General features: G+C 44.3%; 49 protein-coding genes (2 of these 49 only partly in view). 11 read left to right on the top strand and 38 right to left on the bottom strand.

From position 1 onward, the window contains the following. The 10 genes from Q9R46_RS10080 to Q9R46_RS10035 all read right to left on the bottom strand — a co-directional run. Positions 1-1,022, bottom strand: partial view of an extracellular solute-binding protein gene (locus Q9R46_RS10080; RefSeq protein ID WP_311279917.1) — the 5' portion only. 142 nt of this gene lie to the left of the window's left edge; only the first 1,022 of its 1,164 coding nucleotides appear in the window; its start codon is at positions 1,020-1,022; its stop codon lies off the left edge, out of view. A 14-nt stretch (positions 1,023-1,036) separates the two neighbouring features. Further along, positions 1,037-2,077 (bottom strand): ABC transporter ATP-binding protein, encoded by a 1,041-nt coding sequence (locus tag Q9R46_RS10075; RefSeq protein ID WP_311279916.1) that lies wholly within the window; start codon positions 2,075-2,077, stop codon positions 1,037-1,039. Positions 2,078-2,124: 47 nt separating this feature from the next. Further along, on the bottom strand, positions 2,125-2,949 hold the full coding sequence (locus tag Q9R46_RS10070; RefSeq protein ID WP_311279915.1) for an ABC transporter permease: 825 nt from the start codon (positions 2,947-2,949) through the stop codon (positions 2,125-2,127). Positions 2,950-2,951: 2 nt separating this feature from the next. Then, on the bottom strand, positions 2,952-3,989 hold the full coding sequence (locus Q9R46_RS10065) for a LacI family DNA-binding transcriptional regulator (RefSeq protein ID WP_311279914.1): 1,038 nt from the start codon (positions 3,987-3,989) through the stop codon (positions 2,952-2,954). Then, complete coding sequence (locus Q9R46_RS10060; protein WP_311279913.1) at positions 3,967-4,725, bottom strand: glycerophosphodiester phosphodiesterase; 759 nt, start codon at positions 4,723-4,725, stop codon at positions 3,967-3,969. The genes Q9R46_RS10065 and Q9R46_RS10060 overlap by 23 nt, the downstream gene beginning before the upstream one ends. After that, complete coding sequence (locus Q9R46_RS10055; protein WP_311279912.1) at positions 4,722-5,774, bottom strand: CehA/McbA family metallohydrolase; 1,053 nt, start codon at positions 5,772-5,774, stop codon at positions 4,722-4,724. Before Q9R46_RS10055 ends, Q9R46_RS10060 begins: the two co-directional genes overlap by 4 nt. Next, positions 5,771-6,238 carry a hypothetical protein gene (locus Q9R46_RS10050; protein ID WP_311280991.1) on the bottom strand — a complete coding sequence of 156 codons (468 nt, stop codon included), beginning with the start codon at positions 6,236-6,238 and terminating at the stop codon, positions 5,771-5,773. The genes Q9R46_RS10055 and Q9R46_RS10050 overlap by 4 nt, the downstream gene beginning before the upstream one ends. A gap of 259 nt (positions 6,239-6,497) precedes the next feature. Further along, complete coding sequence (locus tag Q9R46_RS10045; RefSeq protein ID WP_311279911.1) at positions 6,498-7,118, bottom strand: NAD(P)-dependent oxidoreductase; 621 nt, start codon at positions 7,116-7,118, stop codon at positions 6,498-6,500. Between the two features lie 129 nt (positions 7,119-7,247). Then, positions 7,248-8,255: an alpha/beta fold hydrolase gene (locus Q9R46_RS10040; protein WP_397386338.1), complete on the bottom strand. Its 1,008-nt coding sequence runs from the start codon at positions 8,253-8,255 to the stop codon at positions 7,248-7,250. A 279-nt stretch (positions 8,256-8,534) separates the two neighbouring features. Continuing rightward, positions 8,535-9,770: an RNA polymerase sigma factor gene (locus Q9R46_RS10035; RefSeq protein ID WP_311279909.1), complete on the bottom strand. Its 1,236-nt coding sequence runs from the start codon at positions 9,768-9,770 to the stop codon at positions 8,535-8,537. Positions 9,771-10,143: 373 nt separating this feature from the next. Between Q9R46_RS10035 and Q9R46_RS10030 the strand changes: the two genes are divergently transcribed. The 3 genes from Q9R46_RS10030 to Q9R46_RS10020 all read left to right on the top strand — a co-directional run bounded on the left by Q9R46_RS10030 (position 10,144) and on the right by Q9R46_RS10020 (position 13,614). After that, entirely contained in the window at positions 10,144-11,739 is a 1,596-nt protein-coding gene (locus tag Q9R46_RS10030; RefSeq protein WP_311279908.1) for a type 2 periplasmic-binding domain-containing protein, read from the top strand. 78 nt (positions 11,740-11,817) lie between these two features. Beyond that, positions 11,818-12,708: an ABC transporter permease gene (locus tag Q9R46_RS10025; protein WP_311279907.1), complete on the top strand. Its 891-nt coding sequence runs from the start codon at positions 11,818-11,820 to the stop codon at positions 12,706-12,708. Positions 12,709-12,723: 15 nt separating this feature from the next. Then, on the top strand, positions 12,724-13,614 hold the full coding sequence (locus Q9R46_RS10020) for a carbohydrate ABC transporter permease (RefSeq protein ID WP_090916140.1): 891 nt from the start codon (positions 12,724-12,726) through the stop codon (positions 13,612-13,614). Positions 13,615-13,658: 44 nt separating this feature from the next. Here the strand turns inward: Q9R46_RS10020 and Q9R46_RS10015 are convergent, their stop codons facing one another. The 10 genes from Q9R46_RS10015 to Q9R46_RS09970 form a co-directional block, all read right to left on the bottom strand. Continuing rightward, positions 13,659-15,413, bottom strand: a complete 1,755-nt coding sequence (locus Q9R46_RS10015; protein WP_145330937.1) for a cache domain-containing sensor histidine kinase — start codon at positions 15,411-15,413, stop codon at positions 13,659-13,661. Between the two features lie 11 nt (positions 15,414-15,424). Then, positions 15,425-17,053, bottom strand: coding sequence for a response regulator (locus tag Q9R46_RS10010; RefSeq protein WP_311279906.1), 1,629 nt, complete (start codon positions 17,051-17,053; stop codon positions 15,425-15,427). Positions 17,054-17,350: 297 nt separating this feature from the next. Beyond that, positions 17,351-18,709 (bottom strand): glycoside hydrolase family 30 protein, encoded by a 1,359-nt coding sequence (locus Q9R46_RS10005; protein WP_311279905.1) that lies wholly within the window; start codon positions 18,707-18,709, stop codon positions 17,351-17,353. 15 nt (positions 18,710-18,724) lie between these two features. Further along, positions 18,725-20,368, bottom strand: a complete 1,644-nt coding sequence (locus Q9R46_RS10000) for a type 2 periplasmic-binding domain-containing protein (RefSeq protein ID WP_311279904.1) — start codon at positions 20,366-20,368, stop codon at positions 18,725-18,727. Between the two features lie 64 nt (positions 20,369-20,432). Next, positions 20,433-21,320, bottom strand: coding sequence for a carbohydrate ABC transporter permease (locus Q9R46_RS09995; RefSeq protein ID WP_145330929.1), 888 nt, complete (start codon positions 21,318-21,320; stop codon positions 20,433-20,435). Between the two features lie 14 nt (positions 21,321-21,334). Then, on the bottom strand, positions 21,335-22,324 hold the full coding sequence (locus Q9R46_RS09990) for an ABC transporter permease (protein WP_397386337.1): 990 nt from the start codon (positions 22,322-22,324) through the stop codon (positions 21,335-21,337). 133 nt (positions 22,325-22,457) lie between these two features. Then, positions 22,458-23,480: a LacI family DNA-binding transcriptional regulator gene (locus Q9R46_RS09985; protein WP_311279903.1), complete on the bottom strand. Its 1,023-nt coding sequence runs from the start codon at positions 23,478-23,480 to the stop codon at positions 22,458-22,460. Between the two features lie 216 nt (positions 23,481-23,696). Next, complete coding sequence (locus Q9R46_RS09980) at positions 23,697-26,075, bottom strand: glycoside hydrolase family 95 protein (protein WP_311279902.1); 2,379 nt, start codon at positions 26,073-26,075, stop codon at positions 23,697-23,699. Positions 26,076-26,413: 338 nt separating this feature from the next. Beyond that, positions 26,414-27,379 carry an alpha/beta hydrolase gene (locus Q9R46_RS09975; protein WP_311279901.1) on the bottom strand — a complete coding sequence of 322 codons (966 nt, stop codon included), beginning with the start codon at positions 27,377-27,379 and terminating at the stop codon, positions 26,414-26,416. 391 nt (positions 27,380-27,770) lie between these two features. Continuing rightward, positions 27,771-29,069: an NCS2 family permease gene (locus tag Q9R46_RS09970; RefSeq protein WP_311279900.1), complete on the bottom strand. Its 1,299-nt coding sequence runs from the start codon at positions 29,067-29,069 to the stop codon at positions 27,771-27,773. 409 nt (positions 29,070-29,478) lie between these two features. Between Q9R46_RS09970 and Q9R46_RS09965 the strand changes: the two genes are divergently transcribed. Further along, the gene (locus Q9R46_RS09965) at positions 29,479-30,873 is read left to right on the top strand and encodes an alkaline phosphatase (protein WP_397386336.1); all 1,395 of its coding nucleotides are present in this window, start codon (positions 29,479-29,481) and stop codon (positions 30,871-30,873) included. A 156-nt stretch (positions 30,874-31,029) separates the two neighbouring features. Here the strand turns inward: Q9R46_RS09965 and Q9R46_RS09960 are convergent, their stop codons facing one another. Both Q9R46_RS09960 and Q9R46_RS09955 read right to left on the bottom strand, forming a co-directional pair. Further along, a complete protein-coding gene (locus tag Q9R46_RS09960) occupies positions 31,030-32,232 on the bottom strand; it encodes a macrolide family glycosyltransferase (RefSeq protein WP_311279899.1) in 1,203 nt (400 codons plus the stop codon). A 59-nt stretch (positions 32,233-32,291) separates the two neighbouring features. After that, positions 32,292-33,656 (bottom strand): MFS transporter, encoded by a 1,365-nt coding sequence (locus Q9R46_RS09955; RefSeq protein ID WP_397386374.1) that lies wholly within the window; start codon positions 33,654-33,656, stop codon positions 32,292-32,294. 327 nt (positions 33,657-33,983) lie between these two features. Between Q9R46_RS09955 and Q9R46_RS09950 the strand changes: the two genes are divergently transcribed. Beyond that, positions 33,984-35,210, top strand: a complete 1,227-nt coding sequence (locus Q9R46_RS09950) for an NAD(P)/FAD-dependent oxidoreductase (RefSeq protein ID WP_311279897.1) — start codon at positions 33,984-33,986, stop codon at positions 35,208-35,210. An 81-nt stretch (positions 35,211-35,291) separates the two neighbouring features. Here Q9R46_RS09950 and map read toward each other — a convergent pair whose 3' ends face one another. From map to Q9R46_RS09925, 5 genes are all read right to left on the bottom strand, one after another. Continuing rightward, positions 35,292-36,032, bottom strand: coding sequence for a type I methionyl aminopeptidase (gene map, locus Q9R46_RS09945; protein ID WP_311279896.1), 741 nt, complete (start codon positions 36,030-36,032; stop codon positions 35,292-35,294). Between the two features lie 279 nt (positions 36,033-36,311). Beyond that, positions 36,312-38,315, bottom strand: coding sequence for a glycoside hydrolase family 16 protein (locus tag Q9R46_RS09940; protein WP_397386373.1), 2,004 nt, complete (start codon positions 38,313-38,315; stop codon positions 36,312-36,314). Between the two features lie 253 nt (positions 38,316-38,568). Continuing rightward, a complete protein-coding gene (locus Q9R46_RS09935) occupies positions 38,569-40,017 on the bottom strand; it encodes a glycoside hydrolase family 1 protein (RefSeq protein WP_311279894.1) in 1,449 nt (482 codons plus the stop codon). A 15-nt stretch (positions 40,018-40,032) separates the two neighbouring features. Continuing rightward, positions 40,033-40,872, bottom strand: coding sequence for a BglG family transcription antiterminator LicT (licT, locus tag Q9R46_RS09930; RefSeq protein ID WP_311279893.1), 840 nt, complete (start codon positions 40,870-40,872; stop codon positions 40,033-40,035). Positions 40,873-40,915: 43 nt separating this feature from the next. Beyond that, positions 40,916-42,823 (bottom strand): beta-glucoside-specific PTS transporter subunit IIABC, encoded by a 1,908-nt coding sequence (locus Q9R46_RS09925; protein WP_311279892.1) that lies wholly within the window; start codon positions 42,821-42,823, stop codon positions 40,916-40,918. A 293-nt stretch (positions 42,824-43,116) separates the two neighbouring features. On the opposite strand from Q9R46_RS09925, the gene Q9R46_RS09920 reads away from it, so the two are divergent. The 3 genes from Q9R46_RS09920 to Q9R46_RS09910 all read left to right on the top strand — a co-directional run bounded on the left by Q9R46_RS09920 (position 43,117) and on the right by Q9R46_RS09910 (position 44,428). Further along, the gene (locus tag Q9R46_RS09920) at positions 43,117-43,302 is read left to right on the top strand and encodes a hypothetical protein (RefSeq protein WP_311279891.1); all 186 of its coding nucleotides are present in this window, start codon (positions 43,117-43,119) and stop codon (positions 43,300-43,302) included. A gap of 79 nt (positions 43,303-43,381) precedes the next feature. Continuing rightward, positions 43,382-43,852 (top strand): hypothetical protein, encoded by a 471-nt coding sequence (locus Q9R46_RS09915; protein WP_311279890.1) that lies wholly within the window; start codon positions 43,382-43,384, stop codon positions 43,850-43,852. 105 nt (positions 43,853-43,957) lie between these two features. Continuing rightward, positions 43,958-44,428, top strand: coding sequence for a ferritin-like domain-containing protein (locus Q9R46_RS09910; protein WP_145330905.1), 471 nt, complete (start codon positions 43,958-43,960; stop codon positions 44,426-44,428). 139 nt (positions 44,429-44,567) lie between these two features. Here Q9R46_RS09910 and Q9R46_RS09905 read toward each other — a convergent pair whose 3' ends face one another. Continuing rightward, complete coding sequence (locus Q9R46_RS09905; protein WP_311279889.1) at positions 44,568-45,467, bottom strand: cation diffusion facilitator family transporter; 900 nt, start codon at positions 45,465-45,467, stop codon at positions 44,568-44,570. A gap of 275 nt (positions 45,468-45,742) precedes the next feature. Between Q9R46_RS09905 and Q9R46_RS09900 the strand changes: the two genes are divergently transcribed. Continuing rightward, positions 45,743-46,108, top strand: a complete 366-nt coding sequence (locus Q9R46_RS09900) for a VOC family protein (protein WP_145414198.1) — start codon at positions 45,743-45,745, stop codon at positions 46,106-46,108. A 163-nt stretch (positions 46,109-46,271) separates the two neighbouring features. On the opposite strand, the gene Q9R46_RS09895 is transcribed toward Q9R46_RS09900, so the two are convergent. From Q9R46_RS09895 to Q9R46_RS09885, 3 genes are all read right to left on the bottom strand, one after another. After that, positions 46,272-46,991, bottom strand: coding sequence for a hypothetical protein (locus tag Q9R46_RS09895; protein ID WP_311279888.1), 720 nt, complete (start codon positions 46,989-46,991; stop codon positions 46,272-46,274). Between the two features lie 129 nt (positions 46,992-47,120). Further along, complete coding sequence (locus Q9R46_RS09890) at positions 47,121-48,515, bottom strand: sensor histidine kinase (protein WP_311279887.1); 1,395 nt, start codon at positions 48,513-48,515, stop codon at positions 47,121-47,123. 29 nt (positions 48,516-48,544) lie between these two features. Next, positions 48,545-49,252, bottom strand: a complete 708-nt coding sequence (locus Q9R46_RS09885; protein ID WP_145330895.1) for a response regulator transcription factor — start codon at positions 49,250-49,252, stop codon at positions 48,545-48,547. Positions 49,253-49,409: 157 nt separating this feature from the next. Between Q9R46_RS09885 and Q9R46_RS09880 the strand changes: the two genes are divergently transcribed. Then, positions 49,410-49,667, top strand: a complete 258-nt coding sequence (locus Q9R46_RS09880; RefSeq protein ID WP_145330893.1) for a GlsB/YeaQ/YmgE family stress response membrane protein — start codon at positions 49,410-49,412, stop codon at positions 49,665-49,667. Between the two features lie 129 nt (positions 49,668-49,796). On the opposite strand, the gene Q9R46_RS09875 is transcribed toward Q9R46_RS09880, so the two are convergent. Further along, positions 49,797-50,573 (bottom strand): alpha/beta hydrolase, encoded by a 777-nt coding sequence (locus tag Q9R46_RS09875; RefSeq protein ID WP_311279886.1) that lies wholly within the window; start codon positions 50,571-50,573, stop codon positions 49,797-49,799. 136 nt (positions 50,574-50,709) lie between these two features. On the opposite strand from Q9R46_RS09875, the gene Q9R46_RS09870 reads away from it, so the two are divergent. After that, positions 50,710-51,327, top strand: a complete 618-nt coding sequence (locus Q9R46_RS09870; protein ID WP_311279885.1) for a TetR/AcrR family transcriptional regulator — start codon at positions 50,710-50,712, stop codon at positions 51,325-51,327. Positions 51,328-51,462: 135 nt separating this feature from the next. Here Q9R46_RS09870 and Q9R46_RS09865 read toward each other — a convergent pair whose 3' ends face one another. The 6 genes from Q9R46_RS09865 to Q9R46_RS09840 form a co-directional block, all read right to left on the bottom strand. Then, the gene (locus Q9R46_RS09865; RefSeq protein ID WP_311279884.1) at positions 51,463-54,114 is read right to left on the bottom strand and encodes an FtsX-like permease family protein; all 2,652 of its coding nucleotides are present in this window, start codon (positions 54,112-54,114) and stop codon (positions 51,463-51,465) included. Then, positions 54,107-54,799 carry an ABC transporter ATP-binding protein gene (locus Q9R46_RS09860; protein WP_311279883.1) on the bottom strand — a complete coding sequence of 231 codons (693 nt, stop codon included), beginning with the start codon at positions 54,797-54,799 and terminating at the stop codon, positions 54,107-54,109. The genes Q9R46_RS09865 and Q9R46_RS09860 overlap by 8 nt, the downstream gene beginning before the upstream one ends. Positions 54,800-54,912: 113 nt before the next feature. After that, positions 54,913-56,157, bottom strand: coding sequence for a HAMP domain-containing sensor histidine kinase (locus tag Q9R46_RS09855; RefSeq protein WP_311279882.1), 1,245 nt, complete (start codon positions 56,155-56,157; stop codon positions 54,913-54,915). Continuing rightward, on the bottom strand, positions 56,157-56,858 hold the full coding sequence (locus tag Q9R46_RS09850; RefSeq protein ID WP_311279881.1) for a response regulator transcription factor: 702 nt from the start codon (positions 56,856-56,858) through the stop codon (positions 56,157-56,159). The genes Q9R46_RS09855 and Q9R46_RS09850 overlap by 1 nt, the downstream gene beginning before the upstream one ends. A gap of 248 nt (positions 56,859-57,106) precedes the next feature. After that, the gene (locus tag Q9R46_RS09845; protein ID WP_145330878.1) at positions 57,107-57,295 is read right to left on the bottom strand and encodes a hypothetical protein; all 189 of its coding nucleotides are present in this window, start codon (positions 57,293-57,295) and stop codon (positions 57,107-57,109) included. A gap of 63 nt (positions 57,296-57,358) precedes the next feature. Continuing rightward, positions 57,359-57,671 carry the final stretch of a class I SAM-dependent methyltransferase gene (locus tag Q9R46_RS09840; protein ID WP_311279880.1) on the bottom strand. 428 nt of this gene lie beyond the right edge of the window, so the window shows 313 of its 741 coding nt (coding positions 429-741); its start codon lies beyond the right edge, outside the window — the gene reads right to left on this strand; the stop codon is at positions 57,359-57,361.

Here is a 57,671-nt window from a genome sequence, read left to right as displayed (position 1 = left end):
AATCCATTCATTTTGTTTACAATCACTTCTTGTGCTTCTGGAGAAAGAACAAAATCCAGGAAAGTGTTGATCGCTGCTTTTTTGTCCGACGCTTCATTCACCATCAGGTATGTTGGCCCACCGTTAAATCCTGGCGTAATCTGTTGCATTTTGATTGTATCCGGCAGTAATCCTTCGTTTAATTGTTGCAGTACCATATCTGACCAAGCTGGAATCACGGATACTTCTCCATTCATGAGCAAGTCCAGAGTACCCTGATTTTTCTTTGGATAGATGCCCTTGCCGTATACAAATGGTCCAATTTCTTTAAGGGTATTAAAACCGGCGCTCCACTTCGCCATAACCGCTGGATCGGAGTTGTGAATGTCTTCTTCCGGCAGGTCTTTGTACACGATCGTTTGCACAAAAGAGCTTCCCGAACCGCCAGTTGAAGGGTCATTGTAGGCAAATTGCTCAGGGTTTGCTTTGATCCATGTCAAGAGTTCATCCAGTGTTTTGGGCGGATTGCTAACTTTACTGCTGTCATAAGCTAGCACCACCGCGGATGAACGATAGGGAATCGCATAATTGTTAACATCCTTCATCGTGTTTGCATTAACTTTGCTCAGATTAGGAATTTCCTTTGTATCCAATTGTGCCCATACGCCATCTTTCATCCCTTGAGAAACAGTGACGATGCTATCCTCATACAGATCGATATCTCCTGATCCTTTGCCTGCCTTCTTGGCAGCGACGATCCGGTCATATGTCGGCTCTGCTCCGGTTCCTGATGGAATGTAGACCATTTTCACGTCAATATCCGGGTGCTCTTTTTCAAACATTGGTTCGAGGGAATCCCACAGATCCTTAACATTTTGTGAGCCTGTAAAGTAGAAGTTAAAGGAAACGGGTTTGCTTGATGCCGTTGCACTGCTCTCACTTGAGGATGTCTTCGCATCACTTGCACTGTCACAACCAGCTAACAGGGACATCGATAATCCAACAACTGTCAACAATGATAAAAAGGGCTTTTTCTTCAACATATTTTTCATCCTCCTCAGTATGATTCCTCATGTGGATATGCAATCATTTTGCTGACCGAAACGTGAACGTCCTTACCTGTATGAAGCTGCTCTACTCGATCCTTGTTCAGAAAAGCACGGATGACACCTAACTGGGCCAGATCAACGGTAACTTCTGCATAATGTCCCAGGATCATGACTTGTTTGATCTTACCTGCCAAGGACGGCTGATCCCCTGCGATTAATTGCAATTGCACGTCTTCTGGACGAACGGCTGCGATCACCTGTCCATCCAGTTTTTTTTCATTCGGAAGATGGATATCTCCAATTTGAATGCTCGCCTGTGTTGCCACCCCTCTCAGGAAATTCATTTTGCCGATAAAGCTGGCAACATATAATGAAGCAGGCTCATCATAAATTCGTTGAGGCTCTGCGATTTGTTCGATACGCCCATGATTCATAACGATGATGCGGTCGGATAAGGACAAGGCCTCTTCCTGATCATGCGTGACAAATACCATCGTGAGTCCGGTTTTCATCTGAATCTCACGCAATTCTTCACGCATCTCATGCCTCAGTTTGGCATCCAATGCTGAGAATGGCTCGTCCAGTAAGAGTACCGCCGGATTAAGCAGCAAGGATCGTGCAAGAGCAACCCGTTGCTGTTGTCCCCCGGACAGCTCGGCCGGATACTTTTTGTCAAAGCCTGATAACCGAACCAGTTTGAGCGCATCCTCTACAGCGGATTGAATCTCGGCCTTGGATTTTTTACGAATCTTCAGACCGAACGCCAGATTGTCGTATACCGACATATGAGACCATAGATTATAGCTTTGGAACACCATGGAAGTTGGCCTTTTCTCAGGCGGCAGTAATATTACACTTTGCCCTTCGATCAGAATGTCGCCAGAGTCCGGTTCGAGAAATCCTCCGATGCTTCGCAGCACGGTTGTTTTACCACAGCCTGAAGGACCCAGCAGCGTAACCAGCTCTCCCTTTTGAATATCGATGTTGATCCCACTGACCCCATCACCGGTTTTATAACGTTTGGATAACGCGCGTACAGACAACTGCATCTTACTAACTGCCTCCCTTTTGCCCCGGTATCGTGACCGAAACGTTGTTATTTCATCTGAAAACCACTTGCCAGTACATCCGCGCTCACGAGTCGCTGGGCTGCCACGAGCAGAATAATGGTTGGTAGCGTCAAAATGATCGAGAATACGGCTCCAGCGCTGCTTGGGAAATCGGAAATGATTGAATACATCACAACAGGCATCGTTTTATAATCGGGGATTCCGACCAGGAATGTTCCCTGCGCTTCATCCAGTGAATTGAGAAAGGTGAAGATAGATGCAACCATGATGCCAGGCATCGCCATAGGCAGTGTGATGCTGCGGAACACTTTGAAGGGGCTCGCTCCAACATCTCGCGCGGACTCTTCCTGTGCCCGATGTACATTACGGAAGGCCGAGGTTGGAATCCAGGTCATGAACATCAGTACGTTGATCATATGGATCAGCACAACACCAAGCAGGGTATTCATCAGACCAAGCTGATAGAAAAGCACAGCGATGGATACGTATAACCCCATTTTGGGAAAGGCATGGGTCAGAAGGAACGAAAACAGAAACATACGCTTAAGCGGAAATTGCAGTCTGGCAAAAGCATATGCAGCCGGAATACAGATCACGATGGACAGCAAGGTTACGAGTGTCGCAATCAAGAAGGATAAGGAGATCGACGAGACAATATCATCCTTAGCCAGTACAAATTTCCACCATTTGAACCCCCAGATCTGAGGTAGAATGTCCGGGTAATTCCATTTTTCAGAAAATGCAAGTACCAGCAGATTAACCAGAGGCCCTGCAAAGAAAATGGCGAATAGAGTTAGTAACACGAATTCAATGATTCTCCTTGGTCCAACATGTTTCCAATACCACAACATCGCTATTCCTCCTTTCTTTTCGTTGATTGACGAATCAGTACGTGGCTTTCATACTCGGTCAAACGCGGTACATTCTCTTCCCCACGAATCAGGCGATCCAGAAGGGATACCGCATCCCGTCCAATGCCTGTAGCATCCACGCTGACGGTTGTAAGTGAAGGGTGAACCATTATCGATAACCCTGTGTTATCGTAACCCATAATTGCTGCATCTTCCGGAATTCGCATGCCACGATCTAACATGACCTTCATCGCTCCGAGTGCCAGCATATCGTTTGTACTGAAAAGAGCACTGTATTGTCCTTCGCGGAATGTTTGATAGTGTTCTTCCATCAACTGGTACCCGGATTCAAAACTCGATTCCGAGGATTGCACAATACAAACCTGTCCTTCAGATACGGATAAACCTACCCTTTGCAAACGTTGGCAAAAACCTTTCAGCCGTAACGAGTGGCTTCGATGTTCGCCTGGTCCTGCAATGATGAAGAAACGGCGGTGTCCACATGCAACCAGATGTTCTGCTGCACGTTCACCTCCTGCCTCGTCGTTGCTAACGAGATGTACAACCTCGGGATCTTCGGTAGATCCGTTAACCATGAGATATGGTATATTGAATTTTTTGACGTAATCGATTACGTTCTTCTGTAGTCTGCTCACCAGAATAAGTCCATCCACACGCTGCTCCAGCATATAGTCGGTAGAGCGTAACGACATTTCCCGATCTGTCTTCAAAAAGATTGAGTAACCCAGCGCTTCGGCGGCCATGAGAATCTCATCAATGATTCGCCCATATAGTGTGTGGGATACAATCGGTAGCCTGTCCCGAAATACGATGACACCGATGTTATACGTGCGTTTGGAAACCATGGCTCTTGCTACCGCGCTAGGTTTGTAGCGGAGCTGATCGACAGCCTGAAGTACACGCTCTCGTACATCCGGACTTGCGTACCCGTTTCCAGAGATTACACGCGATGCTGTCGATTTGGACACACCCGCCAGCTCTGCGAGTTCACGCAGACTATAGTTTAGCTTTTGATTCAACCTGCTTCTCCTCCGCTCGTTTCATCTCTTCACGCACAGTCGTCAGTTTCAGCGGATTACGCGTTGTGATCGAATCGACACCCCAGCTTGCTAGCGTACGCATATCCTCTATGTCCATGACCGTCCATACATAGACATCAAGACCGTTTGACTTCACAATATCTATAAGTTGCTCTCTCACAACCTGAAAGGGCAGGTTCAGTCCAAAGCAGTCAGCATATTTGGCCTCTTCGCACATCTGAATAATCGCATTCGTATAGTTGAGACGTTCGAGATGTTGAAGGTTTACATTCAGCAACCGGCGAATTTCAGGTGTATACTTGCCAGCTTTCAAAGCAGTGTCGTAGGAACAGCCACTTAGAAATACGTGTTCTTTCATGTTCATCTGCTCAATCAGGGCAGATACGGGCTCTAATGCACGATCCGTTTTGATATCCAAGTTCATGAGTTTACCTGCCTTGCGAATATGCACTAGCATCTCCTGAAGGGTCGGGAATGGCGTTAGACTCATGGCATTTAACTCATTGAACGAGAGCTTTTCCAGAGTGCCTTGTCTTCCATCGCCGATTTCGATCTCATCATCATGTGCCAGTACTGGGATGCCATCCCGGGTTATCCGAATATCATCTTCGTAAATATCCACCCCGAGTGCTAAGGAAGCCCGCAATGATTCAAACGAGTGATCAGCATGCCCCATGCTTCCGGTATGCGCTGTAATCAGCGGAAAGCTACTCATAACGACTCCCCTTCTTCCTCCCAATAGATCGCGTTGGTAAACGCAATTCGTACATATGCACCTTGCATCGTACCCCAGCATTCGGCTCGAATCCATCTTCGAGGTGATGCTCCATCGTTTGTGGACAACGGCATCTCCAGTTCCAGAACATGCTCATTGTGTTGCATGACGACCTCTGCCCCTTCCTCTCCCAGATTGGAGTACAGCACTAACCTTAAAGACTGCTCAGGCAAAGACCATTTCCCGGCGCGTACAGAGAAATCCAAAGCGATATGCGCCAGCAACTGCTGTGTAGTATTTAGCGTCTCAGGAAGCGGTGCCGGAATCATAGAGCCAAGCGGGTACAAGGTTTCTCCAACGCTCAGTGTCAGTGTGAGTAATGGCCCCATCGTTACAGACACTCTTCCTTCACGCAAGGAGCGAATCAAGCGATCGGTGTGATGCGAAATCATGTTTGCCTCTTCCTCAATGCCAAGGTATGTGACTGAGATGGGGTCATTGGTCTTATCCTGTGAATGCCAATCTCGCCCTGATGTGGCCGCAATGCGACATCCTTCATTCAGTTTTTGTGTCCACAAATCAAAAGCCCTATGATTATCCGTTCGAATGGAAGGAAACGTACCGGACCACACTTCGATATAATCCACACTGGACCAGTCGGTAATCTCATATTCCCAGAAACAACCTGTACAAGCCGGACTTCCGATGCGGAATGGATGTGCAATTCCAGCAATACCGCCGTGTTGATGAACGGAAGCTATCCCTTTTTCAATATGTTCCCGACTCACATCACGCCAATCTGCAAATTCATGAAGTCCAATGGTCACCATATGACCGTAGAAAGTTGTCCATTCCATACCGGGGATGATGTCTATCTCATATTTTTGCTCTATCTCATCTTTGCCGATCAGGCCAGACATCGTGTTATGGTCCGTCAAAGCGATTGCATCGAACCCGAGATTAGCAGCACCTTTAACGAGTTCCTCCAAGGTTTGACTGCCATCACTATGCAACGTATGGGTATGCAGTTCACAAGCAAGCCATCTCATAGGTTGTCCTCCTCGGATGTCCAGATTTGCATCTGATACGTACACTCTTCTGTGACAATACAATGCACGCTCAATATGATCGTCCAGATCCCCGCAGGAAGTTCACCCGGCATCAGTCCGGGGGAAGCATCCATTTTACTTATGTAAAGTTCCTGAATCGGCTCATGGCGATGACATGCTCCTCTATATCGACTGGTATCATCCAGTGAGAGTGTAATCAGATTTTTTAACGGAAGGTGATGAGTTGCATTGGCAATGGCGTATTCCTGGTGTTCGGGTAAAATGTACAGATCGTAACTTTCCTTAAGCATCTCTATGGATCTATCCTGATCTTCAAGGCTTTTGGGTCCATATTGTAAACGCATGTGGAGCTTCGCACTTCCGGCTTCAACGGCAAATGGCATGCATATATGTGTCTTTGAATCATGGGGAGTGAGACTTCCTTGCAGATCCAGCACCTTCATTTGAATCACACCGCCCTTCAGCGTGTTATAAAAAATGAAATGATTGTTCAGTGTGGGACCGTTCCCACATCCACTTCTTATGTTAAGGTGAGATTATCAGCCCTGTTTCAGGCACATGTTAATATTCTGTAAAGCACAAAAAGGCCTATCTTCTATTAAAAGAAGTCAGGCCTTCTTCGTGTCGATCTCCCTCAATTGTTTTCGCATTGGCAGAGAAGATTTCTGTATTTTTCCAAATAATCATTTGTTTTATAAGGGTTCAGTAACATATCCCTACGCGTGCATTTATAAACTGGCGGTCGCCAAGTTGACGATAGGTGAACTCAGCGGTATCGCCAACGGTAATTTCTGTGCCGCCTTCAGGTAAAACGTCACGCTCTATTCTGTAGTTGCCGCGTACCTCCCCATCTGGCAAATACGTTGGGCATACAATCGTCCACTCCAGGGTGGATTCTTTAAGCAATGTGTACACTTGTTCATGTTCCTCGGCAGCCCTAGTTGATTTACGTCTCGATTCGCTCGACTGATATCGAAGTTTCCCAGGCTCGGTTCTGCTTTGCAGAATACCGGCTGTTCCTACAGTGATGATTCGTTGTATGTCCTCGTGAAACATGGCATTGATGAGTAACGGCATGCTTTGGGACAGTGTGGTTGTTCCATCCGTGTTCAGCGCGCTGATCACCGCATTCGTTCCTTCTATGGCACGCAAAAGATCATGGGATTCCAGCACATTACCTTGAACAATGGTTAAGCGATCATGTTTTGTGTCTATTTTATCTGGAGTGCGAACCAAAGCCGTTACTTGGTGACCGTCCTGAAGCGCATATTTAACGATATGGCTTCCGACGCGTCCAGTAGCTCCGAGCACTAAAATATGCATATTGTATGTAACCTCCTGATTTTGTTTGTGTGTTCATTGTGGGTTATACCGGCATTAGCCCGTAAAACAATAGAATAACAAAAAAAGCGTTATACGGGTACTTTAAGTACGCCGCATAACGCGGTTGCTTCAAGGTGTAATGATCTTTTTTCCGAACTCTTTGATCTTCTCGGCAATCTCCTTGGGATGGGAGCGATACAAGTAATGTCCCGCCTCCAGTAAAACCATTTCTCCCTGTTCAATGTTCGCCATCTGTTTCTCATGCTCTGTAACCCATTCTTTCACGACAGGGTGATTTTTCTGTACAAAGAAAAGAACCGGCAAATCTGAAGGCCAAGTAAGCTGTTTCGCCTCCTGGAAGTTGGAATACATGCTTACGGCCTCGTTTAATTGGGTGTTGTTATACATATTTTTTCGTATTAAAATGTTCAATTGCTCTCTGGTATCGTCGTCATAAGAAAGTCCTTCATACGGGTCATCAGTCAGCTTTAACTGCACACGGGCAAAACCAAGGTTACGGAACCATTTAATTGGTTCGATGTCGGATGCTTCAACCTTTTGCTCGCTAAGAGACGGAACACTATGGTCTAACCCAATGAACGCCTGTACCTCCTCTGCATATCGGTTCACATAGTCGAGACTGTAGAGACCTGAGATCGAATGCGCCATCAGCATATAACGTTTGATACCCAGACTTTGCAAGGCACTATGGATCTCCTGCGTGATATTAGCCGAACTACGTTCCTTGTCTGTCTGCTCGCTTAATCCGTAACCCAAAGGTTCAACAACTACGACCTTAAAATGAGGACTGAGTTCGGAGATAAGCGGCTTAAAATCAAGCGCAGGAGAAGCTGTTCCGAACCCAGGTAAGATAACTATCGTTTCTTTCCCTTCACCCTGCGTGAATACGTTCATTCGTTTTCCGTCGACAGATACCTGCTGCCCGTAGTGCTCCAGTCGCTTTTGTTCAGAATGACTGCTGACTTGGTTCACCGTGTATACCGTCGCGATGAAAAGCAAGATGACGATAAGTATAGAGACGATGACTTTTAGCAAAAGTTTAAGCACTCGCTTGGCTTTGGAATCATGGCTTGCTTTTGTTTTTTTTGAATCTGAATGATTTGGTTGAATCAACACTTCCAGCTCCTTTATGTCATGTTTCCTCCTGGGGTGGGTCTTGTTTTACTGCAAATCAAGTGTACTTAACTTCGATGTCCCTGGAATGAATGCAATATGAACGGACCATGAACGAACACTATAAACCTTCCTTCAAACCTTCTTCAATCTTCCTTCTACCTTATTTTAAATGTAAAAAAACACCTTCAGTCATGATATCCCTTAACGTAAGGGACTACCTGTTGCTGAAGGTGTGTATGTGATTATAATCGTTAAACTGTCGTTCGTCTCATGTGAGTTTTAAAATAATTTCTCCAGATAGTCAACCAGCTTCTGACGAAATTCAGTTTCCGAGCAACCCAAAATTCCTTTAAAATCCTGCGGCTCACGGATCAATTGATTCAAAGACTCTATACCGTACTTAGCTAGGACAAACTCGACAAATAGATAGGAGAATTGAAATCCTTTCTTGGTTTCAAAATCCCATGTATCATCGTCTAATTGAGCAAAAGTGGGGATCGAATTCGTACGAATGGCCTCTTTCGTCGAATTTTCAAGAAAATCCGGCGTCATCAGTTTTGCTTCGTATCCGCCGATTCCTTGTCTAATCCATTTGGGAGCTTTAGAATTAATCTCCTCAATCAGCCACATCGAGAACAAGTGAATCGTACCTTTAATAATAGACTCGTAGGTATGATCCGGTCCGGGATTAAGTGGTGATACGATCTTAAGAATATTTTCTTCATACGTACCCGTGAACCAATTAGGCGCATACTCTTCCCCCACAGCCCGATGAAACGTTGGCAGATCTGGATACATTTCAATGATGACTTTACGTTTGGGCTGGTAATTGTATTTGGTCGCAAGTCGTTCGACATTTCCGCTTAGCTCCGTAAAGAGATCGTGATTTGCTTTTTTGAGACGGTTGTCCGAATGTTTCGAACTTCCTTTGTTTTCTATAGAAATCAATTGTTCAATCGTCATGATGGCCATGTTCCCCCATTCTTTTAATTCATGCTTCAGCTTTCCAAGAGCGCGGTATAACCGGTTCTTCACTGCGCTCTCACGCATGCCAACCATACTCGCAATCTCGGGTAGCGTACAATCTGCGAAAAAACGTAACGCAATGATCTCCTGATTTTTCTCATCCAGCGTCTGGAGTGCCGCTCCTATGTCAATTCGAAAGTCAACATACTTTGTAAATTCAAGAATGATGGATTGGGATTCTAATTGTGTAAAATCAAGCGGTGTTTCCTTCTGACGTGACAATCTGCGATATTCATTTTTTAACGTATTCTGGGCAATCTTGAAAATCCATGTGAACATATGCGCGTTCCCTCTAAAACGATGCATGTTCTCCGATGCTTTCATAAATACCTGTTGGGTAAGGTCGTCTGCAACCGCGGCATTTAATTTCAATAAAAAGTAACTACGGATGCGGTCACGATATAATCCATAGATGTGTTCAAATCGGGTATTGTTGTCCTGTTCATCCGGATAAACAGGTGTGAAGTCTGTGTCATGAGCTCCTGACATGGTGCGAACCTCCTCTTGATTTACAATGAATTAGACACCGCAGCACAACGAATAGCCACAAGTAAGCTGAAAAAATATGTATACTTCCTATATTCTCACGATCTGCTCTAGAACCGCTTAACATCCATACCATGCAATAACGCTATTATTGTACTTCTCAATCCTTCCAGCAGGTCAAAAAAGTGCAACACAGTTCAAATAAGTGCAAGATCCATACACACTTTTTATCCCAATCGCCTGACTATCTTCCTCTAAAGTAAAAAATCGTACAGATTCTGGTCAATAACGTTTATATCCCCTCTTCTTATTCTCCATTACAATATCTTCAAGTACTACATTCCTAAATATGACTTGAACTTGAGGGGGAACGTGAATGAACCAGAAGATGAAGCTTCTAATCATGTCAGTGAGTATGTCTGCTCTGCTGATCACAGCTTGTAGTGACACGGGAAAAGGTAAAACACAGACCGACGCGGACGATGATGGCACAGGTGCAGTCACCATTCATACGGTCACATCGGAGTACAGTTCAGCGAAATATCCAAAGGGCGATGATATCACCAATAATGTCTGGACTCGCCGGTATAAAGAGAAGTTAAACATTAACGTCAAGACGGACTGGGTCAGTGATGAATATGAAACAAAACTCAATCTCGCGATTTCTTCCAATGAATTACCTGACGTTTTCCGGGTGAATCCTTCTCAGCTGCGCCAGTTGGTTGAGGCCGGTATGGTAATGGATTTGACTGAAGCCTTCGAACAGCATGCCTCGGAACGTCTGAAAGGTTATATGAAAGCGGATGCAGACAGCTACGAATCAGGCAAAAAAGACGGTAAGCTCTACGGTATACCGCAGATGCACTGGGGATTAATTGAACAGCCGGACTTTATCTGGATCCGGAACGACTGGAAAGAAGAACTTAAACTGCAAGATCCGAAATCCGTTGAAGATATCAAAAACATGGCACTCAAATTTATGGAAAAACACGGGGGATACGGCATCGCTGTGGATCAATCTCTGGACTACCTCAACCTGCTAGCTATTGCTTGGGACGCACATCCCGACATGTGGATTGAGGACAGCTCGGGAAAACTTACTTATGGCTCCATTCAACCCGAGATGAAAAACGCGCTTGCCGCGTGGGCGGAATGGTATAAATTAGGCATTATTGATCCGGAATTCGCGATTAAAGACTTCAACGCGATGAATGCCGACATCGTTGCCGGTAAAGTGGGCATCCAGCCTTACTATCAGTGGTGGGGATATAATCCGGGCGTAGATACCATTGCCAATCTGGGCAAAGATGCCATTTTTTATCCATATCTCATTCCAACCGTAGATGGTAAGGAAGCAAAACAGTCCATCTTTTTTGCCAACAACAATTACATTGTTATGAAAAAGGATGCCGCCAATCCGCAAGCAGTGATCGAAATCCTGAATGATTATGCCTACATCGTGGATGAAGGCAACGGCAAGGAAAAACCGGAGACACTGTCTGCCCTGCTCGACAATGATATTGCCCACGTGGTTGGCGCGTTCCGTGTACTTAATCCGAATTCGGACTACGAACAGTTTGAGGCTGTGTCCAAAGCTCTTGAAACGAAGGATACAAGCGGACTAACGACTTCAGGAATGTGGCAGAAATACAACAATAGCGTGGAGTTTATCAAAAATGCCACACCGGGAGCAACCGGGGACTATTTGCAACAGGGAGCTCCGAAAAATGCGTATGGTCTGGCCAAAAAAGTGCTTGATAGCAACAACTATATCAAAACCGCGCTATGGGGTGTTACGCCTGAAGCTCTCTCCAGTTACGGCACAACGCTGGATGACATTCTGACCGAAGGATTTACCAAAATCATTATGGGCAGTGAAAGCATCGATTACTTTGACGTGGTCGTACAGAACTGGCGAGCAGCTGGCGGAGACAATGCCATTGAAGCAGTCAACGAAGCTTATGGGAAATAAAGCATTTGCGGTGTGAAGCTGGAGGGGGTGAGCCCGTTCTCATCCCCTCTTTTCTGATAACTGAACGGAGGAAAAACCATGCTGAAAAAATGGAAGCAGCAAAGTCCTTACCATCTCATGTTGATCCCCAGCGTTGTGCTGGTGTTTATTTTTAGCTACATCCCGTTCTATGGACTCATTATTGCGTTTCAAAAATATAACCCCGGTCTCGGCTTTAACTCGCCGTGGGTTGGATGGGACAATTTCACGCATGTATTCAATCAGCCTAACTTTGTGAGAACGATCTGGAACACTCTCTACATGTCCATATTTAAAATGCTTGGTGGCATTATCGTGCCTGTTGTTTTCGCACTGCTGCTGAACGAAGTCCTGCACAACGGGATTAAACGCACATTCCAGACCCTCGTATATATACCGAATTTCCTATCTTGGGTTATTATGGCGGGCATCATGCTGGATATTCTGAGTGCGGATGGCATTGTGAATACGTTTCTGAGTTTGTTCGGCGTCAAACCGATCTCTTTTCTCGGTACCCCTTCGATCTTCCCATGGACGATGATCGTGAGTGACATCTGGAAGGGGTTCGGTTTCGGAACGGTCGTTTATCTGGCGGCTTTAACCAGCATTGACCCCGGACTATATGAAGCCGCTGTGATCGATGGAGCCAAGCGCTGGAAGCAAACGCTCTATATCACCCTGCCGCTCCTGATGCCAACGATTGTTTTGATGTCAGTGCTTTCCCTTGGAAACGTGTTAAATGCCGGTTTCGACCAGATTTACAACCTCTATTCTCCTGTCGTGTATCAGACCGGTGATATTATCGATACTTATGTGTACCGTCTAGGGATACAGCAGGCCCAATATTCCATTGCGACCGCCGTTGGATTATTCAAATCCGTAATCTCCTGCATTCTAGTAGCCGTCTCTTACATTCTAGCTTACCGCGTGGCGGGATACCGTATCTTCTAAGGAGGGCATATTCGCATGATCTATGATAAAAGTATAAGCAGACGCGTGTTTCTTATTATAAATTACACCATCCTGCTAACCATCTCGCTACTCTGTGTGTTGCCATTTGTGAATTTGCTCGCCGTGTCCTTCAGCAGCAGTTCGGCGGTATCGGCTGGTAGTGTTACCTTCTGGCCTGTCGAGTTCACTACCAAGGCGTATGAGTTTGCTCTTTCTGGTGGCGCGTTTTATTCTTCGCTATGGGTTGCCATCCAGCGAACGGTTCTGGGTACACTTGTGAATCTGGTGTTGATTGTGCTCACAGCCTACCCTCTATCCAAAACCAAACAGAAAGTGATGGGGCGCAACGTTTACATGGGATTTTTTATCGTTACGATGCTGTTTAGCGGCGGCTTGATCCCGACGTATCTGGTTGTGGTGAAAATGGGACTGATTGATTCCATCTGGTCTCTGATTTTGCCAGGAGCGCTTCCCGTATTCAGCATGATTATTCTGATGAACTTTATTCGTGGACTTCCTGAAGAGATCGAAGAATCAGCCATTATTGACGGCGCAGGCCCTCTGCAGGTATTGATTCGCATCATGCTGCCACTTCTCAAACCTGCGCTCGCCACGGTTGGGTTGTTCAGCATTGTGGGTCATTGGAACTCCTGGTTCGACGGTATTATTTATATGAATAATCCAGCCAATTACCCGTTACAGAGCTATTTGCAGACGCTGCTTCAAAGCTTTGAGCAGATGATGCTGAAATCCGGATCGGATTACACGCAACTTCTATCCATGATGAATGCCAGAACAGGTCGTGCAGCTCAGATGTTCCTTGGTGCGATACCGATTCTGCTGATCTATCCGTTCTTGCAAAAGTATTTTACTAAAGGATTGGTACTCGGCAGTGTTAAAGGTTAAAGTGACATAAAGGGCGACTTCATATGCGTCTGTCTAACCCACATTCACTTGTTATCTGGCAAACAGGAGATCGCCGGAAGCAGAATCGCAAACGTTGTCCCTTTGCCGATTTCACTTTTCACCTGTATCCCATATGGCTCGCCGAAGTGAAGTTGAATACGCCGTTGTACATTATAGAGGCCTATCCCACGGCCTCCATTTCCTGTTTCATGCTTTTCCTCCATCAAGCTTCGTACCGTACTCTGATCCATGCCGGTTCCATTATCACAAACTTCAATGCAGATATTTTCCTCCCGAGGCCCGATTCGAATCGTGATCACCCCATCCTCTTCAATCTCGGCCAGACCGTGAAAGAAGGCGTTCTCGACGATGGGTTGCAGGATCATTTTAGGCATCGCATAATGTATCAGTTTCTCATCTATCTCATATTTCATATGAATACTGCCGTAATATCGGACATTTTGGATGGTCACGTAATGTGCAATGTGATTCAATTCTTCACGAATCATCACGAGACTTCCATCAGACTTGGTGGCATATCGGAGCATAGAGATCAGTGCATCGGTCATTTCTACAATTTTGTCGGCTTGTTGCATGGAAGCGATCCATTTCACGGAACCTAAAGTATTATACAGAAAGTGTGGGTTAATCTGATCATGCAGTGCACGCATCTCGGCGGCGGCCTTCTCGATCTCTTCCTGCTGCATGCGTTCCACCATTCGTTTCAATTCATGGGACATTCGGTTGAATCTGGTGGATAAATGACCAATCTCATCCCGGGATCGGATATCCTGCACCTGTTCAAACTGCCCCTTTTCGACGAGCCGGATATTGTTCAACAGCTTTTTGATGGGACGCGTAATGACATGGGACAGGAATATAGAGATGACAGCAGCAAAAAGTGACATGACGATCGCTAGCGTTACGAGGTTTTTACCTAGTATTCTACCATCGGCAGTTAGCTCTTCCAGCGGCATGTAGACATATGTAGTCCATTTCTGCTGACTAAGCGGACTCTTTACCACGACATTGGTTGCCTCGGATGGACGAACGTTATCCCGAAACAAGGTGCCGATTAACTGGTCGTTGACGTTGTAAACGATTTTTTCGTCCTCATCAATGATCATGAATCTGGATCGAAGTCCTTCCTGCAAGTTACGATTGACGATTTCGATAAATTTAATATCGATGCTAACGACCATCACACCCAGTAATTTGCCGTTGGTTACATCATGAATTTTTCGTGCATGGGACACGGCCAGTACTTTATTTTCGAGTTGCTTGTCAACCCGGGTTGTTAACGTGATCGTACGCTCGTCCTCATGCATAAACTTCTTGAACCACAGCTCATTTCTCACATTGAAGGCCTTGTCAATCGGTTGATGTGGACTTACAAACAGGTCTTGCCCCCCGTTCATATTGTAGAGATAAATGGAAAATACACGATCCTTCATCATGATGTAATTCATTAATATGTTATATGCCGCGATTTCGGTTTCTTCATTACTTACACGCAGGAAATCCTGGATCGGAAAACTGCCTTCATGGGTAGCGGATAAACTGTCACTGAGTCCGTTGCTGGCGAGCAAGGTGATTTTTTCGATTTCTTTCAAAAACTCGTCGATGCGAATGTTCGTCTGTTTGGTCAAATCACTGAGTAGTGTATTGTAATTCTGTGATAATAACCGCTCAGAAGAATAGTACGAATTAATGGTCATCACGAACACAGGAAAAATAATGACGATCATGCAGATCACCATAATCTTGTATTTAATCTGAAAAGGCCGCTTATATTTCATCCATCACACCTCTATTTCCGAATGGCATGCACATGCTGCTGTTCCCGATATTCCTCTGGCGTAAGCCCTGTGTTCTTTTTGAAAATCTTACTGAAATACGTGTAGTTGTGATACCCGACTTTATCGGCAATCTCATATATTTTCAGCTCTTTGCTGAGCAGATAAGCCTTCGCATGATCAATCCGAACCCGGGTCAGATACGAGATGAAATTTTCCTGCTTTTCCTGCTTGAACAAACGACTTAAATAGGACGGATTCACGTTGATCTGACTGGCTACACTTTGCAGTGAAAGATCCTCTGCATAATAACTGTTGATGATGTCTATAGCGAGGTCTGTGTATTTGAGTTCGTGTGTGACCTGGGAGCTGGCGCTAAATGTCGTCGTGATATAAGTCAGCACATTCTGATGGATGTCCTCCCAATGCTCCCCGTTCAGGACAATCTCATAGGGGGATTTGTCAGTTACTGAGAGCTTGCTGCGTGATGTGCTGTTCAGCAAATGGGCGTGCATCGTTTCGAGCAGCGTAATGTACTGTTTGCGGATACTGTTCTCGTCCGCCCTTACGGTCTTCAGGCGAATGTAGATTTCTTCAAGAAATTGCCGGACTTTCTCCTTGTTTTTGCTCATACAAATTTTCATGAAATGTTGTTCTTGCTGAGGACTCAGCAGATGTTCAACGTCTTCCCTGCCCGGGGATTTACGTACCTCCTCAACATACAGGATCTGGCTTTCACCAGTAAAAAAACGTTCTTTAAGCGCAAATTCTGCCTCCTGACAAGCCTTCCGCAACGACACAAAACCGAAACAAATCGAAGATACTCCTGCCGTAAGTGAAAGATTCATAAAATCCTTAAGAGAAGTGAGCACTTTACGAATAAGCTTGTTCAGGTCAGCATGTGCATCCTGGTCAGATCGTACGTTAACCACTACCCAGTATTCAGACGAGCTTTCCACAAAAATCTCCTTTGCCCACCGGGATGGAATGACCTCTTCCATAATGTTGAGTATCGAGAAGCGGAGCAACTTTTCCCCTTTTTCAATATACTTGCATTTGACCTTCTCATAATGATTAACGATGAATTTGATGACGACCAGCTGGTCTGACTGGATACGAAAATGGAGTTCTTCTGCTTTGGTAAGCAATTCATTTCCATGGGTGAATCCGCTTACAATATCTTCGAAAAAACTATCCTTCAAATAACGAATACTCTTGGAATAATTGGAGGATACATAGGGGAAGGTGTTTAATTGATGCTGTTCACTTTGCAACTTCTCTCGTATATTCTTCAAAAGCTGGATGAGCGACTGCTCATTAACTTCGCTTTTAATCAAGTAATCGGTGGCACCAAACTTTAAAGCATTTTTCACATAATCTAATTCATCAAAATTGCTCAGAATGACGAATTTACAGCTTTTTAACGAGGGGGATAGCTGCTTAATTAACGCTAATCCATCCATTACGGGCATTCTGATGTCTGTAATGATCAAGTCTGGCATCTTTTCTAGTGCAAGCTCCAATGCTTCTTTTCCATTACTGGCCTCAGCCGTCACACAGAAGCCATAATCTTCCCAATTCAGCATGGAACGGATGCCAACCCGCATGAGCAGTTCATCCTCAACAATCATCAGTTTATACATGGAAGTCCTCCAAAGTTGATTATTTATACACGATCTACCCCTAAAGATTAGAGGCAGGTGTATTCTATCTTGTACTTTATTCGGACTGTATGCATGAAATCCCCTTAAAAGGTTAGAAAATGATCAAAAACAATCAAAATAAACTTCAAATTAGATAACAGATAAAAGACCGCCAAAGTTGGCGGTCTGCATGGTACGCATTATTGCTCTCTAGGAATGTCGAGATCACATGAATACATGCTGAGGAAGGTAGTTTGCATTTCTACAACCATTAGGTCATAGCCGAGCTTCTGCCCTTTAATCGTTCGATATTAATATGGATATAGCACATTTGGATTCCATGTATACAACAAGGCTCTCTTGAACTTGCATTTCAATCTTAACCTGTTTACCTTCTTCCTCATCGTTAAACAGTACTAATGCCGTGCTTCCGTCCATGTTGCGAAAAGCTACTGTGCATATAGAAGCGTCGCTGGACACCGATTGGATTTGAACCGCTTTAGGTCGAATCAAAGCACTGAAATGAGCTAGCGCGTAATAATCCAGCGTGTAGACAAGCTCTCCCGTCTGCTGGTTAATCTGCACAATTCCACGGCACGTGCTCTGCCCAAAACCCGGCACCGTAGGGCCATTATGTTCATCCAGTGCCATATTCCATAGAACGAGTGACTTGCTATAGTTTCGCAAAATCTGAATGCCCGTTCGAATCACATTGGAGAATGCTTGTTCAAAGGGTGGAATCCACTCCCCTCCAGAACCTTCAGTGAAATGCACTTCTTTTCCCGCAAAAGCTTCGTATACTTTGGATTGGGCTGACGCATCTCCCCCGTACCAATGCCATGCCACTCCATCCACCGCTTCTCCTGCCTGCTCCAAAACGGTCAGTGGGTAATCCGGACGATCCCAGTTGTGATCATAACACAGGATTTTGGTGTCAAGATTGTTGCGTACAAAAGCTGGCTTGAGATGATGGACAATGAAATCTGTTTGCGCCTCAGCGGGCATCAGCATACCCGGATAATGTCCCGGCTCATATAAAGCCTCATTCTGCGGGGTGATTGCATAGATCGGCAGACCATGAGCTGCATATGACTGAATATATTTTACAAAATACGCTGCATATGCCGAATACCACTCAGGTTTGAGCTGGCCTGTAATCATGGAACCGCTTGTTTTCATCCAGCCGGGTGCGCTCCACGGCGAAGCGAACAGCTTCAGATCGGAATTCAGTGCAAGAGCCTGCCGGGTTAACGGAATAATATCCGCTTCATCATGTGCAATGCTGAATGTGGTTAATTCCGGGTCTGTCTGATGGTCGGGCAGATCGTTATAACTGTATACCGTGCGGGCATAATCCGAAGCGCCCATCGGGTTGCGAATCACCGACAAGCCGATCCCTTCTGTCGGATGGAAGAGCCGTGTCATCACTTCAACCCGCTGTTCATCCGTTATTTTTTGATTCATCAGATATGCCGCAGCATCTGTAAATGACGCTCCAAACCCGTCCATCTCCTGGTACGTTTGACGATCATTCAACTGTACGGTTGCAGCCATCGAATCAGCGTCCATGGACTTGATCGGATTGTATTCCTCGGGGGGAACGAGACGAAACAGGTCATTTTCCCCCGTAGTTTTGAACATTTTAAATGTTGTCATTGCGAAGCCTCCTCATTATTGCATGCCTAATTTCTCTTTATTTTGCTTCATCTTCTCGCTGCGGATTTTCACAATGTCGGGCCAGCGGTTTTCCTCCAGGAACGATTGATATGCGGCCAGAGCATTGTCAAACGAGGCATCATCCTTCGAACGCAGCATGCTTACCAGTGTTGAGTTCCATTTGGTGTTAATGGCGGACAAGGCGCGAGCTTCCGGCGTGCCCAGGTTTGGATTGATATTTTCCAGAATAAAATGAGGTGCCAGTTTGCCTTTGCCCCATGCTTGCATTTGTTTAATGGCCTCAGGAAAGGCATCGGCACTCAGCGCCTTATGACGGTCATGACCGAAGAACATAAATTCACCCAGGCGATAGTCCTTCTTGAATTGATCCGCATTATGCAATTGCATGTCCTTCACTGCCGGAAGCAATTCCACCGTACCGTCAGCTTTTTTCTTAAATGTCTCTCCTTCAACACCATAGTTCATCAGCATTTGGCCTTCTTCACTCAGCAAATACGTGAAAATCTGCATCGCTTTAGCCGGGTCTTTGGCATCCTTGGAGATGAAATTAATCATCCAGCCTGTAATACCGGATTGATTCAGTATGGGTGCGTTGCCCTTGGTACTTTGCGGCCCATCAATGGCGATGTACTCCTTGCCTTCGTTATCACTCATGTAAATCTGAAGATTTCCGCCCTGCTGAGGTGTTCCGTCGAGCAGTATCGCCGCGTATTTACCGGATTTCACCTTTTCTTCAAAGGCTGTACCGTCATCCGCAAAACTGTCATCACTAATATTGCCGTCTCTATACACAGCGTTTAATGTTTTTAGCCAAGTCAGGTAATCTTCGTCCAGATTGCGGTCATAAAACTCTCCGTTTTCTGTCTCCAGGGGTACGCCGATAAAATCCTGTAACGCATCGCCAAGTGAACCTGTGCCTCCACCGATAGCGTTGAAGCCAAACGGAATGAGCGATGGGAACTTTTCTTTGATCTGTTTCATCGCATTCTGGAATTGTTCCGGTGTTCCCATGACTGGACTGCCTAATGCTTCATATACATCCTTGCGGATGATAAAGGCGGTCTTGGCCGGAATGTTACCGCTATCATAATCTGCTTGTGTGTTGGAATAATTCGGATAACCGTAGGTCTTGCCATCCGCTTGCTGGAACCACTTTAGCGTGTCCGCAGCCGCGACCTTGTTGAAATACGGATCGTATTTCTCAGCCAAATCATTCAGAGGTATGGCCCAGGTGGATGCTTTGCTCACGACTTGTGAATTGGAATCGAACACCGTCAGCAGGTCAGGCATATCTCCGCCAGCGAAAAAGGTATTTAATTTGGTATCATCGCCTGTAATGAATTTAATGTTAATGTTCAAGTCTTCCTTAATCTTTTTAGTGACGATATCTTTGCCAAAATCGGTATTCCACCAGTCGGCATTGACGTACCAGGTCAGATCGGTCACTTCTTCCTTTTTATCGAGCTGCCAAGCTGATTTCTCCGGATCAACCGTATAGCGATTCTCAATGGATACCCAGTTTGCTTCACTCGATCCATCGGAACTACTGCTACATCCCGTGATCATTAAAACAGCTGTCAGTAGTGCTACACATCCTTTAACCCCTCTTTTGCCCAGTACCCGGTGAATAGTAAACATGTGTTTTCCCCCTCGTATTCGAATATAAATCGTTGATATAAATCGTTGATGTAAGTCTATTGTTTTATTCTTTAACAGCTCCAAGCATCATTCCTGAAATGAAATATCGTTGCAACAAAGGATAGATCAGTACAATTGGCAATGTCGTAATGACGATGGTGGCAAGCTGTACGCCTTTGGTTGTTGTTTCAATCACGACAGACCCTCCAACGTTCTGCATGGACTGTGTCTGGGATTGCACAATTATTTCATATAACATCATCTGTAACGGGTACAGCGATTGGTCTGTGATATAAAGTTTGGTCGTCATAAAGTCGTTCCACTGTCCTACCCCGTTAAACAAAGCGATGGTTGCCATTGCCGGCATGGATAGCGGGATAAAGATTTTGAGAAAGATATGCCAGTCTCCGGCCCCATCCATCTTCGCCGATTCTTCCAGTGAATCCGGTACATTACGGAAGAAATTCATCAGGATGACGACATCGAAGAAGCTGAACAAAGCCGGAATAATATACACCCAGAAGCTGTTCAGAAGACCTAGTGCCTTGATGAGCAAAAAGGTTGGAATCATGCCGCCGGAGAAAAACATGGTAATTACACCCATGGCTACATACAATTTGCGTCCTCTCAGGTACTTCTTGCTGAGTGCGTATCCGACCATGGCGCAGAAGAATACATGTGTCACGACACCGATTATGGTTTTGGACACAGAGATGAAGAACGCCTGCCAGATGTTTGAATCATTAAACACCGCTCGGTAATTTTCCAGCGAGAATTCGGGTGACCAGAAGATGAATCCACCTTCTGCCAGTGCTTTGCCTGAACTAAAGGACGAGATGATGACATTCCAGAGTGGAACGATAATGACGATGGTACAGATCATTAGAAAAATAATATTGAGCGTATCAAAAATCCGGCTGTCCAGATCTTCTTTGGCCGCTTTTCCGTTCATGAGGAAACCTCCTTCTACAGCACAGACTGGTTGTCATTGAGCTTGCTTGTGATTTTGTTTGCAGTGACGAGAAGTATTACAGAAATAATGGAAACACCTAGCCCCACAGCAGTTGCATACGAGAAGTCACCCTGAGACATCCCCATTCGATAGACATAGGAATTAATGACTTCGGCCTTTTCGCGGTTCTGTGAGTTCATGAGTACCAGCGTTTGGTCCAGATTCGAACCCAGCAATCCGCTGACCGTCAGGATCAGATTCAAGCTGATAATGGACTTCATGTTAGGCAAGGTGATGTTCCAGATCTGACGCATTCGGCTGGCTCCATCGATTTTGGCGGCCTCGTAATAGGTAGGATCGATCTTGGACATAATTGCGAGATACAAAATGGTGCCCCAGCCAGCTTCCTTCCAGATATCCGATAATGTGGCGATCCACCAGTACTTGCCTGCGTCCAGCAATATGTTCTGAGGCTGTGATATGACGCCAAGACCGAGCAGTAGTTCATTGAACAAGCCGGTTGTGGAGAACCAGGTGATAAGCATACCGCCCAGCACGATCCATGAGAGAAAGTGAGGTAAATATGAAACCGTTTGCACGAATTTCTTGAATCGTCCGCTGTTCAGCTCGTAAATCATAATGGCCAGAATAATCGGAATGACAAATCCAATCCCGAGTTTCAGAAAGCTAATGCCAAGCGTATTCACAACAGCATCCCAGAAGTATTTGTCTGACATGATGATTCTGAAGTTATCCAGCCCCACCCAAGGGGCACTGGACAGTGTATCAATGACGGTATAATTTTTGAACGCGATCGTTAATCCGTAGATCGGTATGTAACAGAAAACAATCATGAATAGAATGCCGGGTAGAACCATGGACTGGATCTCCCATTGTCTGGCAAAATCGACCCAGAACGTATTAAAGCGTTGCTTGAAATGTTTTTTGCCACCGGGTTTAAGAGGTTGCTGCTGTCTGTCTGCTGTAGTCGTCAAGTGACTCATCCTTCGTTGCTCCCCTCTGTATGTGTCGATAGATGCATGTATTCCGTTTTATAAAAACGTTTTTATTTTATCCAAAAAAACTCCCTTCTCTGTAATATAAAATGAAAAATGGACCCGATGAGCCTCTTACCCGTTATTTACGGCCCTCTCTCCTGTTGATTCTCACATGGCTTGAGCCTCGTACAATTAGTTCTCCTGACAGCTTTTGCGCTAACCCTTGCTCCTGTCCCTTGATCATATTGACCAATTGTGTGACAGCTAGAATGCCTTGTCTTGCAATTTGGTTACGAACGGTCGTTAGCGGTGGAGAATAATACGGAGCGATATCGATATCATCAAATCCCACTACACTGATATCACTTGGAACCTCATAACCATGGGATTTCAATGCCTGTATGCATCCGATCGCACTCAAGTCATTGCCGGCGAGAAAGGCATCAGGCAACTTGCCTGGGTGCTTATGAATGAAGGATTTGATGGCACTGTAAGTGGCCTCTTCTTCGAAATACCCTTGAATAATGTAGTCCGCATCAACTGGGAGCTCGTATTCTCGAAGGGCCGCCAGATACCCCTCCCGACGCTGTACGCTGTCAAACATCTCATCTACGCCAGAAATATAGGCGATTTTCTGATGACCGAGCCCGATCAGATATTTGGTCGCTTCATAGCTGGCTACGTAAGAGTCAAAGATGACACTTCCCATTCGTTCGCTCTCGTACATACGATCCAGGAAAACCGCTTTGATCTTGTCTTTTTCCATCGACAGAATATCCTGCTCATCAATTCGCAGCTCTTCATAGATGATTACACCATCTACCCGCCTGCCGAGGATATTGCTCATAATCACATGTTTATCTTTGGTTACAAACACATTGAGTCCGTAACCGAGACGGTCACACTCACGCGACATGGCCTCGACTAACTTGTAGAAATACGGCCCTGAGACACTAGTTGTGAAGAAACCAAGCATTTTTGTCTGACCTGATTTCAACAGTTTCCCATTCAGATTAGGAATGTAGTTTAAACGTTCCGCCACTTTGAGCACATGGGACTTCGTTTCCGGATTCAGTACATCGACACCATTTAAGGCATTCGAAACCGTGGAGATCGAGACACCGGCTTCCCTTGCAACATCTTTGATTGTGATTTTTCCCATACATTCAGGTTCCTTTGCTATTAAAACGTTTTTATAGATTCAAAATAGCATAAAACCGTTTTCAATACAATACTTAACTTTTCAAGTATGTATAAAAGAAAACCGCTGATCTTCATTGATCAGCGGTTTGATCTCTTGAGCTTTGCTGCTCCGTAGGTGAATTTATTTATTAAATATGAGTTATTCACTCGAGCGACATTGGGATTCAAGTTCATTTTATTCAAATGAAATGGTATATGTTTGTCCTTTGTGCGTTGGCAGACTAACTTGATCGTCTTTTTCCTGAACGGTTTGTACAACCGTATCCCCTTGATAGACTTTCAAGCCAGGCTCAGCCTGTAAATAACAGGTGTTGCCCGTATGCGAGAGGACTTCTGCTTCGATCAGCTTACCATTCTCCCAGCGAAGGCTAACTTCAAATCCGCCTCTTGCTCTTAACCCCTTAACCGAACCTGTAGACCAGCGTTCCGGCAAGGCTGGCAGGAATTCGAGATATCCCTGGTGCGATTGCAGCAGCATCTCGGCAATACCTGCGGTTGCCGCAAAGTTTCCATCGATCTGGAACGGTGGATGAGCATCAAACAGGTTTGCGTACACGCCGCCCTGCTCATGTTTGCTTGGCTCATAAGCTTTAACGAGTGTTAACAAATTGGAGATGAGCTGTTCAGCACGGTTCCCCTCTCCAAAGCGAGCCCATAAACCGATTTTCCAGCCAAGACTCCAGCCTGTACCACCGTCCCCCCGAATTTCCAGTGAAGTGCGGGCAGCTTTCATCAAGTCAGGTGATTTTTTCTGTGTAATCAGTCGTCCCGGGAATACACCAACCAAGTGGGATACGTGGCGGTGCTGCGGATCTTCTTCCGTGAAATCCTCGCTCCATTCCTGAAGGCGACCTTGAGCATCAATCTGCAAGGGCAGAAGTCGTCCTTTTTTCTCCCGCAGGAGATCCACGAATTCCGCATCCGTTTGCAACACTTCAGCTGCTTGAATGCAGTTATCGAACAGCTCGGCAATGAGTGTAAGGTCCATTGTAGTTGCTTCACTAACCGCGGTATGCTCTCCGTTAATGACAAATTTCATCTCTGGTGAGGTTGATGGTGATGTGATCAAATGTCCTTCTTTATTCTCAATGAGCCAGTCCAGACAGAACAAAGCGGCATCCTTCATCAACGGGTAACCGGTTTCCTGCAAAAACTCTTTATCTTCTGAGAAAGCATAGTGCTCCCACAGATGCTGCGTCAGCCATACGCCGCCCATCATCCACAGAGCCCACGACGGATCACCGGCACCATAATCCCCTACAGGGGCTGTTTGTCCCCAGATATCCGCATTGTGATGGGCTACCCAGCCTCGGGCACCATAGTTTACTTCAGCTGTTTTCCGTCCGTTTTCCGCAAGTTTTCCAATAAAATCAAGTAACGGTTCATGCAATTCGGCCATGTTACACGTCTCTGCAGGCCAATAGTTCATTTCTGCATTAATATTCAGTGTATAATTGCTGCTCCAAGGCGCACGTGTCTCCTGATTCCATATTCCTTGCAAGTTTGCAGGCAACGTTCCTGGTCTGGAGCTGGCGATCATCAAATAACGGCCGTAGTTGAACAACAATTCGACTAGCCCTGGATCACTGCTGCCATATTTTTCGATGCGCTCGTCTGTAGGCATGTCCTGCGGAGCAACACTTTCACCTAAGTGCAATTGCACGCGATTAAACAGCGACTGATGGTCCTGTACATGACGTTGAAGCAATTCTGTATAATTACGAGCCATAATCTGCTTAATAACGTCCGCAGTCTTCTCTTTCGGGGAGGTTACGCTGTCACTTTTTTGATTAGAGGATACATAACTGGTAGCCCCTGAAAAGTAAATGACCGCTTCCGTTGCACCGACGATTTGCAGTCCACCGCCGCTTGAATGCAATGTGCCTCCAGCATGAGTTACTGCAAGTCTGCCATGGAAAGCCATCGCACGGCTAGTTGCTGCATCTCCGTAACGAACAGGAATTTCAACATCGTGATAGTTAGGTGACACATACTCCGGAGCAGTTCCGGACAATTCATATTGAGCGTTCGCAGCAGAAGTTTCGTGCCTCAGCGGACTGCTCAGTCTGGTATGGAAGTTAAGTTTTCCTTCTTTGCTTGCGGTTAAACGAATGACGATACCTTGATCGGGATGGGAAGCAAATACCACCCTGTCATATCGTACTCCACCAATTTCATAGGAAACGCTTACAACGCCTGTAGATAAATCCAGCTTGCGCTGATAGGTTTTTCGTTCACATAATTGCCCGTGTTCCATCACAAGTTCCAAATCACCAAACGGCAGGTACGATTGTGTAAAAGGCCCCATCATTTTTTTGCTAAGTTGATCCGCTTCCACATACTGTTTACGGGCAATTAAATCCCTGATCTGAGGCAATACTTCCCTTGCCTCCGGGTTATTCCAATCCTGTGCATAGCCTGACCATAACGTGTCTTCGTTCAATGCAATGCGTTCTTTTTCGATACCGCCAAAGACCATTCCGCCCAACTTGCCGTTACCGATAGGCAGTGCTTCAACCCAATAGGTGGCTGGAGTGCCAAACTGAATATTCATGCTGATCGTTACCTCCGAATGCACTTGATTTTTGGACAAACTCTAATTTTACTTGCTCAGGAATCATTATAACTTTCAATGCAAAAGGAAGATATATATTTAATAAAAATGAAGTGGAAAAGCTTAAACCAATGACAAATAATCCTTAAAATCCCATTTGGAATGAGAAAGGGATTTTTGTGACGATTCAACTTATTCGCTCATGATCAGTTGAACAAAAATGTAAACTGTGTGGCAACCAAAAAACGGCACCAGGTTTGGCACCGCTTTTTAAACAAAGTGTTGGAATATAGGTACTTCTTTTCCTTTTCCTTTTCCTTTGCTTTATTTGATTTACTTTATTTTAATTGGACACTCGTCATATAAGCTTTGAATTCTGTAGCAATCTCTTTATACTTCGTATGATGCAGATAGTGCGAGCCTTCCATCGGGATCATTTTGCCCTGGTCGGATTGTTTGATTTGCTCCTCGTGTAGCGGTATCCAATTGGGATTCGCCGTATTATTGGACTGAACGAAAAGCAACATCGGCAAATGGCGAGGATAGGTCAGTTTCTCTGCATTTTTGAAGTTAGAACCCAGATTTTTTAACTCATTCATTAAAGTCGAATTGCTTGACACCTGATTAGAGATCAGGTTCATCTGCTCTATAGTATGCTCATCGTAGTCCATAGATTTGTACGGATCTGAGCTCACATTTTTGAGGAGTCGCATCAGCCCTGATCTTTGAAGGAACTGCATCGATTTCAGAGGTAGTTTTACATCCATGCCAGGCTGATTAGGAACACTGCTGTCTATACCAATGAAGGCTATCACTTCGTCGGGATAATTTTTCACATAAGACACGCCGTATAGTCCTGTAATGGAATGTCCCATGAGAATATAACGCTTCAGACCAAGCTGCTCCACAGCCTCATGAATTTCACTGACGATATTTTCAGAGGTACGCTCTTTGTCTGTACGATCACTTAATCCATAGCCAAATGGTTCAATCGTTACTACTTTATAATCTGACGTTAACTGATCAATCAAAAGCTTAAAATCTAACACGGGTGAAGGGGTTCCTTGCCCTGGAAGCAACACAATGGTCTGTTCTCCGCTGCCTTGAATGGAGACATTCATATTTTTACCATCCACTTGTACATACTGCCCATAGGATTCTATCTTTTTCTTTTCCATTCCATTGCTAATTACATTTATCACAAATACGATGCCCATGAATAATACGAGCGCTGCGAGGATTCCCCCGAATATTTTTAGAAATAACTTACGCTTTTTGCCGCTTTTTTTCTCTGTTTGTTTCATTTCTTCGTTCTCTCCCACTCTCATCTTCTCCTGTCCTTAGTCTGTTTAACTATCTTGGTGACGTAGGTACAGTATAATCAGGCAAGATGTCGAGAGCGTGACGCCAATATGAACGGAATATGAACTGGCATATATAAGTTGAATTGGTTTACACAGTCCACTCCGATGACAGAATAACCTTTCAATCGCTGTTATCCCCAGATTTTTTTGGATTCCCTTTTCCAAAGGGAAAATCCGGTGATAAAGGCGAGCGCTCCGCTTTTCCAGGTTTTTTCTGTCCTCTCCGTTAACGTGTAAATAATCATTCATTTTATATTGCTTTATTAAAAGTATATAACAAAAGAGAGTTGCTTATATACAAGCAGCTCTCTTTGCCACCTTCAGAACCTTCCTAGTGGTCGAGGAATACAAGTTGAATGAAGAATAGAATTGCAAAAATATAAAAAATCGGATGAACATCTTTACCTTTACCACGCAGTAGCTTGAGCACTGGGTAGAAAATGAAACCAATTCCGATTCCGGTTGCAATACTGTGCGTCAGCGGCATCAGGATAATGATGAGGAATGCGGGAAAGGCTTCTTCCAGATCACTCCAGTTCATTTTGCTAATGACACTAATCATGAAGAAACCTACAATAATGAGCGCCGGGGATGTAATTGCCGGGATGCTCGAAATGACACTTACGATTGGACTAAAGAACAAAGTCGCGGCGAGCAATACACTTACTGTTACCGCAGTCAGTCCCGTTCTCCCCCCTGCAGCTACTCCCGTACTGGACTCAATATAAGCCGAGGTTGGGCTCGTTCCAAGCATAGCACCCGTCGTTGTACCAACAGCATCAGCGAGCAATGCACCACGGGAGCGCGGGAATTTGCCGTCTTTCAGTAATCCGGCTTGTTCTGCCACACCAAGCATCGTCCCTGTAGTATCGAACAAAGTAATCAACAAAAACGTGAAAATGATCGTGTATAGACCATTGGAGAAGACTCCTGCCAAATCCATCTGGAATGCTGTTTCGCCGAGCCCTGACGGCATGGATACAATGGATGCAGGCATCTGGAAGAGTCCCATGAACCAGGCTATGATCGCTGTAATAACCATACCGATAAAAAGATATCCTCTGACATTGTAAGCCATCAACGTAACGGTGATAATTAGACCAATAATCGTAAGATACGTCATCGGTTGTGACAAATCTCCGAGTGTAATCAGATTGGATTCCGAATTGGCAATAATACCTGCGTTCTGCAATCCAACCGTAGTAATAAATAATCCAATCCCTGCCGTTATCGCATGTTTGAGACTTGCAGGAATGGCATCCAGCAGCATGTAACGAAACGAAGTCAGCGATAGAATAATAAACAAAATGCCCGCAATGAATACAGCGCCAAGTGCTGTTTGCCAAGTTACGCCATACCCCTGGACCACGCTAAACGCGAAAAACGCATTTAATCCCATGCCTGGTGCGATAACAATCGGATAATTGGACCACAGGCCCATAATCAGCGTTGCCACAATACTCGCCAAAATCGTAGCAATGAATACCCCGTTAAAGCTCATTCCAGTCCCGCTCAGAATTCCGGGATTCACAATCACTATGTATACCATCGTGAAAAATGTAGTAATACCAGCAATAATTTCGGTTGAAACGGTCGTGCCTCTTTCTTTCAGTTTGAACCAGTTGTCCATCGTCAAGCCAGCCTCCAACTTTCATTTTGTCTTCTTAGATTCTACAGTACAGTTAAAAACAAAAAATCCTAATTTCCTATAGGATTGGAATTCTTACGCTCCTATATTCGTCATTAGGATCTGAACAGCTCCGAATGTGAAGATCAAGAAAAGAATTTTGTTTTTAATCTGAGGTGCATTTCGAATTTTATTAAAAATAACATGGGATGTCAATGAAATTCGAGCTTTGTTCACATTATTTACGAACTATTTGATTTGAGAAATAGATTTCATTCGTTTTTAAGGATTTAAGCTTACTTTTCAGTTGAACTGATTATTTTACAATCACCGTACAATTGTGATGGATTTGATTTACAAATGAATGATAATCTTCTTAAGGATGAACAAATGAACAAAGCTTCATGCATTCATGTTAAAGAGATATCGAGGAGGAATCATTGTGAAATTGTCTAAAAAAGCATTGCCTGCATTAGCTCTGACGTTGGCTGTATCAGCCTCCACTCTTCTTTCCCCTGGACAAGCAACTATTGCTAAAGCTGCCGGTGCAAGTACTGAGAAAAAACCAATCAAAAATATCATCTTTCTTATTGGAGATGGTATGGGAACATCGTATACATCCGCATATCGTTACATGAAAGATAACCCTAAAACGAAGGTAATGGAAAAAACGGTGTTCGATCCTTATCTGGTAGGTGCTCAAATGACCTATCCCGACGATGATAAACAAAACGTTACGGATTCCGCTTCTGCAGCAACCGCAATGTCTTCAGGCGTGAAAACGTATAACGCAGCCATTGCAGTGGACACGAATCAAAAGAATGTCAAAACCGTTTTGGAGCAAGCCAAACAAATCGGTAAATCCACAGGTTTGGTCGCTACTTCTGAGATTACCCATGCTACTCCGGCGGCATTTGGAGCCCATGATATCAGCCGCAAAAACATGGATGCCATCGCGAACGACTACTACGACGAGTTAATTAACGGAAAACACAAAGTCGATGTGCTTCTGGGCGGAGGCAAAACCAATTTTATACGTAAAGACCGTGACCTCACGAAAGAGTTTCAAAAAGCAGGTTATAGTTATGTGACCGACCGTACATCCCTGCTTGCGAACAAAAACAAACAAGTTCTTGGCCTGTTTGCAGATGGCGGATTGGACAAATTTATTGATCGCACAAGTGCGACGCCTTCACTGGCTGAGATGACGAATTCGGCGATCGATCGTCTTAAAACGAACAAACAAGGATTTTTCCTCATGGTTGAAGGAAGTCAGATTGACTGGGCAGGACACGATAATGATATTGTGGGTGCCATGAGTGAGATGGAAGATTTCGCTAAAGCCTTCAAGGCAGCGATTGATTTTGCGAAAAAAGATGGACAAACTCTTGTTGTTGCTACTGCTGACCACTCCACAGGCGGCCTTACTCTTGGTAAAGATGGAGAATACAACTTCTTCGTAGACCCAATCAAAGCTGCACTGCGTACCCCTGATTTCATGGCTGCTCAAATTGCCAAAGGGGCTTCCGTTGATGAGACTTTGAAAAAATATCTCAAACTTGAGCTGACAGCTGAGGAAATTCAATCCGTGAAAGAGGCTGCTCCAAGTGCGGATGTGACCAAAATTGATAATGCGATCGAAGCTATTATTGATAACCGTTCATTCACAGGTTGGACAACAGGTGGACATACGGGTGAAGATGTACCTGTGTATGCCTACGGCCCGGGAAGTCAGCGCTTCTCCGGCTTAATTGATAACACGGATAATGCCAAAGTCATTTTTGATATTTTGAAAAAGGGCAAGTAAACGATTTTGCACTCTGTCCTGATATCCAATGGTTAGCAGTATAAGTACTTTTTCTAAAGCGCCCCTCTCTTCTTTCGAAAGAAATGAAGTGAGGGGGTTGTTGTATTTAACATTCATTTTATTCCCTGTTATATGAGAATAAGAGGTGAATTGCAGTTATACTTTGGCAAATTGTTGCATTATCGCCGTCGCCGCAAAGGTGCAGCCCCCAGCTTCTTTCAAAGATTTCCCGATGAAATGTGCCTGCTCTTTATAGATGGGATTGTGAAGTGTTTCCATGATGGCCTCCTGTAATTGGATTGCGTTCAGGTGATGTTGATCTAATACAATCCCGGCTCCAAGTTCTTTTACGCGACCCGCTACAAATGGTTGATCCGAGGTCATGGGAATCATGACAAGTGGAACATCGAAATATAATGCCTCGCTTACACTATTCATGCCTGCGTGAGTAACAAAAACGTCTGCATGCTGCAAAATTTCAATCTGAGCAACATAAGGCTTCACGATAAAGTTGTCGGGAACCATTTCTTCAATGGAAGCAATATTGGTGTATTTCCCCGAAGATAAAACAACATTTACAGCCTGATCTTTTAATGCATCAAAGCACAGTTTGTAAAACTCCAGGTTTTTATTCAGTATGGTTCCCATTGAAATGTATACCGTCTTCGCATGCCGTTCACGAAGAAGATGAAACGGGAATTCGGGAGCATCTTCCCGCGGAATAATCGATGAACCCGTGAATAGAAAACGATCTTGCAATTCTTCTGCCCGTGGCTGAAAATAACGGCTGGTGTAAACAATGTTCAATTGAGCGTTATGTGCTGTCATTTCTTCTAGAGCAGGTAGGCTGACCTGATACGCTGTCGCTATTTCTTTTGCCTTGTTCATAATCGCTTCATATAGTTTCTGTGTATCGATAACCTCCCCATTCTCTATGCTTGCTGGCTCAACGGAAGCAAAAGAAGCTATCGTACATACGGATGGAATCCCTAATTTCTCAGCGAGAATTTGGCCTCCCCACCCCATCAGTGAATCATAGATCAGATAGTCAAACGTTTCATGCTCTATCAAACGAAGCACCTCAGGAATCATTTTGGGAATGATACCGCAAGTAATCATGTGTATGAATTGGTAGGGATGCCGATACGCCAAAGGCTTGAGTGTAGGTTCATGTGAGAACGCATCCTCCGCAAAAGGATAGGTCAGGACCTTAGCTCCCGTTTGCTCAATCCGAGAACGATATTCCTCTACACAGACATAAACAACATCTTCTCCAAGTTTGACTAGCTCCGTAATTAACCCAAGGGATGGGTTCACATGGCCTTCAGCCGGAGTAATAACAACCAATACACGCGCCATCGTGCGCACCTCCTGTAATATGTGCCTCCGATCCGTATCTGGTCTGACCGGTTGTTTGTTTACATCGGAAGTGTATCTATTTTTTGCCCAGCGGGCTGATGTGTCTGGGGTGTACGGGTTTTAATTCGCAACGATGAGAAAAAGCTCAGTATAACCAATAGAAGTTGAAGCGTCAGCACCATCAGAATCCCTGTTGATATGCCCCATCCCGTCGTTTTGGCTAAAGCAACCAATGAACCGCTTACACCAATGCTTACAGCGACATAAAAAGAATCGACAAACTGAAGGTTGGCAGACATCTTTCCTTCCTGTCCAAGCTCAGCGTACTGTAAAGCAAGGACTGCGGTAGTCGGGTTAGCCAGCCCCACACCAAAACCAATAATAACCTGTGAGAGGAGAATAAGCGCAATTCCGATATCCGTTAAAAATAAAGCCAGAATGACGAGCGTAACTCCGATGATCATAATGCCAATTCCATACATCACTCTCTGCTTTCGCCCATCACCTTGGTCTCTTACATCCAATCTGGCTTGCAACCATGCCGCTCCAGACCAGCTTAATGATCCTGCTGCCACAAGCAATCCGGCAGTGTCTGCCGATAACCCCTTCATCTCAGTCAAACCCAGAATAACAAAACTCTCGGTTGCAAAGTAACAAGACACATACAATCCTCTTGTTACCAAGGTTGCCGGTAAACCGGATTGGATTAGAAATGTTCCTTGAGGCAATAATTTGTGCATGAACGGTATCATGATTATGAATCCACTAATCGAAAGAGCTATGCCCTGCCAGCTTGTAATCATGCCAAGACCTGTCAGTAACAATCCCGTTCCAATAGCTAATAAAATGGCCTGACCTGTTCTTGAGTCAACCGCTCGTGCTTCTTCTATAATGTGCTGACTGCGCTGCAGATCACGAAACGAGCGATATGTAAGCAGAAGAGCAAGTACAATCAAAGGAATAACGATCCAGAAAACAAACCGCCAAGACAGATAAGAAGCAAGAAGTCCAGCAAAATAAGGCCCGATTAATGAAGGAAGAACAAATGCCAGCGAAAAAGCTGCCAAAATCTGAGTTCGGAGATTTTCCGGGTAATATAATGTTACACACACATAGACACATGTAATTAAAGCGCCAGCTCCAAATCCTTGAAAGACTCTTCCTCCAATGAGCATGTACATGTTCATGGATGTCGCAGCAATCATTGTCCCCACTACAAAAATAGCAAAAGATATAAGAATGGAAGTGAATACACCCCGCCTGTCCACTTGCTGTCCCATAACCAGTGTTCCTACAAGCTGAGATAACAAAAACGCGCTAAAAATCCAGCCATATAGATGAATTCCCTGCATGTCTTGAGCTATTTTGGCAGCAATAGTTGTGATCGCTAGCCCTTCGAATGCCGAAGTGGTTAATACCAACATAATACCAATGGTCATTGCGCTGTAACGTCGATGAAAGATGCCGATGGGCTTCTCGTTTGTCACGGACACCTCCATAAAATATTGAAATATTAGTAAAATACACCTGCAGATGTATCTTTAATATAGGATAAGCAAGCCACTTTGTAAACAAATATGTTTATTAAGGGGGGCCTTCATCGTTGATCATGCTGATAAGAGGGCCTTTCTAAAGTCGCTTCCTGTTCGGTATTCTCGCCATTTGCTTCTTCATAGGAAACGTATGCTCTGCATTGACTTCACTCAAAGTGCTTATACTACGTATCGAATACATCTAAGGAGAGATTCGATATGGATCTGCAGAGCGGCAAATTGTATTGGCCAACCACGGTAACAAATCCTCCTTCTTACCCGAAGCTTGAGGAAAACGTTACTTGTGATGTCCTGATCATCGGTGCGGGGAGTTCGGGTGCACAGTGTGCTCATTTTTTAGCTGATAAAGGATTATCCGTCGTTGTCGTGGACAAGCGAAAGGTTGGAGAAGGCAGCACAAGCACCAACACTGCGTTGATTCAATATGCGGGGGAAAAGAGCTTTGTATCTTTGAAGAATACATTCGGTGAAGAAGCAGCCGCCCGTCATCTGAAATTGTGCGAGCAATCCATCAATCATATTGAGCAGATCAGCCGCGAACTTCCGATTAAGCCTGATTTTATAAGGCGTGATAGCTTGTATTACGCGAGTTACCAGAATGATATCCCAGCATTGCAAGAAGAATATGCGCTCCTGAAAAAGCATGGATTCAACGTGGATTTTTGGGATGAGCAGCGTATATCAAGCGTATATCCTTTCTCTAAATCAGCTGCGCTTTATTATCGTGATGATGCCGAGATGAACCCGTTAAAATTCGTCTATGGACTGCTGGAAAATGCAAAATCAGAAGGTGTACGCATCTACGAGGAAACCGAGATTTCAGGTAAGCGTTTTGAGAATGATTCGGCTGTTTTCTATACCAAAGAACGCTTCGAGATTCGTGCGAAACATGTGATTATCGCGGCTGGATATGAAGACAAAGACTTTAAAGTGGAGAAAAATGCCACACTGTCCAGCTCCTACGCTGTTATTACCAAGCCGCTTTCTGATTTGGAAAACTGGTACAAACGCACGTTGATTTGGGAGACGGCACGTCCATATGTTTATATGCGGACGACCCCGGATGATCGCATTATTATCGGTGGCATGGATAAGGATACGGCTTACGCCGAAACAAGGGACTCCAAGATATTGGCGAGTAAGGATAAACTCATCCACGAGTTTAACAAGCTTTTTCCGAATATTCAGGTGGAACCTGAGTATTATCTGGGCGCTTTTTACGGGGGAACACATGACGGCTTGCCGGTAATCGGTCAATACGAGTCATATCCGCATTGTTATGTCATTATGGCTTATGGCGATAATGGAACCGTGTATAACGGTGTGTTGGCTAAAATTGTAACGGACAAAATTGTGCATGGTTCCAGCCCAGATATGGATCTTTATTTGCAGAACAGACCCCTTGTTGAAAAAATGACTCTCTAACGCTAAAAGCCGATTCCAGAACTACATCTGGAATCGGCTTTCAAGTATATCCTCACAAAAAAAATTTAGTGCCCTCTACAGCTACAGTGTAATAATGATTGGTCCTTTTTTGGACAGAATGATCGTATGTTCAATCTGTGCTACATAACTGTTTTTGGTAGCAAATGTCCATCCGTCCCCTTTTTGATACACCTCTTCTTCAGATGTGGAAATAAAGGGTTCAAACGCAATAACCATACCTTCTTTCAACAACTCATCATCTGACGTGTCATTGTAATTATAGATATGATCCGGCGCTTCATGAATAGCCCGACCCACTCCATGTCCAGTGAGGTTGCGTATAACCGTTAACCCATGCTGGCGTGCGGTCAGGAAAACGGCTTTGCCAATACCGCTCTTTTTGGAACCAGGATTCGCTTTTTTCAGACCTGCTTCGAAAGCGAGTTTCGCTACCTCACAGATTTTTGTTAACACTTCATCTCCCTGGCCAACAACAAACGAAATGCCTGTGTCTGCGAAATATTCGTTTTTGGAGCCGGAAACATCAATGTTAACGATATCGCCTTCCTTAATGACCCGATCACCCGGAATTCCATGAGCGACTTCTTCATTGACACTAATGCATGTAAACCCAGGAAAATCATATTCACTCTTGGGTGCGGAAATAGCGCCCTCTTTCTCAAACAGCTCCCCAGCCAAATCATCGAGTTCTTTGGTCGTTACACCGGGAGCGGTTCGCTCAACCAACGTATCTCTAATGGAAGCAACAATTCTGCCAATTTCTTTTAAACCATTAAAATCCTCTTCCGTTTTTGCAATCATATGCGAGTACCTCACGTTCCTTCTTCTTTGTAAACAGAAAGTTTCATCTTATTGCAACATAAATTGCTACAGTTTGCAACATGTTTAGGATTTGATGTACTCGCACAAAGAAAAGACTCGACTATTTGACAATTACGTTTTTGATTACGTGCTGGCCCTTACCTCTACGTGTGCAGAAAAAGAGGTGAACCGAAGTTCACCCCTGGCAAAACATTAATGATCATGCTGCATCCATGGATTTCGCTTTCGCTAAATTAACTCAGCGAACTACATTAACCATTATTGCTGTTTATATACCCGAACATAATCCACCTGCATGGTTGCAGGAATATCCGAAGCATCGGGAATGCGACCACCATCGAAATTACCGCCGATCGCCAAGTTCATGATTAAATAGAACGGTTCATCAAATGGAGCATTAGGGTTGTTCGGTGCAGCTGCAGACGACCACTGCTGATTGGTAACTTTATAGAAGAATTTGCCGTCCACGTACCATTTGATGTTGTCCGGTTCCCAAACTACAGAATATACATGATAATCGTTAGCAATCGTTTGTCCTGCGGGGAAGTGATACTCTCCACCTATATACTGATTGGCAGGCCATTGCCCGCCAAAGTGAATGGTTCCACTGGTTGTTCCAGGCAGACGACCTCTTGCCTCCATCACGTCAATTTCACCTGATGCAGCCCATGTGCCATATACCGAATCTTGCGGCAGCATCCAGAGTGCAGGCCAGACGCCATCCCCTGTAGGCAGCTTGGCACGGAAATCGACACGCCCGTACTTCAGGGATAACTTGTCTTTGGTATTCACCTTACCGGAGGCATATTTCGCAAAACGATTCGGGTCTTGAGGGAATGATTGGTTACTATGTGTTGCACGGATATTTAATTTTCCATCCTGAACATAAATATTTTCCGGACTGGTAGTGTAGTGCTGCAGCTCCGCATTGCCCCAACCCCAGGTTCCCGGATCATCATTGAGATAGTACCCTGTTTCTATATTCCATTTGCTTGTATCCAGCGCAGAACCACTGAACTCATCCTGCCAGATCAGATTCATTCCTTCAATTGCCGGATTGCTCGGTGTACCGATGGAGATGTCTTCTTGGTCCGAACCATCGGGACGTGGGGCATTCGGGTTGCCAATGAGTGTATAGTTCACATAGTTGCTGCCCACGTTTCCACCGGGTTGTCCATTAAGCGGATAGCCGATTCGAATTTGCATGTTTTCCTGAATAGGTCGGAACCATAGACCATAGATATGATCGGCCCAGTATCCCCACTGATTGGCATCGGAAATCGGATTGTAGCCATTGCCGGAATACGTAAATTTACTTTGACCACTATTACTTAAGTCTACCCATTGACCCTTGATATTGATTTGGTATACAAAATGTTGTAATTCCTTCGCAATAGGTGCGCTCCCGCCAATCTTGGGCAGTGGGATACCTATGGAACCGCTTTCATCTGCTGTGAAAGTTGTCCCTTCATAGGCAGTAACTACGAATGAATTACGCACAGGTTCATTGAATGTAATGGTGTAAATAATATTCGCAGCCGATGTTTTGGACTGCAGCTTGACGTGAATAGACTCGGTTACGTTAAACCAATATCCTCCTCCACCCTCCGTGAATTGACCGAAGTTCTGATCGTAAATCCAGCCGCTGGCTGCGTTATTGTCAATATCAATCCACGTGCTGCTCTGCACAGGTTTCACATACACCTTGAGATCCTGAGCGATGGCTTCATAGGTGACTGATGGATTATTGTTAAAGGTGGGATACGTAAAGCCGGCGCCTCCGGTGCTGCTGGCAATGATGTCAGGCCCCTGTGTAGGGCTCATTGCTGTGATCGTTGTTTCGTTAATGTTTTGAAAGACCAGTCGATAATCAAGCTTTATTCCGTTCGCTTTGGAATACAATTGAACATCGGTTGTTGTGGAGAGAGTGAACCAATATCCATGAAAGCCGGCGTCAGTCCAGTGCCCCCAGTTTTGGTTGTACGTAAAGCCTTCCGCCTGATCAATATCCACCCATTGGCCTCCTACCTTGACATTAACACCTAAATCCCCGCTCACTTCGCTCCATGCAGCAGAACCCCCATTAAACTTAGGCATCACGAACCCGAAACTGGCCTTGCCAACCCCGGATTTGGATATGACAGGTCCGTCAGCAGATGAAAAGTACTCCATGGACGTTATCGTCTTCCCGGCAGCCCTAGCCGTTGAGGCAGGCCCAAGCAGAACGCTTGCCAGCATGATGAATACGAGCATCACACCCATCCTTCTGTACACCAATCGCTTCTCCCTGCAAGCAGCCGATTTCATTCATTCTCCTCCTTCGAATCATTTTTCCAATCCATTATCAATAAGGAAAAAGATTACAGATCGGATAACTCTATTCTACCGAAAAGAAGAATGTGCTGAAAGATATATTTATAATTTGTTTTAGCCTATCAATTCATTTTATGAATGAAAAGAGATGATTTCTTTATAACACAGAAATCATCTCTTAGTTTAACTTTTTAGCATGTGTCTATAGTCCATTGTTAGCAATCAGATTTTGGTACCAGAAGAAACTTTCCTTCCGTTTTCGCTCCAGAGTGCCGTTTCCGTCATTATCTTGGTCAACATGGATTAGACCATAACGTTTTTCCATTTCGGAAGAGGAATAGCTGATCAGGTCGATGATTCCCCAAACGGTATACCCCATAATTTCAACACCATCCAGCAGAGCCTCATGCATTTGTTCGATATGAGAACGCAGGTATTCAATGCGGTAAGGATCGCTAATTGTACCGTTCTCTTCAATGGTATCGTAAGCACCCAGTCCATTTTCAACGATAAACAAAGGTACCTGATAACGGCTGTACAGATGGTTAAGCGCAAGTCTTAAACCAATCGGATCGATCTGCCATCCCCAATCACTTACAGACAAGTAAGGGTTTTTCACGCCGCCCATCGTATTGCCGCTAACCGTTTCCAACCCCTCGCTATCTGCACTGGCCACGAAGGAGTTGTAGTAACTGAATGATATGAAGTCAGCCGTATACTCTTTTAGCAAGTCACTATCGCCTTCAGCTTTTTCAATGATGATATTCTGTTCTCTAAAATATCTCTCGATGTAACCAGGGTAAGCGCCACGCACCTGCACATCGGTAAAGAACAGATTAAATTGATTATTTTTATGCGCAGCCAACACATCAAGCGGATTACATGTGTGAGGATAGTGCAACAGGCTTGTCAGCATACAACCAATTTGAGCATTAGGAATAATCTCATGGCATAGCTTTACCGCATAAGCACTAGCAATAAATTGGTGATGCAGCGCTTGGTATACCGCCTGTTCAACATTTTCGAACCGATCTGGAACAATGCCACCGTTGGTGAAAGGATGACGAACAATGCCATCAATTTCATTGAAAGTGATCCAATATTTTACTTTATCTTTATAACGGTTAAATACCGTTGTACTGAAGCGTACAAAGAAATCAATAACCTCTCTGGATGTCCATCCTCCATAATGATCGACCAGATACATCGGCATCTCATAGTGAGACAAGGTAACCAGAGGTTCAATGCCATTTTTAATCATCTCATCAAAAAGGCGATCGTAGAAAAGCAAACCTTCTTCGTTGGCGCTCGTTTCATTTCCATTCGGGAAAATCCGCGTCCACGCAATCGATGTACGTAATGTTTTGATGCCCATCTCACCCATTAATACAAGATCCTCTGGATACCGATGATAGAAATCGATACCTCTGCGTTTCGGATAATTCAATGTAGATTGATCCTTAAGCGCTGCCGCGAGCTGCTCTGAACTTACAGCATTTTGCTTTTTGTAGTCACCTATGTTTTTCTTATTCATAGCCGTATCGGCGGTAGAAATGCCTTTCCCTGCTGTGTTCCAAGCTCCTTCAGCCTGATTAGCAGCAATCGCTCCGCCCCATAGAAACCCTTCGGGAAATGTTCGGGTAGTCGTCATATCATAATCCTCCTGTTAATGCGCTCTGTCCATCACACGGCTGATGTGAATGATGAGATACAATCTTTCTTCGTTGGACATAAATCGTTCGAATTTCGCGCCAATGTAATTGTTGATCTTGGAAACACAGTTGCTCTCCTCCGGATACTTGCTGGAGATCCGCTCAAGCAGTTCATCATCCTTGGATTCAAGCATCGTGTTCTCTAATAATCGCTGTACAAAAAACTGCAGATGAGTTAGAAAGCGTGAATAATTAATGCTTGATGTGTCCAACTCAATTCCGTAATGAATGCGAATAATGTTCAGAATATCTTTAACGGTATTCGTCATCATCATGACCTGACTCATGTTCTGTTCCGTTTGCTGCGCGTTGACCAGATGGAAGGCGATGTTAGCTGCCTCCTCTTCCGGCAGATCCAGTCCAAGCTTATCTTTAATAAACTTCAATGCCTGCTTCCCAATGAGAAATTCTTGCGGATAAAACTTTTGCACTTCCCATAACATCCGATTTTGTATCGTAATATTCGATTTGAATCGTTTGGCGGCCATATGGAGGTGGTCTGTTAACGAAAAATAGAGATTTTCACTGAGATCACGCGATAATACTTGTTTCGCATAGGATATGATTTCGTCTGCCAAAATTAAATACTCTTCCGGCGTCTCTTTCATCAGTGCAGTCATATCCGAGGACATTCCCTCATTCTCAACGACATATACTTTTTCAATTTCATTTTCGTTAATCATGTCCCCGGGCCTGCTTCTGAAGCCAATTCCTTTGCCCATGGCAATAACCTCTTTGTTGTCATTACGCTTGGCCAAAACAATACTTGTATTGAGAACCTTAACTACTCTCATATCCATGCTCCTCTATGTTCAGAATGAATTTCACCCCATAATATTACAAAATAGTTATAAGTGGCGTCTCAGGTCCTATTTTTTCAGATTGCTCATATCCAAGGATTTCAAGGTAATCACCACTGTTTGTTACAATAATCGGTGTTGTTGTGTCAAAGCCCGCTTTTTCAATGGCATCCATATCGAACTCCATTAGAAGTTGACCGTGTTTCACGAGATCTCCCTCCTGAACAACAACATTAAAATGCTGTCCTTTTAATTTGACGGTATCAATGCCGACGTGAATCAGAAGTTCAACGCCTTCTACTGATTTCAAACCGATCGAGTGTTTGGTGCGAAACACGGTTTGCACAGTTCCATCAAATGGAGACACAACTTGTCCCTTAGCAGGTTTAATTGCCATGCCTTTCCCCATTGCTTCTTGGGAGAACGCTTCATCGTTTACCGCTTTTAACGGAATTGCCTCTCCTTCAATCGGGGAGAAAACAACCAAGCGAGATTGCAATTTCTCTTTCTTCGGAGCTACAGATGTTGCTTCTGTTGTTTCTACTGTAGGTGTATTGACTGATGATTGTTTGACATCGTCCTCACCTGCAGGATCATTAAAGCCGATGAAATAAACGGCAATTGGCGTAACAATGATCGAAATAGCTGCTGTAATCAGCGCGTAGGTAAAGTTATTTTCCGCCCCGATAAACATCGGTAAAGAAGCGAGACCCGGACCTACTGCTGCATAAGCTTTCAAGTTAACGATACCGGCAAAAAGCCCCGCTGACCCCGCACCAATCATACAAGCGACCAAAGTACGTTTCAGACGTAAATGTACCCCGTACAATGCCGGTTCGGTAATGCCGAACAATCCGGATATACCTGCTGGCAATGCAACCTGTTTCAATTTTTTGTCTTTTGCCAGGAACCAGACCGCAAGCGCTCCAGCGCCTTGTGCCATGTTAGAAGAAAGCATCGCACTATGGATCAATGTTTCATAGCCGGGCGAAACCATGGCTGCGAAAATAACGGGATAAAACACTTTGTGCATTCCGAACATGACGATAAACGGAAGGAATACAGCCAAAATTACAACGGTTAACCAGCCAATTTTACCTTGAATCCAGAATAAACCGTCAGACAATCCCACACCCAGATAGTTACCGATTGGTCCCAGAACCGTGAGAGCCAGTGGTGCCATGACAAGAATAACAATTAACGGTTTCAGGAAGATTTTTACTGGTCCAGGGGATACTTTATCCGCGAATTTCTCGACATATGACATAAGCCATACGGTCAGAATGATAGGTAAAACGCTAGATGCATAACTGATGTTAGGAACAGGAATACCCGCAATATCTACAGGTACTTCTCCTCCAAGTAGCGCGATCATTTTGGGGTGTAACAGAACTCCCGCCAGTGTGGCTGCAATATATGGATTTGTTTTGAATTTCTGTGCACTGGAGTATGCCAGCAATACAGGCAGGAAGTAGAACGCTGCATCAGCGATATTAAGCAATAGTGCGTAAATCTGATTTTCTTTTGATAGTATACCAAGCGAGGTACACAACAAAAGCAAAGCTTTAAACATCCCTGCTGCTGCGATTGCTGGAATGATCGGCTGGAAAATGCCCGTAATCAATCCGGCAAAACTCTCAAACAAACCTTTGAAGCTCAAATCTCTTTTCTTGTTTGGCTGTGTGTCTGCCTCTGTGTTTATAGTGACCATTTGCATCAGTTCATTATAAACATAGCTTACATCATTTCCGATTATGATCTGATATTGTCCCCCGCTGTATACGGCACCCATTACGCCATCCATCGCTTTAATCTCTTCGGTTTTTGCTTGACTCGGATCTTTCAGATTCATCCTTAAACGGGTGGAGCAATGGAGAAAATCATTGATATTTTTTTGTCCGCCTACTTTGTCAAGGATATCCTTAGCGGTTTCTTTGTAATTCATAAAAACACCTCGCCCCTGAAATTGTGCATAAAAAAAGGCTTAAATAGGGTGGGTATATTAAATATACAAACCACCCAATTTAAGCCTTGCCTGCCGAACAGTAACACGCCAAATTGAATCATATATGATGTTGTTTAAAGCAAATATAAACGTTTACATCGCTAATTTAGCATGATTTTCGACAAAAAGCAACACTTTATACGCAAAGGATCTTATTAGCATTTATGAATTACCTTAGGATTTAATGGGCATCTTAACCAGATGATATATGTACGCGACGGGGGTTATAAACAATGCAGCACATTAATGATTGGTTAAAACACATTGCACATGATTACATTTTGGTGATTATCGCTGCAGTTCTCTTCTTTGCAATTAAAGCCGTTGTTGGCTGGTTCACTTACAGGCACTACGATCGAAAACTAGATGCCATTGCGGAGCAAGTCAACCGTCTCCTTGAACAGAAAAAAACAGATTAAATCGCCAAATGCCACATATAAACACTATTAAATTCGAGACAGAAGTCGAAGATCAGAGTTAGATTTGGAGGGAAATGATATGCTGGGTAACTGGGTTCTGGGTATGCTCATCCCCTTGCTGCTGGGTGCATGGATTTTAAGGCGTCACTACTACTTGCTCGTGTTATATTTCCCACTTGGTGTAGCCATATCGGCTTGCATTAACAGTGTCGGGTTTAATTATTTTTGGAATATTATGCCCAATACGAACAACCAGTCATATGCTGCCCTGCCGATGGATCTTGGTATATATCCTATTACGGGATGTATTATGATGTACATGATTTTGGTGAAAAAGGCCAAACCGTGGCCAAGTATCTTTATATCGGCTCTTGTGCTGACACTGATTGAGTGGTGTGCTAAGTTGTTTGGTCATGTTGTTTACTTTAACGGTTGGAATATCTTCTGGACGTACTGGTCCTATTTCCTGCCCTTTGCGCTTGCCTATGGCTACAGTAAGCTTATTAAACAGACATTGCCAGATGATATCGTTAAGCGTTCAACTCGTTAGAATGCCGGGGTAAGACATTTCGTATAAATTTTCTATTGAAAAGATGGTTAACGTTACTGGGCGTATGTGCATATCTTATTTCATCATGGGCATGGAGGGATTAGCATGTACGCAACATATCCTTATTTTTATAGAAAGCCATTTACTCCCGTATGGGCAACATCAACAGCTGAAGCGCTCGGACTAATACAATCCGCTGTTCAAGGCGAACGAAATGACGAACTGTTCTATGATGCTCTCATTCGCATGGCTCCAGACACATATCAAGCAGCAATCATTACAAGCATCCGTGATGACGAACGCGGGCATAATCGGATGTTCAGAGAGATGTATAAGGACCTCACAGGTCAGGAAATCACGGGTATGAGCAGTGAACCCCCGGAAACCGTCACATCATATCTTGGTGGTTTGCAAAAAGCATTTCAGGGTGAGCTTGCCGCTGTGGAGAAGTACAGAAAAATATGGTTTGGTCTTCCCTACGGCATCTACAAAGACACGGTGTGGGGCATTATTCTGGATGAGCAAAAACATGCGGACAAGTACAATAATTTGATTATGTACAATATGCCTAAATGATTGTCGAATGAGGTCATTTGGATTGATGTTGGGATTCCAAAAAATGTGAAAGAAGCTCGCAGGTAATAGCACCAAAAAACCAGTAAACTTCATCGTTTACTGGTTTCTGCTTTTTCTTAACCCTTCATTTCGAACAATATTAAATGTATTCTTTGACTGCTTCCTGTTCTGGCTCCGGCTCGACGTGAACGTGTACCGTATACACATCATGCTCTTCCAGAAGCTCGTTTTCCACATCGGTACAAATATCATGTGCTTGTTGTAAATCCAAATCTCCCCGAACCGTGATCACCACGTCAACTACGGCGTTGCTGCCGTAATTACGCGCTCGTACATCTTTTACCGTCTCTACACCTTCAATTCCGGCAATGGTCTCCCGGTATTCTTGAATCAACTCTACATCGAAACCATCGGTAAGATGATGTGTGGCTTCTCTGAAAATATCCCAGGCCGTTTTGCAAATCAGCAAACCGACGATAATCGCCGTTACGGGGTCAAGCCAAGGCAGACCGAACTGAGAACCTACGATCCCGACGACGGCACCGATACTTACCCAAGCATCGGAGATATTATCCCGTGCGGCCGCCATCACGGCCTGACTCTTGATTTGTGTGGCTAGCCTTTTGTTATATCGGTAGACGAAGTACATCACGATCGCACAGAAAATCCCTGTATAGGCGGCAAGAAGATCAGGCGATTCATGCTTCCCGTCAAAAACAGAACCGAAGGCTTCAAACAACACTTGCAGTCCGACGGCCATCATGATAAATGAGGCTACAAGAGATGCTACCGTTTCAGCTCTCCAGTGGCCATATGTATGGTCTTTATCGGCCGGACGCTGGGCGAACCTTAAACCAATCAGTACGGCGATGGATGCGACAATATCCGTTGCATTGTTCAAGCCGTCTGCTTTGAGTGCTTCAGAGCCAGCAATTGTGCCAATCACCAGCTTTAGCGCGGTCAAACATATATAAGCGATGATACTGATGATCGCCCCACGTTCCCCGAGTTTTAAGTTATCGTATCTTACTTGATCCACTTTCCGTTCCTCCTGCAATCTTCAACTGTCGTAACACTTGTATGATGGTATCATTGAACATTTGTGTGGGTCTAGAGAAACGTTTTAAGTGTAAGCAAACATAGTCTGAGTGCCGCAAGAGTTTAATCGGAATCCAAAAAAGTTGCGTGAGGAAAACTTGTCCCTGAATTTTTTCAATCTCCTTTTCTAGTATATTATTGCTTTTAAACATGGAAAATAGTAGAATCCATAAAGAGAACATTAGTTCTTATACGTGATAGAAGGAGATGCATCAGGTGTTTAAAAAATTAGAATGTGTTTGTATACATACAAAAAATATTGAGAAATCACTTTTGTTCTACAGTTCTATGGGGTTAACAGAAAATTGGAAAATAGAACGTAACTTGGAGAACGGCTCTACCTGGACAGTGATAGGTTTAAAATTCCCTCAAAAGGACAGTTCTGAACTCGTATTAAGCAACCACCCTGAAATCAACTTTACAGAAGTTGAAATTCTAGTTGATGATGTGAGACAAACCTATGACGAACTAAGCAAAAACGAAGAAATCCAATGGATTAGAACTCCCTCTGCAACGGAGTCTGGACATATTGCTGTAATGAAAGCCCCTGATGAAAATGTGTTTGTATTAGTTGGAAAGTAGGTTGGAAACATAGTGGTTCGCTTATTTCACACTATGGTTCGTCTGATCTGAACAACGTTATCAACTCATAACGACATAAAAACCTGCCCAACTCTTGGGCAGGTTCGAAAAGTAAATCTTATGATACGGCTCTGTAAATCAAAGAAGTAAATCAATTACACTTCTAGTCCAACAGACTGAAGATCTGAATGCTCTCGACCTTGGCATCCTTAATATGGAACGACATGACATCTACATAGTTCGATGGCTCGTAGCGGAAGTCATCTTCTTCGTCAGGTGCCCCATTCCCTATCAGTTTCCCTTCAGGATAAGCTTTTTTAAGTGTGTCCAGACTGTCCCCTGCTTTAATGTTTCGAACTGTCGTATACTTGGGATCGGTAATTTTGATATTAAAGATCGAGTCTTGTTTGCCTTCGGGTACACTGATGGTTTTAATCTCCAGACCAGGGTACGTGTATACTTTTTCCGTAAATCCGATTAAATTATCCATATTGGTTCCGTCCCCAGTAGTGTACGTATGGGATTTGAAATTGTCTGGTTTGCCCAGCATCTGTTCCATCTGCTCTTCATTCGCTGTATCCGAAATCGCAATGGTGTGCTCGTTATAGACAAAAGCAAGCTCCTTCAGCACCACATTGCCTTCCTTCTTCACTGAGCCTTCCTTCACTACTTCAGAGCCCTGTCCTTCAGTACCTTCGGAAACCGGTTTTTTTGAATCTGATGTTCCTTCACCTTTACTTTGTCCGTTCGACGTATTTTGCTCAGCCGAATTCTGTCCGGTTGTTGGTGACTTCGCATCCGTGGACTGACAGCCCGTCAGAGCTACCGTTAGTAAAGCACTTAGCAGGATAAAGCTCGCAGATTTCTTTGTTAATTTCATCATAATCCCTCCATAAATAAATGTGTGATTTGTTCTTATGAAGTTATTATAAAAAAAGCATTTGTTAGTCTTATAACAGAAATGTATCAGTCTTGTAACGGTACTTATTTCGGCTTTGCTTTAGAAACATGTTTAGGCACGAGGTAACACAACCGTCACTGTCGTACCTTGTCCTAACTCACTTTCGATGTCGATATATCCATTAAAACGTTCGACGATCTCTTTGCAAATGGACAAACCGAGACCTGAACCATTCGCTGTGTTTGCATTTTTTGCCTGATAAAAGCGCTCCTGCACTCGCTCTAGTTCATCACCCGCGATGCCTATGCCTTGGTCACTTATCTTTACAACGACCTCGCTTGACATATGTTCCATCTCCACATCAATTTGCGAATGACTGCCTGAATATTTGATAGCGTTATCCAACAGGTTGGCGATTGCATGGGACATGAGCATTGGATTGACGCTAGCATAAACTTTCGTCAGACGTTCATCCACCCGGTCCCCCTCTACATGTTTAACTGTGATCCTGATCTCTTTATCCTTAGCTTTGGCTTCCATATTTCTGGCGACTTGCTGGATCAGTGCGTTTATTTCCGTCTTTTCGACCTCCAGTTCGTTTGAACCAGCCTTGTCGAATCGCGATAACAACAACAGTTCATTAATCAAACGGGTTAGCCGATCCGATTCTTGCAGCAGATGCCCATAAATCTTTTGCAACTCTTCGTCCTCATTTTCCCCCTCATATAAGTATTGAGAGAAACCACGAATGGCTGCCAGAGGCGTTTTTAACTCGTGAGATACGTTCGAGACAAATTGTTTCTGGTATTGAATGTAATTATGAAGCTGCTGTCCCATGGAATCGAGTCCATCCGCGAGCATGCCCAGCTCATCCTTGCGGTTCAGATGAACTCGTTTAAATTCCTGTCTGGAGAAACTTTGCGCGGCACCAAGGAGCACTTTAATCGGTTTGGTTGTATTGCGGGCAATCCACAGACTCGCTAACGTAATCAGCACAATGAAACCACCTGCACCCGCAAACAAGACATAACGGATTTGATCCATGATTGCATAAAAGTACGAAATGTCCTCTACGAACTCATACACATATGCATTTTCGTAAAATTGATTCTGAATGGGAGTCGCAAAATAAAGCAGATGATCATCTGTTACGGTGTAGGCATAGCTTCCGCTCAGTGCTTTTTCAATATTTTTCTCGAAAATGTGTGGTTTGCCATCATTAATAATGATGCCATCTACAGCCAAGCCCAATAGCTGCTTGGAGCTGTCATAGATCCTCACTTCCTTGCCTGAAGCTTTAAGCTTCTCCAGTGCAAGTCTAACGATTTCTTTCGTCTGCGGCTCCCCTGATGATGATCGATGCTGTGCCAGCACCTCACGAAAGGACAACTCAGACAGATCCGCCTTCTCCATCATCTGTTTTTCGATGGTAATGAAGCTGTAGTAATCAATGGCTTTATTGATAGCAAATATGATAATGCCAAAGGACAGCACGGAGAAAAACAAATAGTTCAGCAGTAACCGGGTTGCGTACTTCAGGCCTCGCCACCTCCAAGCTGATAGCCGAATCCGTAGATCGTTCGCACATATTTCGGTTCGTCCGCGTTATCCTCTAGCTTCTTCCGTAATCGCATGATGGTCATATCCACACTGCGACTGTCGCCCATAAAATCATATCCCCATCCGATCTGTAGCAGCTCATCCCGGGTAAAGATTTTGTCAGGCCTTTTGAGCAGCGTTTCCAGAATTTTAAACTCTTTGGCTGTTAGAGAGACGGGCACATCGTTTTTCAGCACTCTTCGGCTCTCTAGGTCAAACGTCAATTCTTCATGAACGATACGTGTCGTTTGGGATTCCGTGTGTTCACTTGTTTCTTCCTTGCTCTCGTTTCTTCTCAGAACCACCTTGATGCGAGCGAGCAATTCCCGATTGTCGAAGGGCTTGGTCATGTAATCTTCCGCGCCAAGCTCAAGCCCCAGAACCTTGTCGATAATCTCATTTTTAGCTGAGAGCATAATCACTGGAACAGAACGTTTGCCTGTAATTTCCTTACACAAATCATATCCGGAGCAATCTGGCAGCATCAAATCAAGTACCACCAGATCGGGTTGAAAAGAATCCAGCAATTCCAGTCCGGTTTTGCCATCTTCTGCGGTTTGCACATCGTAATTCTCTCGCCTGAGCACAAGCTCAATTAAATCTCGAATAGCGGCCTCATCGTCAATAACAAGTATTTTCTTCAATGTCTGTACACCCCTTCTATACTTGTTTCCCACTTGAATCACCATTTACCCTCATCTTAGCACAGACCCTTCAGAACCCTCCACCGACAGGAAGATGAGGTATAATCCCGAGAGCTCCACATACCTTGTAATAACCCCGAAGAAAGGAGAACAATCCATGGATCTGCTCTGGGTACTTATTGTTGGCGGACTTATTGGCTGGTTAAGTGGCAACTTGATTGGGCGGGACGTACCGGGCGGTGTAATTGGGAACATTGTTGCGGGTTTTATAGGTTCCTGGTTAGGAACGGAATTGCTTGGACCAAGGGGACCGGTGATTGGCGGGTTTCATATCATTCCGGCGATCGTTGGCTCAATCATTGCCCTGCTCATCTTTTTTGCTCTGGCACGCGGCGGAGCCTTCCGCAGACGTTAATAAAGAGAGGCGTAAAACCGACCACGTTGTTCAATAGACATTTTTTATAGAGGTGTAGTACGAGTATCCAATGCAAATAAAAAGACCGATAGTATTCATCGTTTGCAGATGAAAACTTCGGTCTTTTTTTTATTTTTGCAATGGGTTTATTGATTTCATCCATGCTTCCAATGCCTGAACAACCTGCTTAAGCTGTTCCTGTTCCGTGATCTTAGGTGCGTTGTCTCCCTTCTGCATGCCGTAGGAGCCAAATTGACCATGGTTGCCGCCTTCAATACTTACAAATGTCGTGTCATTGGGAAGATTGGATTTGGCTTTTTCCCACGATTCCCAGTTCAGAACACCATCATTGCTTCCCGTAATTTGCAGTGCGGACAAGTTCGTTCCGTCCAGTCTCCCGCCATCATCTGCATAAGAAGCTAGGTAAAAGACACCTTTGATCTGAGCTGTGTGCGCCGCAGCATATCTTGAAGCGAACACTCCTCCTAATGAGTGCCCGCCAATAACAAAGCTTTCACCCACATGTTCCGCGAGAAACGAATCCGCCCGGTTTTCCCCGAACATCGCCAAGTTCAGCGGCATCTTCGTAATATACACACGATGTCCTTGCTCCGCTAGTGCTCGTGCCATAGGCGCATAACTTGCCGGCTCCACCAGACCTCCGGGATAAAACACAACATTTTGCTGCCTGATGTCCTCCCCTTTAGGTTCAAATTGATAACCGTTCTTCATTTCGCTGACAACGACTTTATCATCACTTTTCATTGCCGCTTCCGCTTGTTCCGACGGGCTGTATGTGACAGATGCGAGGTACGCAAACACGCCAGCCACCAGGGCAATAATAATTACACTAATCCATAACGCTATTTTCTTCCATCTGCTCTTACGCAATGTTGTCTTTGCCATAACTTCGTTTCCCACCTTTAAACGTATCATTTTTAATTACAGAATTAATTATATTTACTGGTAAGTAAAATTACAAGCTCTTTGCTTATATTTATGATTTGACATAAAATATTGTGGAAGGAGTGTGTACGAATCTATGCCAGAGCAAGTACCTAAACGTTTGCGCGGAAGACCCAAGCAGACAGACAATGACATTTCCATGCAACAAACCATTATCTATACGGCATCTACCCTATTTAAAGAATTTGGCTACGAGATGGTTACCCTTCAGCAGATCGGCAAGAAATGCGGCGTATCCAAACCAACCATATATTATCATTTCGCGGGCAAAGCGGATCTATTCGTGGCAGCCATGACAACGATGTTACAGAACGTTAGAAAAATTACGGCGCATATGCTGGATGAGGCGGAACATTTACGAGACGGATTAATTCGATTAGCGGAAGCTCGTCTTGCTAATCCGCATGGTGAGATCGAAATGATGATGCGTGAAGCGGAGCCTTTTCTGGAGGAAGCACAGATTCATGCCATTCGTGAAGCAGAACGACAGATTCATGAACTGTTAGCTTCTCATTTCAGACAAGCAATGGATCAGAAAATTTTTCGTGAAGAAGATCCGATGTTTCTGGCAGAAGCCTTTTCGACTCTAATGTTGATGGGGAACCGGGAGTATGATCAGCAAAAATATGAGTCTCATCATGTTATGGCGGAGAAAATTGTACGTGTTTTTTTAGAGGGAGTAACGAGAGCATAAGTCATTGATTGGATCTAATAATCAATTCTAAATTTGATTTTATAATTCGCCCCTGCCAATTTCTATTTCATTATTTAATCATGCCCAAAAAGCTCGGATGTTCGCTTTAGAACGAACAACCGAGCCTTTTTCGAGTTAATTTTCCCCGCGTAAACCATCTGTAATCTGGATACGCTCAAGTCTTCTAAGCGGCCAATAGGAAGCTATGAGCGCAGCAGTGATCGCACCCAAACAGCCAATCAGAATGCTGCTCCAAGGCATAACCCAATCGATTCGCAAAGCATTTCTCATCAGATAAGACACTCCATAGCTTAAGCCTGTACCGAGAAGACCTCCGTACACAGCGGCAAATACACCATAGAACAGACCTTCCAGCAAAACCATTTTGCGAATTTCCTTTTGCGTCATACCAATCGCTTTTAATACGGAGAATTCTTTCGTTCTCAGAATGAGATTCGTACTCACCGTATTCAAAATATTCAGGAACGCGATGGCTGAGATGACACCTATAAATCCGTACAGGAAAATATTTAACGTCATCGCATCGTTACGGGCTTGCTTCATTTCCTCTACCCGATTCTGGTAACTATACCCTGCATCCTTTTGGACAAGGCTTTTAAAATAATCTACAATTGCCCCGTGATCTGTCCCAGGGTTGGCTTGAATGAAAATTCTGTCGTAGGTGTTATCACCCGTGATGTTTTCGATCACCTTCGGTGTCGTTATCATTTGAATAATAGCACTTCCGGAGTATTTATCAGAGAGAGGACCTTTATCCGCAATCCCGACAACAGTAACGGTTTTGTATGACTGCTTGTCATTCATTGAGCGAACTTTAATTTTATCTCCAACTTTAAAACCGGTTTGATCAATGATCATCTGGGTTCCTTTATCGGTGATCATGCTGATTTTCTGGATAACAATGACGCCATTCTCATCGTTCATCTGGCTCGCGTTAATACTTCCGGACGTGAGTTTGGGACGGAGCTCCTGAAGCCCGTTTACACCGTAAGACATCAAATAGTTGTTATCCTTCCGATATCCGTTTTCCTTTTCAACCGTGTACATTCCTTTCTGCTGCTGATCATAATCCGGATTCACTTTATCTTTCGGAATGATCGCCTGGAGTTGATGATTGTAAAAAGGATAGGCTTGATTAACTCCGTTAAGTGTAGCCAGCTTGTTATAAACTGAATTAGGGATCCGTTTACTTATACCTTGATACTCTAAGGAGTAAGAGTAATTGATGCCCGATGGAGAAGTTGTGCTTAACGTGTTCACCAAGCCGCTAAACACAATGTACAGGACGATGCTTATAATCATTGAAAAGGCCGTAATGCGAAATCTCTTTCGGTTCCGACGAATATTCCGGCTGGCAAACCGCCCTTCGAATCCAAGCCATCTGCTACCGGCAAAGGACAAACGTTTAATATCCCCCTGCCCTACCACCGCGCTGCCTGAGGTTTTCAGTGCTTCCAGTGGTGAGACGCTGGATGCCAGCTTGGCCGGACCCAGCGCTGACACATAGACAATAATCAGCCCTAAACCTGCTGCCGCAAGTAGAATTGGCAATGAAATAATCATGTGCATATCGTTCAAGAAACCTAATGTCAGGAAACTGATGTTATAGAATAAAACTTTCATCAAAATGGTTCCTGTAAATAAACCGATCGGAATGGCAATCAGACTAAGCACAGTCGCTTCCTTAAATACAATTTTGCGGATCTGGGCGGGTGTTGCACCTATGCAGCGAAGCATGCCAAACTGAGAGATGCGTTCAAGCACTGAAATATGAAACGTATTGTAAATTACTGCGCTTGTGCATCCCATGATGATTAGAACAAGGGCTGCAAATGCATACATTGAACTTTGATTGACATTGTTATAGGTACTCTTGCCAAACAGTTGGAGTAATTCATTGTTATATTCGATCCGAATATTTTTAATTACCGATTCCCGGTTCAATTCCTGAGCAGAACCCTGATCTACACTTTCCCAACCCAAGGACGACAGAATGGCTTCCGTTTTATCCTTTATGTTGTCCATTGATTTCATCGTGGCATAGATAAAAAAAGTCTGAGATGGATCGATTTTTTGATGATCATCATACGTAATCGCTGAATAAATAAAGGTGGATGACCACATTGCATTTTTACCTGGTTTCATCACCCCGACAACGGTATATTGCTGTTTCATGCGCGGTTTGAATGTCTCGTCTAGGTCCCACCCGTAATCACCAACGGAATTCGCACTCTTCACTTTTCCAGTGGAAGCTTCGAGCCGATCTCCGAGGTTTAGCGTGATCTTATCTCCAATTGCTGGTTTCGAGGCGAACGAATTCAGGCTCCAGGATGACAGGATGATTTCGTTAGGCTTTTGCGGCAAACGTCCACTCTCTAACTGAACCTGAAGCTTGGACATGGCTTGCGAGTCGTATCCTTTCACATTCAAATAACGATACGGCGCAGCAAACGGGCTTTCCTTTTTCTCCTTTTCACTCGTGGAACTTATGATCGCATAACCGATTCGATGAATGACTCCTGCACTACTTACAGCAGTCTGGTTTACGATGCGAGGTACGTCTTTGCCTGGAACCCCATTGAAGGATACTTCATAATCTCCATAATCCCGAATCGTCTGACGTACCAGTTTGTCCTGATAACTCATGGCAAGTGTACCGACTGCCGTAAGAAGCGTTACCGATAGAATGATACCAACAATGGTGAGAATGGATCTTTTTTTCTGACCAAGTAAATACTTCTCTGTGAGCCCTGTGTACTTATGCATGGTGCTCGCCCTCAGATTGCTGATCGAAAAGAACCCCGTCTTTAATATTTACAATCCGATCCGCTCTCCGGGCTACATCGGAATCATGTGTAATCATTATCAAGGTTTGATTGTATTTTCGAACCGAATAGGTGAGCAAATCTACAATTTCTTTACTATTTTTGCTATCGAGATTCCCCGTGGGTTCGTCAGCTAGTATGATCGAAGGTTTGTTAATCAACGCTCGTCCAATGGCTGTGCGCTGTTGCTGTCCACCCGACAGCTGGTTAGGGAGATGATGTTTTCTGTCTTTTAGCCCGAGTACGTTCATTAGTTCGTCTGCGTAGTCTTCATCGGCTTGACGGTGGTCGAGCAGCATAGGCAGTTTAATATTTTCCTCTGCGCTTAGAACCGGAATCAGGTTATAGGCCTGGAAAATGAATCCGATCTTTCGTCTTCTGAAGATTGCTAAATCCGTCTCTTTCAGAGAATATAGATCTGTCCCATCAATATGGACTTGTCCACTGGTTGGGCGATCCACGCCTCCAAGCAGATGCAATAACGAACTTTTCCCCGAGCCGCTTGCACCAACGATAGCGACAAATTCACCTTGTTGAACCGTTAAGTTAATATCTTTCAGTGCGTCGACCTTCGCGTCGTTACTTCCGTATGTTTTACATAAATCATGTGTTTTTAAAATTTCCAAAGCATGTGCCTCCTTCATGAGCTGTGAATAATTGTTGTATTCATATAGGTTATTATAGGCTCGGAAGCTTACGTTAAAGTGAAGAGGAAGCTTACGTTATTGTAAGCTTCCTCTCAATACACTGTTTTCATGAAAGTAATTCGGAATTCGGCTCCCTCTCCAGGTTCGCTTGATACCGAGATCGTTCCACCCAAACCTTCAATAATTGACTTGGTGAGAGACAAGCCTACCCCGGTGCTGTGAGGTTTAGCATTACTTCTGCCCAGGTAAAAACGCGTGAATACATGGGGAATCTGTTCCGGCCTGATCCCTTCCCCTTCATCCCGGATGATAATCGAGTGAAACAAACCCTCGTCCTCCATCGTAATGTACACATTGCCTGATACGGGAGAGTGCTCCAGTGCATTTTTCGTCAGATTAATAACCGCCTCGGTTAACCATTCTTCATCTGCATGCAACAGCATGCCCTCGCCGCCTTGAACGATAATCGTCTGTTTCTTCTGCTCCGCCAAAGGTTGCAAGGTCTGTACAGTGGATTCAATAATGTCTTTGGGTCTAATGCTTTGCAGTTGAAAAACGATAGCTCCAGCTTCCACTCTCGCCAGCTTCAACAAGCTGATAATCAGCCATTCCATGCGTTCAATCTGTTGTCTGCTTCGTTCCAGAAAAGTGGTACGGACCTCTTTTTTCATGTGTGGGTCATGCAGCATATTTTCATTGAATACAAGCAGGGATGCGAGCGGTGTTTTGAGTTGATGTGATATATCGGTCAGCAGATGGCTTAGAAATGTTTTCTCCTGCTTCAGCTGATCTACACTATGGTTTAGTCTGCCTGCCATCATGTTAAAGCTATGACCAAGCGCGCTAAAATCTCCTTCTTTGCTCTCAGGCAGCAAGGTATTGAATTGACCCTCCACCACCTGCTCCGCTGCATGTGTAACACGGCGAATTCTGGAAAATAGCTTGCGGTACTCCCAAAATATAAGCATCAAAACCGGGATACCACATAGGAAAAAGATCAATGCCGTATTCCCGGGCAATGCTGTTCCCGACAGGACAGGCTGATCCTGAATGCTCATATGCTCTGTATACCCGTATTGAGACAATATTTGTTTACCTAGCTTGAGATCCTGTTGGTCTGTTCCTTGAGTGATCGTATGAATGAGCTGAGCTTCGAGCTGTGGCTGTTTACTTAACACTTGTCCGACAAAGGCCGCGTGCTGGTTCACAACCGTTTCATTAATGCTTTGTATCTGCTGGTTGATCACAACGTAAATGAGAACGGCCAAGCCTAATTGAACAAGGATGAATTTGGTGAAAACAGATTTCCACTCCGGATTACGGATGACTTCGTTCATCAGCGGTATGCTCCTATCGTTTCGGCGTTCCATTTGTAACCAACCCCACGAATCGTAACAATATACTTAGGCGCGGCGGGTGTTTCCTCCACCTTTTCCCTTAATCGGCGTATATGTACAGACAACGTATTATCATCAATGAATTCACCAGAGACATCCCATAACTTCTCAAGGATTGATGATCTGCTGCATATCTGTTTGGGATGGGACATTAACATAAGAAGCAGCCGGAACTCTAGCGTTGTCAGCGGAACTTCATTTTTGTTTTTGAAAACAACACCTTCCAGCACGCGAACTTCAAAGTCGTCGGATTTCCATATGTTCGAATGCTGTTCAGGGCGGGAATGACGCCGTAAAACAGCCTTGATTCTGGAAAGTAGCTCCTTGGTACGAATCGGCTTGGTCATATAATCATCCGCACCCAGATCAAGTCCCGCGACCACATTCATTTCTTCATCCAGCGCGGTGAGAAAAATGATCGGTACCTGTGATTCCCCACGAATCTCCTTGCATAGTTCATATCCCGTTCCGTCAGGCAAATTAATATCGAGCAAAATAAGTTCTATCTCGTTCTGCATAAGAGCATCGCGAGCTTCCTTCAAGGTTCCAACATGAGTGACCTCATATCCTTCATTGGTTAACGTATATTCTATTCCAAATACAAAATTTTCATCATCTTCAACAAGCAAAATGCGATTCATTACTGCACCCCTATTCTAGCGTTACCTCTTAAATCCAAGTGTATGTGCTTCATCATTCTACTAAATGTAACATTTGTAATACAAGCGGGGCTCGTTTGCCGTTTGTTGTATGAACAGGTTCTGATGCTGGCGGAAAAAAAAAGACAACCGATTATATCGGTTGCCTGTGATGAAAAATGATACAACGGTTAAGACGTGACGTGCTAATGGTGCTGGAATTCCTTTTGTAATCACTCCCGAGAACTACTTTATTTCATCAACTTCTCCGGATTCTTCACCTTAATGGAAACAACTTCACCACAGTTCAGACAGATCGTATATACACGTTCAGAACCAAGTGACATTTTTTTATCTAAAGGCCGCAAATTAATAAAGTCGGTTGCCTCCACAAAAGATGTACCTCCGCAATCGTTACAAGTTCTAGACGTTGTTGTCATATCAATATTCTCCTTTCTACTTATGTAATTTCAATCCTTCATTTCAATCATATTAATACATGCTTAGCCTTTCTTACATACACTAATTACCATTGGACTTGAGGGTTGAAACGGCGTTTGATCCCAGTTCGCATACTGTCTCTCTATGGTAAAACCTTGCTTTTCCAGCAGCTGCTGCAGTGTCTGCACATCTGTGAATCGACAAGCAATGCGTGACGTAGTTTGACGATACCCCCAGTCACGGATGGTCGTCCAGTGCATAATCTGATTCTCGTCATCATATATCTGGCTACCAGATACGTTGACGGTCACGCCATCCACATCGATGAATGTGCCCCAGTGCTCTTCTTTCTCATCCGATAAATCATTGCCGTCC

It is taken from the genome of Paenibacillus sp. RRE4 (assembly GCF_031844205.1).
Taxonomy (GTDB): Bacteria; Bacillota; Bacilli; order Paenibacillales; family Paenibacillaceae; genus Paenibacillus; species Paenibacillus xylanexedens_B.
The sequence above is the reverse complement of the archived record's forward strand: the minus strand, read 5'-3'. Positions and strand labels throughout refer to the sequence as shown.

Coding starts and splice junctions, on each gene's coding strand:
- Q9R46_RS10075 (WP_311279916.1), bottom strand. CDS start 2,077: ATGCAGTTGTCTGTACGCGCGTTATCCAAACGTTATAAAACCGGTGAT.
- Q9R46_RS10070 (WP_311279915.1), bottom strand. CDS start 2,949: ATGTTGTGGTATTGGAAACATGTTGGACCAAGGAGAATCATTGAATTC.
- Q9R46_RS10060 (WP_311279913.1), bottom strand. CDS start 4,725: ATGAGTAGCTTTCCGCTGATTACAGCGCATACCGGAAGCATGGGGCAT.
- Q9R46_RS10055 (WP_311279912.1), bottom strand. CDS start 5,774: ATGAGATGGCTTGCTTGTGAACTGCATACCCATACGTTGCATAGTGAT.
- Q9R46_RS10050 (WP_311280991.1), bottom strand. CDS start 6,238: ATGAAGGTGCTGGATCTGCAAGGAAGTCTCACTCCCCATGATTCAAAG.
- Q9R46_RS10045 (WP_311279911.1), bottom strand. CDS start 7,118: ATGCATATTTTAGTGCTCGGAGCTACTGGACGCGTCGGAAGCCATATC.
- Q9R46_RS10035 (WP_311279909.1), bottom strand. CDS start 9,770: ATGTCAGGAGCTCATGACACAGACTTCACACCTGTTTATCCGGATGAA.
- Q9R46_RS10030 (WP_311279908.1), top strand. CDS start 10,144: ATGAACCAGAAGATGAAGCTTCTAATCATGTCAGTGAGTATGTCTGCT.
- Q9R46_RS10025 (WP_311279907.1), top strand. CDS start 11,818: ATGCTGAAAAAATGGAAGCAGCAAAGTCCTTACCATCTCATGTTGATC.
- Q9R46_RS10020 (WP_090916140.1), top strand. CDS start 12,724: ATGATCTATGATAAAAGTATAAGCAGACGCGTGTTTCTTATTATAAAT.
- Q9R46_RS10015 (WP_145330937.1), bottom strand. CDS start 15,413: ATGAAATATAAGCGGCCTTTTCAGATTAAATACAAGATTATGGTGATC.
- Q9R46_RS10010 (WP_311279906.1), bottom strand. CDS start 17,053: ATGTATAAACTGATGATTGTTGAGGATGAACTGCTCATGCGGGTTGGC.
- Q9R46_RS10005 (WP_311279905.1), bottom strand. CDS start 18,709: ATGACAACATTTAAAATGTTCAAAACTACGGGGGAAAATGACCTGTTT.
- Q9R46_RS10000 (WP_311279904.1), bottom strand. CDS start 20,368: ATGTTTACTATTCACCGGGTACTGGGCAAAAGAGGGGTTAAAGGATGT.
- Q9R46_RS09995 (WP_145330929.1), bottom strand. CDS start 21,320: ATGAACGGAAAAGCGGCCAAAGAAGATCTGGACAGCCGGATTTTTGAT.
- Q9R46_RS09990 (WP_397386337.1), bottom strand. CDS start 22,324: ATGAGTCACTTGACGACTACAGCAGACAGACAGCAGCAACCTCTTAAA.
- Q9R46_RS09985 (WP_311279903.1), bottom strand. CDS start 23,480: ATGGGAAAAATCACAATCAAAGATGTTGCAAGGGAAGCCGGTGTCTCG.
- Q9R46_RS09980 (WP_311279902.1), bottom strand. CDS start 26,075: ATGAATATTCAGTTTGGCACTCCAGCCACCTATTGGGTTGAAGCACTG.
- Q9R46_RS09975 (WP_311279901.1), bottom strand. CDS start 27,379: ATGAAACAAACAGAGAAAAAAAGCGGCAAAAAGCGTAAGTTATTTCTA.
- Q9R46_RS09970 (WP_311279900.1), bottom strand. CDS start 29,069: ATGGACAACTGGTTCAAACTGAAAGAAAGAGGCACGACCGTTTCAACC.
- Q9R46_RS09965 (WP_397386336.1), top strand. CDS start 29,479: ATGTTAAAGAGATATCGAGGAGGAATCATTGTGAAATTGTCTAAAAAA.
- Q9R46_RS09960 (WP_311279899.1), bottom strand. CDS start 32,232: ATGGCGCGTGTATTGGTTGTTATTACTCCGGCTGAAGGCCATGTGAAC.
- Q9R46_RS09955 (WP_397386374.1), bottom strand. CDS start 33,656: ATGTTGGTATTAACCACTTCGGCATTCGAAGGGCTAGCGATCACAACT.
- Q9R46_RS09950 (WP_311279897.1), top strand. CDS start 33,984: ATGGATCTGCAGAGCGGCAAATTGTATTGGCCAACCACGGTAACAAAT.
- map (WP_311279896.1), bottom strand. CDS start 36,032: ATGATTGCAAAAACGGAAGAGGATTTTAATGGTTTAAAAGAAATTGGC.
- Q9R46_RS09940 (WP_397386373.1), bottom strand. CDS start 38,315: ATGGGTGTGATGCTCGTATTCATCATGCTGGCAAGCGTTCTGCTTGGG.
- Q9R46_RS09935 (WP_311279894.1), bottom strand. CDS start 40,017: ATGACGACTACCCGAACATTTCCCGAAGGGTTTCTATGGGGCGGAGCG.
- licT (WP_311279893.1), bottom strand. CDS start 40,872: ATGAGAGTAGTTAAGGTTCTCAATACAAGTATTGTTTTGGCCAAGCGT.
- Q9R46_RS09925 (WP_311279892.1), bottom strand. CDS start 42,823: ATGAATTACAAAGAAACCGCTAAGGATATCCTTGACAAAGTAGGCGGA.
- Q9R46_RS09920 (WP_311279891.1), top strand. CDS start 43,117: ATGCAGCACATTAATGATTGGTTAAAACACATTGCACATGATTACATT.
- Q9R46_RS09915 (WP_311279890.1), top strand. CDS start 43,382: ATGCTGGGTAACTGGGTTCTGGGTATGCTCATCCCCTTGCTGCTGGGT.
- Q9R46_RS09910 (WP_145330905.1), top strand. CDS start 43,958: ATGTACGCAACATATCCTTATTTTTATAGAAAGCCATTTACTCCCGTA.
- Q9R46_RS09895 (WP_311279888.1), bottom strand. CDS start 46,991: ATGATGAAATTAACAAAGAAATCTGCGAGCTTTATCCTGCTAAGTGCT.
- Q9R46_RS09880 (WP_145330893.1), top strand. CDS start 49,410: ATGGATCTGCTCTGGGTACTTATTGTTGGCGGACTTATTGGCTGGTTA.
- Q9R46_RS09875 (WP_311279886.1), bottom strand. CDS start 50,573: ATGGCAAAGACAACATTGCGTAAGAGCAGATGGAAGAAAATAGCGTTA.
- Q9R46_RS09870 (WP_311279885.1), top strand. CDS start 50,710: ATGCCAGAGCAAGTACCTAAACGTTTGCGCGGAAGACCCAAGCAGACA.
- Q9R46_RS09865 (WP_311279884.1), bottom strand. CDS start 54,114: ATGCATAAGTACACAGGGCTCACAGAGAAGTATTTACTTGGTCAGAAA.
- Q9R46_RS09855 (WP_311279882.1), bottom strand. CDS start 56,157: ATGAACGAAGTCATCCGTAATCCGGAGTGGAAATCTGTTTTCACCAAA.
- Q9R46_RS09850 (WP_311279881.1), bottom strand. CDS start 56,858: ATGAATCGCATTTTGCTTGTTGAAGATGATGAAAATTTTGTATTTGGA.
- Q9R46_RS09845 (WP_145330878.1), bottom strand. CDS start 57,295: ATGACAACAACGTCTAGAACTTGTAACGATTGCGGAGGTACATCTTTT.